Genomic DNA, 57,671 nt, shown 5'->3' on the forward strand with positions numbered 1-57,671 from the left:
AAGTGTTATTGCATCATCAATATAAAAATATCAATGTTCGGGTTGCATAAATTAGGAGTGAGCGTTTAGCTCACCCCAACATTTGACTTAGAACCTTTTAATGAAAGATTTGTTTAGGTAACAAAATATTTAAGGGTACATTCTAAAAAATGAGGAGGAATAGGTATTATTCAAAAGGATTTGCATAATTTTTAAAAAAGTGGGCAATCATGAGAAAGAATAGCATTAGAGGAGTTGGCTTAATCATGATTTGTCCAAATTGCCGAGGTAAAAATATAGGAATCATCGGTCAAAAGCATTACTATTGCTGGAATTGTGCAATAGAACTTACCGTTATCAATAATATACTGCACATTCATGAAATTGAGCATGATGGAACCTTGAGCTCATTAGATGACTTATTTTCAGAAGAGGAGAGGCGGATTTAACCGTGATTAATAGCTTCTTTGAAAGAATATCAAGAAGAAATGTCATCTTAACTTTTCTTCTGCTTTTAAATATGCTAATTGTAATATGTTTTTTGTATTTATTATTTTTGGTTTTTCCTCATCTTATGGATATTTTCATCCTAATCATTCGTATTATTAGCCCATTTATTATTGCAGCATTTATAGCCTATTTATTGCATCCGCTCGTCGATTTTTTACATCGATATTCTATTCCAAGAACAATAGCTATACTTCTCATATACTTTTTCTTTTTTGGTGGATTAGCATGGCTATTTTATCATTTCACACCAATTATCGTAAAACAGTTACAAGATCTAAATGAAAACTTACCAGCGATGATAAATAGTTATCAAGTTATTATTCAGGAATTCTACATAAAAACAGCTTTTTTACCTGAAACTTTTCATGATAAAATGGATGAGTGGTTTTTAGATATAGAAAATTCTCTCACAGAAAGCATTCGTGGAATTTTCAACCATATGAATAAATGGTTTGATTTCTTTTTTATTTTAGCTGTAATACCTGTTCTTGTTTTCTATTTTCTTAAAGATATAGAGAAGATTCAAAAAAGGGCACTAAGGCTATTTCCGAGTAAATTTCAAAAACCAATGCGGGGACTAGCATCTAATATCGATAGAGACTTAGGAAACTATATAAGAGGTCAATTTATTGTTTGTTTTATTCTGGGTTTGTTATCCTATCTATTACTAGATTATTTCAATCTGAATTATCCTTTGGTTTTAGGCAGTATAATCGGTTTAACTAATTTTATTCCATACTTCGGACCAATTTTAGGAGCTATCCCAGTTGTTTTGGTGGCATTCACTACATCAATAAAGATGGTTGGAATAAGTTTAATTATCATCATAACTTTGCAAATCATAGAAGGGAATATTTTATCACCTTACATAGTAGGAAAGAGTGTACATTTGCATCCAGTCTATATTATTCTTTCTCTTTTTATAGGGATAGAAGTAGCTGGCTTGATTGGTTTGTTAGTGGCTGTACCCCTTCTAACAATTTTTAGGGTAGTTGTAAGGTTTTTCTTCTTTTCAAATCGATGGCAGAATGATTGACAGTTAAGTAATTCTTTTCTATAATATCTTAGCAAACAAATATATAAAACGAAGATAAACATAAGTACATAACAGACCATTTTTATCATAAAAGTGATGCAGAGAGGAATTTCCTAGGCTGAGAGAAATTCTAAATGAAGGGTTATGGAAGCTAGTTTTGAGTGTGATGGAAAACATCGCCGGGTGAGAACTCGTTATTATTTTAAGGTGATAGATGGTTACATCTATAATCAGGGTGGTACCGCGGAATTCAAACTCTCGTCCCTGCTTTTTAACAAAGCAGGAATGAGAGTTTTTTGTATACATAGATAAATAGGAGGGTTATAGAATGAATAACTTAAAATCGAGTGAAGTAAGACAAATGTTTTTAGATTTTTTTAAAGAAAAAAAGCACCAAATTGAACCAAGCGCATCGCTTGTTCCACATGAAGATCCCACATTACTTTGGATTAATAGTGGAGTAGCAACATTAAAAAAGTATTTTGACGGTAGAATTATTCCTGAAAATCCTAGAATCACAAATGCACAAAAGTCAATTCGTACCAATGATATTGAAAATGTAGGATATACAGCAAGACATCATACATTTTTTGAAATGTTGGGAAATTTTTCGATTGGTGATTATTTTAAAACAGAAGCTATTGAATGGGCATGGGAATTTCTAACTAGTGATAAATGGATTGGATTTGCAGCCGAGAAATTGTCTGTTACGGTTCATCCTGAAGATGAAGAAGCTTATAAAATTTGGCGAGATGTTATTCAGTTACCAGAAGAAAGAATCATACGCATTGAAGAAAACTTTTGGGATATTGGAGAGGGACCAAGTGGACCTAATACAGAGATTTTTTATGACAGAGGCGAATCCTATGGAAATAATGCAAACGATCCTGAATTATATCCAGGTGGAGAAAATGAACGTTACTTAGAAATTTGGAACCTTGTTTTTTCTCAATTTAATCACAATCCTGATGACAGCTATACGCCACTTCCTAAGAAAAATATTGATACAGGGATGGGCCTTGAGCGACTAGTTAGTGTAATTCAAGATACCGCAACAAACTTTGAAACAGATTTATTTCTACCTATTATAAAAAAGACAGAGCAAATAGCCGAGAAAAAATATATGGATGATGAAACTGCAGGTGTTTCATATAAAGTTATAGCTGACCACATACGTACGGTTACTTTTGCTATAAGTGACGGAGCGCTACCATCTAATGAGGGTAGAGGCTACGTATTACGAAGATTACTTCGAAGAGCCGTACGATATGCAAAACAAATAGGCATAGAAAAGCCATTTATGTACAAATTAGTTCCTACAGTCGGGAACATTATGAAAGATTTTTATCCAGAAGTAAAAGATAAAGAAGCTTTTATTCAAAATGTAATTCAAGTAGAAGAAGAAAGGTTTCATGAAACACTGCATGAAGGACTCAGCATATTAGAAACAATTATTAAGCAAGAAAAAGAACAGAATAGAAATGTATTTCCTGGAGAAGAAGTTTTCAGGCTTTATGATACGTATGGTTTTCCAAAAGAATTAACAGAAGAATATGTACAAGAAGCTGGCTTTAAGATTGATGAGCAAGGTTTTGAATTAGAAATGAAAAAACAGCGTGAAAGAGCTAGAAGTGCCCGATCTAAAGTCGGTTCAATGCAGGTGCAAGAAGGTGTTTTAGCGGAGATTACAACTCCAAGTACTTTTATTGGGTATGACCAGTATCAAGTAGAATCCTTTGTTACTGAAATCATCCAGGATAAACAAATTATTTCGCAAATTGAGTCAGGTAAAGAAGCACATGTTATGCTTGATGAAACACCTTTTTATGCAGAAAGCGGTGGACAAATCGCTGACATTGGGATAATTTCATTTGAAAAAGGACAGGGTAAGGTATTAGATGTACAAAAAGCTCCAAATGGTCAGCATCTTCACCGAATTAAAGTAGAAGAGGGAATCCTTGAAAAGGGTAATAAAATAAAAGCCGTGGTGGATCAAGAAAAAAGAAAATACATTATTAAAAACCATACAGCCACACATTTATTACACCAAGCGCTTAAAGATGTACTTGGTACACATGTAAATCAAGCTGGTTCCCTTGTAAGTGCTGAGCGATTAAGATTCGACTTCTCCCATTTTGGAGCGATAAGTGAGGAGGAGATTAATCAAATTGAAAGTCTTGTGAATCAAAAAATTTGGCAATCAATTCCTGTGGTAATTGAAAATAAGAATATTGAAGAAGCTAAGGAAATGGGAGCAATGGCACTTTTTGGTGAAAAATATGGAGAAGTTGTTCGTGTTGTACAAGTTGGTGATTACAGTATTGAATTATGTGGAGGTTGCCATGTAAGTAATACAGCAGAAATAGGATTAATTAAAATTACCACCGAGTCTGGTATTGGGGCTGGTACGAGAAGGATTGAAGCGGTCACATCAAAAGGAGCCTTTGAATTTTTTAGTCAAAAAGAAGAACAGCTAGAAGTGATAGCTTCTACGTTAAAAGTGAAGGAAAATAATATTCTAGACCGTATTAAATCATTAAATGGCGATTTGAAAGATCTACAAAAGCAAAATGATTCATTACAGGCAAAATTATCAAAACAAGAAGCAACTGCAATTTTAGACGAAATTAAAGTTGTCAATGATATTTCAATTCTTGCTAAAAAAGTAGATGTGGCTGATATGAATCAATTGCGTAATATGGTAGATGAATTAAAACAAAAAATGGATAGTGGTATGATTTTGTTAGCTGCTGTGAATAATGGGAAAGTGCAGCTCGCAGCTGGAGTAACAAAAGATTTAATAGATAATGGATATCACGCTGGCAATTTAATTAAAGAGACTGCATCTATTTGTGGTGGCGGTGGTGGTGGCCGTCCAGATATGGCGCAAGCAGGTGGAAAAGATCCAAGTAAATTAGATGAGGCTTTCAAATATGTAGAAACTTATGCAAAAAAAAGTGACTAATTTTGGTATTGTGACCAAAAAACAGTTATAATAAGAAATATATCAACAGGTATGGAACGAAATAATTTAGGGGGTGCTTCCATGGATCATTTGGATAAAACAGTAAAATTTAACTTCCCAGAAGAACCCATCGAAGAAAATGTAAAAGGTGTTATGTTAACCGTGCATGAAGCATTACAAGAAAAAGGATATCATCCTATAAACCAAATTGTCGGTTATTTATTATCGGGTGATCCAGCTTATATCCCTAGACACAAAGACGCGCGAAATTTAATTCGTCGTTTAGAACGGGATGAAATAATTGAGGAATTAGTTACTTATTATATTCGTGCACAAAAGGAGCAAGAATGAAAATAATTGGCTTAGATGTGGGTTCAAAAACGATTGGTGTAGCCATTAGTGACGCATTCGGATGGACGGCACAAGGTTTAACGACACTAAAATGGACAGAACCCAATTTTGATGAAGAATTAGAAAGTATATTTAAAGACTTATTGGAAGAACATATGATAGAAAAAGCTGTCGTAGGATTACCCAAAAATATGAATGGCTCAATTGGAGAACGAGGAGAAGCTTCCTTGAAATTTGCAGATTTCTTAGAAGAGAAATTTTCAATTCCAACAGTTTTATGGGACGAAAGATTAACCACTATGGCAGCTGAAAAAGTTTTAATTGAGGCTGATGTAAGTCGGAAAAAACGTAAAAAGGTCATTGATAAAATGGCAGCTGTTATGATTTTACAAGGTTATTTAGATAGTCAATCTTAAGCGGAGGTGTTCAGATGGCACTAGAAGAAAAAGAAAGAATCATTATTCCCGATGAAAAAGGTGAAGAGCATTTATTCGAGGTATTGTTTACCTTTGATGTAGATGAAACAGAACATTCCTATGTTGCTGTCGTTCCTGCTGATCAAAAAGATGATGATGAAGTAGAGGTATTTGCTTTTAGATACGAGGAAAAAGCGAATGAAGACGATTTAGCACTTTTTCAAATCGACTCTGATGAAGAGTGGGATATGGTAGAAGAAGTACTTAATACGTTAATTGATGAAGATATGGAAGCATAGAAAATAAAAACGGCTAAAATGGAAAATATTTTAGCCGTTTTTATATTTTTCTAGATGGCGATTAAAATTTAATTTTGAGTAATATATTGACATAAATGTATAAAATGTGAATAAATTTATCAAATCTAGATGAATTATGAAAAATATATAGGAAAGAACCTATCATCTGTAGTATAATATATCGGGTGAGAGGAGGCAGGTAAAATGTCAACTTCAGATAATGAAAGAAATAATGAAGATAAAGACCAAAAAATAACCTATAAAGAGCTTGCACAAAAAAGCGGTGAAGAAGCGACAATTGGACGTCGTATTGCTATTATTGTATTAATTTTAATCGTACTCGCAGTAACGATTGGTGGATACTTAGGCTATCAATATATCAAGGATGGACTTACCCCAGTTGATCCTGATAATACAGAAACAACAGAAGTTACCATTCCTTTAGGTTCAAGTACATCCAATATTGCAACCATTCTTGAAGAGAATGATATTATTTCAAATAGTACGATCTTTCGTTTTTACATAAAATTTAATAATATTGCAGATTTTCAAGCTGGTGACTATCAATTTTCTTCATCCATGACTTTAAAGGAAATTACAGATGAATTACAAACAGGAGTAGTAGAAAGAGAACCTGTCTTTAGAGTAACGATTCCAGAAGGAAAAACGATCCAAGAAATCGCTAGTATTTATGAAGAAAGAGCAGGTATAGATGCAGAAGAGTTTACAAATACTGTGGAAAATGAGGATTTTATTCAAGAATTGATTACCCGCTATCCTTCCATATTGTCAGATGAAATACTCAATGAAGAAATAAGAACGCCTTTAGAAGGGTATTTATTTGCTGCAACGTATGAATTTTACGAAGATAATCCTTCTGTAGAAACGATTGTGACCTCTATGCTTGATAAAACAGAATCGGTTATTAATAATTATTATGAAAAGATTGAAGCTAAAGAGGGTTGGACTGTTCACGACATAATTACGATGGCTTCCCTTGTAGAGGAAGAAGCAAGAAATGAAGATGAAAGAAAAAAGATTGCAGGTGTGTTTTATAACCGATTAGAAGCTGATATGATGCTACAAACTGATCCTACTGTTATTTATGCTAATGGAGAGCATCTTGAACGTGTATTATATAAGCATTTAGAAATAGAATCTCCTTATAACACCTATCAAAATGTAGGTTTGCCAGTTGGACCAATTTCAAATTTTGGTGAAAGTTCACTGGTTTCTGTATTTGAACCTGATGATACGGATGCTATGTATTTTGTGGCAGCACCAGATGGAACGATCTATTATTCACGAACTTTGGAAGAACACCAATCATTAGTAAATGAGCATCTAAATAGAGAATAACAAAATGGGATAAGGAAATTACCTTATCCCGTGTTTTATGCTCAGAATGTAATTTTTATATAAGTGAGGTTTATTATGAATAGTGAAACAGTTAAAAGATATTTGAACGGATTGAAACAAGATAACATTGAGTGGATAAATCATTTGGAAAAAGAAGCCAAAGAGCATCATGTACCCATCATGGATTCAATTAGTATAGATATATTGAAGCAAATTATACGTCTGCATCAACCGAATAGCATTCTTGAAATTGGTACGGCAATTGGCTATTCGGCATTACAAATGGTCCAAGCAAAAGAAGATATAAAAGTAGTGTCGATTGAAAGAAACGAAGAGATGTTTACTCGTGCACAGAAAAATATGGAAAAATATGATACAAATAATTGCGTAAAACTAATTTATGGAGATGCGCTTGAAGTAGCAGATAAAATAGATGAACTTGGCTCGTTTGACTTGATTTTTATTGATGCAGCTAAAGGAAAATATCGCGACTTTTTTGAATTATATCAATCATTTCTTTCTGAAAATGGTGTAATTCTTACGGATAATGTATTATTTAGAGGTTACGCAATTAACCAAGAATTAGCACCTAAGCGTTTAAAAAAACTTGCAGAAAAAATTGATTTGTATAATAAGTGGCTTATCGATAATAAAAACTATCATACAACGATTATACCTGTTGGAGATGGAATTGCTATTTCATTAAAGAAAAATAAAGGAGATAACTAGTTATGCCTGAAAATAGACCAATTATCATCGGGGTAGCAGGAGGATCTGGTTCAGGAAAAACCTCCGTTACAAACACAATTAAAGAAAGATTTAAAGATCAGTCCATTTTAGTAATGGAGCAGGATTTTTATTATAAAGATCAGTCAACACTACCGATGGAACAAAGGTTACAAACAAATTACGACCATCCTTTAGCCTTCGATAATGATTTGTTAATCGAACATTTAAAGGAATTAATCTTGCGTAACCCTATAAATAAACCAGTATATGATTATAAAATGCACACAAGGTCCGATAAAGTAATTAAGGTAGAGCCTAAAGATGTGATTATTGTTGAAGGAATATTAATTTTTGAAGATCCCCGTTTAATGGATTTGATGGATATGAAGATTTTTGTAGATACGGATGCCGACATACGTATCATGAGACGATTAGTAAGAGATATAAAAGAAAGAGGAAGAACGTTAGATTCGGTAATAGATCAGTATACGAAGGTTGTTAGACCCATGCATTTACAATTTATTGAGCCAACCAAAAGATATGCTGATATTATCATTCCTGAAGGTGGACAGAACCTAGTTGCGATTGATCTTCTAGCAACTAAAATTGATACAATATTAAATCATAAGTAAACTTGAATAAAAACTATTGAAAATTATACAAAAATCTGCCATAGTAATGGTTAGTATAAATTCCATTCATGAATGATTCCATTTTTACATAGATGTGAAGTAATTCGGAATTATGGTTGTAAATAAAGGAGTGTAAGTGATGGCTGAGGAAAAAAGTTATTACATGACAGAAGAAGGTAAAGCAAAATTAGAAAAAGAATTACATTATTTGAAAACAGAAAGAAGACAGGAAGTAGTAGAAAGAATAAAAATCGCAAGAGATTTCGGTGATCTTTCTGAGAATTCAGAATATGATGCAGCCAAAGATGATCAGGCTTTTGTAGAATCAAGGATTGTGCAAGTGGAGAATATGATCCGTAATGCTGTTATCATTGAAAATGATAATGATAATACCGATATCGTTTCATTAGGAAAAACAGTTACTTTTAAAGAATTACCAGATGGAGAAGAAGAAGAGTATATTATTGTAGGAAGTGCAGAAGCTGACCCATTTGAAGGTAAAATCTCAAATGATTCGCCGATTGCTAAAAGTTTATTAGGACATACCATTGGTGAGGAGCTAGTCGTGCCAACACCAGCTGGTGATATGAGTGTAAAAATTTTAAAAGTAAAATAAAAAAATGAATGCTCTTTCAAAGGGCATTCATTTTTTTGAAGACAATATAATTGATTGTTTTCAGGATAGACCTTTTTTATTTTAATATTGAAGCGAATGTGTTTCTTTCCAATTGCATATGTATTACAAAATATTATTCTTTAATTATTTCGTGGTATCTTATTATATTTTTTAGTATAATAATGACAGTTAATGATAGGAGGACAAGCAATGGCTGGGGATTTTGAAAGCAGTTCAAGAGTTAATCGCTTTGATAAAAAACGAAAAAATACGAAGCTTATTTCTGCTTTGGTAGGTATTGGAGCTTTATTACTTATTGTATTTTTGGTGGTTCTATTTTGGGATAATGGGGAAGAACAAGAGCAAGCAATGAACGATGAGGATCAACAAGATGAAAACATAAATGAAACAGAAGAGGAATCTGAAAAAATTCAAATAGAAGAAGTAGAAGAACAAGAAGAAAATATAGAAGAAGAAGGTCTAGTTGTTTCTGAAAATGATGAAGAGACAACGGAATCGGATGAAGAAGAGGATTCTTCATCGAATGAAGAATCTGGAGAAGAAGAAACGGTAGAATCAGATGATGATAATGTCAAACGAGCCTTCCGAAAAGATTGGGAGCCGATAGGAACCGAGCAGAGCGGACCACATACTTCGAATTATGATAAAGACTCTACTGATTGGAAAGAAATGATGGAAGCTATCGAAGTAGCAACTGGTTTGCCCAATGATTCACGCGTAAATTGGTGGGTAGGTAGAGCTGGTGATCAAAAAACAGTGGCAACAGTCTCTGATTCTAATCAAGATACGATTTATCGTGTTCATCTTGAATGGATCGAAAATGAAGGATGGAAGCCAACCTTAGTTGAAGAATTAATAGAAAATGATCAAGCTGATAGATACAGTAATTAAATGATAAAGGGGGTTCATCTTGATGATAGGCATAATTGGAGCAATGGATGAAGAAATTTCATTATTAAAAAGTAAGATGGACGTAAAAGAGGAAAAAATAATTGCAAATTGCAATTTCATCATTGGAACATTAAAAGGGAAAGAAGTTGTGCTTTTAAAGTCTGGAATTGGTAAGGTAAATGCTGCTATGTCAACAACAATTCTTCATGAAAAATATAATCCGGAGTTTGTTATAAACACAGGTTCTGCAGGAGGTTTTCATCCTGATCTTGAAGTTGGTGATATTGTCATCTCAACAGATGTGGTACATCATGATGTAGATGTTACTGCCTTTCAATATAAATATGGGCAAGTACCAGGCCTTCCAGAAGCTTTTTTAGCAAGTAATAGCTTAATCGAAAAGACAATGAAGGCAGCAAAATCATTAGAAGGCATTCATTCTATGAAGGGATCCATTGCAACAGGAGACGCTTTTATGCATAATGAAGAAAGAATTAACTTTGTAAGAGACAAATTCCCTTCATTAATAGCAGTGGAAATGGAAGCTGCTGCGGTTGCTCAAGTATGTCATCAGTATGAAACACCATTTGTTATTATTCGTGCATTGTCGGATATAGCAGGAAAAGAGTCATCTATTTCATTTGAAGTCTTTTTAGAAAAAGCTGCCGCAAATGCAGCAGAATTAATTATGAATATTATTGAATAATAAACAGCGCTTTTCCTAACGAAACAGGAAAAGCGCTGTTTATTAATTTAGATTGTCTTTTGATAATAATATATTCCAGCACCAAGAATTAGTAATAAAATTATTGCAAGAATGATATAAACACCGGCAGCATTATCTGAATTGTTATAGTAAGGTGGAGGTGGTGGGGGATACATATGATAAGGATCATTGAAATTTTGATACATAATAATCACCATCTTCTTTTAAAAATTAAATTAGGTTAACTTTAACTCTTTTTAAACTCTTGTTTATAATATTCATGGAAAACCTTCATCAGGGCTCTTTTTTCAATTCTAGATACATAACTTCTAGAAATATTTAATTTATCTGAGATTTCTCGTTGAGTAAGAATGTCATTATTCCCTAAGCCAAATCTTGCAACAATAACTTCCTTTTCACGACTGTCTAGAATAGTGATATATTTTTTTATCTTTTCTAATTCCATATGAAGCTGAATCTTCTCTGTAATATCAGTATTTTCTGCCTCTAATACATCCATTAAGTTAATTTCATTTCCCTCTTTATCTTGGCCAATTGGATCTTGAAGAGAGATATCTTTTTTTGTCTTTTTAAGTGCTCTTAAATGCATCAATATTTCGTTTTCTATACATCTTGCAGCATATGTGGCAAGTTTCGTTCCTTTATCAGTAGAAAAGCTTTCTATCCCCTTTATTAACCCTATAGTCCCAATGGAAATTAAATCATCTGTATCTTCATTTGTATTTTCGAATTTTTTTACAATGTGAGCTACAAGTCTTAAATTATGTTCAATCAGTCGATCTCGAGCGGCCTTATCACCATCTTGCATCTGCTTTATTGTTTTTAATTCCTCTTCTTTTGACAGCGGCTGAGGGAATGCTTGACTTTTAACATAGGAAACAAAAAATAGCGTTTCTTTAATAAAAGTTAAGATACTAAATAATACAGACAAAGCTTGCACCTCCACATTGAACTAGGTAATTGCCCCATTATTAGTTATATGTGTTGTTAACGTGGTTAGTGCACGTACCATTAAAACAGTTAATAATTTTCTGGTGAATAAAGAAAATGGTACTTAAGGGGATATAATAGACATCAATAATTTCATTGTCTATATTCTTATTGTAACTTGGCAAAAAAGATAGGCACCCGCTATTGAACGTAGCGAGTGCCTATCTTTTTTCTTATTTATTTTTTTGTTCTTTAATTGCGTCAGCGTATGCATCTTGCTGCTTATCATTACTACTCCATGGTTTAATACCAGTATGATGTGCTGCTCGTCCTATCATGTGTGCTGAAACAGGAGCAGTAAGTAGCACAAACATAATTCCTAAAAGTAATTTTCCACTAACAATTCCATGTTCTGCGAATAGAAATAGAAAAGCACCAATCATTATTCCAGCTATACCTAACGTTGCTGCTTTTGTAGAAGCGTGCAAACGAGTATAAACATCTGGGAATCTTAGAACTCCAATTGTACTAGAAAATATAAAAAAGGTGCCAAATAAGAGTAAAAGAATGATGAAAATATCAACGATGATTTCAATCCATGTCTCTATCAATAATAACACCCTTTTCTAAATATTTCGCCAGTGCGATCGTACCAATAAATAATAATATCCCTATTAGCAATACAACATCATTTAATCGAGTAGTAACGAGCATAATAGCAGTTAACCCCGCTAGTGCCATTAAATTAATGCCAATTGCATCAAGTGCTACAGCGCGATCAGGATTCGTTGGTCCTTTAATAACACGATAAAGTAATAATCCAATAGAGACAGTGATCGTAGCCAAACAGATTACTGTAACAATTTGAATGATATCTTTGAAGTCAATTTCGAGTCCATTCATCTTGTCACCTCCATAATAGCACGCTCAAATGTTTCTTTGATGGACTTAATAGCTTCATCGTTATCATCTATATTCATTGCGTGAATATAGATGATACGATTATCTTCTGAAACCGATAAAGATAAAGTTCCAGGAGTTAATGAAATTAAAGAGGTAAGCATTGTTATTTCCCAATTACTTTTTAAATCGGTAGGGAGAGCGAATATTCCTGGCTTAAAATTTTGATCTTTTCTATACACCATTTTAATAATCTCAATATTTGATAATAATAGCTCCTTTGTAAACAAAAGAACTAATTGAATCATTTTAAAAACACGTTTTAAATAAAAAGTATCTGGAATGAAACGTTGCAAAAATAAAAGAAGTAATATACCGATAAGGTAGCCAGAAACAAATGCAACAAAAGTATAGGTTTCACTTAGAAACATCCACATGACAGCGATGATTAAATTTAAAATGATTTGAAAGGGCATCAGTCATTACTCCTTTAATACAGATTTTATATATAGTTCAGGATTCATTAAATTATTTCCAATTTCCTCTGTAATTGGATAGAACCATTCAGCACCAATTCCTAGAAAAACAGAGAAGCTTATTAAAAATGCTACAGGAAGCATCAATTTACGAGCTAATGGTTTATTTGGTACGATTGCTGCGTCCTTCTCACCCCAGAAGCCTTGAATAAAGATCCTCATTACAGAGAATAGAATTAGCAAACTCACGAGCAAGCCAATGATGGTTATAATAATTTCGTTTGCCTCTATAGCTCCTTGCAGAATTAACAATTTTCCTATAAATCCACTAAATGGGGGTACGCCAGCTAATACAAAAGCAGAGATAAATAATAACCAACCAAGCATAGGGTAGTGATGTATCAAGCCTTTCATTTTTCTTAAGTCACTGGTACCAGCTAAGTAAGCAATGGCTCCTACTAACAGAAATAGTGCGGCCTTGATAATCATGTCATTTACTAAATAATATACAGCGCCACTTAGAGCTGTTTCATTATAAATACCAATCCCAGCTATCATAAAACCTACAGCAGGAATAATATTATAAGCAACAATTAGTTTGATATTATTTGTAGATAATGCACCAATTACACCAAAAATAAGTGTGAAAGCTGCTATCCAAATAAAAAACTGGTGTGTAATTGCAGTCTCATGAACAAAAATTATCGTAAAGACACGAAAAATAGAATAAATGCCGACTTTTGTAAGTAAAGCGCCAAATAAAGCTGAGATAACTGGATTTGGTGCGATATATGGTCTAGGTAACCAGTAATAAAGCGGAAATAATGCTGCTTTTGTACCAAATACAAAGAATAATAAGAAGGCAATGGTAGTTAATATACCAGACTGATTTACTTCACTAACTCGTTGTCCTATTTGAGCCATGTTAACTGTTCCTACAACTGAATATAAAAATGCAATTGTTGTTACAAATAACATGGATGAAAATAAATTAATTAGCACATATTTGATGGATTCTCGTAATTGAACTTTTCCTCCACCTAATATGATTAAGGCGTAAGAAGCCATTAAAAGCACTTCAAAGAAAACAAATAAATTAAATAAATCTCCGGTAATAAATGCACCGGATACACCTGAAATTAATAAAAAATAGAAGGTATAGAAATAAAAAGATTCTTGTTCATCACTAAGTGAATAGGGAGCGTAAAACACAGCCGCTAATGCAACAATATTTGTTGTGAGAACGAGTGTAACAGATAATAGATCGCCAACCAATACAATACCATATGGCGCCATCCAATCACCTGATTCTAATACAAGTGTGCCATTTTGAATTACATAATAGAATACATAACTAGCGACAATTGTAGAAATAATCGTTGAAACTTGAGAAAAAATACGAACTAGGGTTAATTTTTTATGAAATAAAGTCGCGATAATTCCTGCAATTAATGGAATGAGAACTGGTAATATTGTTAAGTTACTAATCATTTTGGTTACCCCTTAATGTTTCCATATTATCCGTTCCGTTTTCTTTAGAAGCGCGATAAGCTAACACTAATAATAAGCTAGTCACTCCAAAACTGATAACAATGGAAGTTAAAATTAAAGCTTGCGGTAATGGATCTGTATAATCCGTAATTGTTTTATCAAGTATTGGTGGTGCACCACGTTTTAATTTACCCATAGTTAAGATGAAAAGGTGAGCTCCATGAGAAATTAAAGCAGTACCAATAATTATTCTTAATAATTGTTTTTGAAGAAGATTATAAACACCAGTGGTAAATAATATACCAGCTAAGATGGCCATGATTATTTCCATTATTCTGCCTCCTTCTTGCTGCGTAACTTCACGAGGCTATATATACCTAAGGCAGCTATTCCAAGAACAACAATTTCAAATAACGTATCAATTCCACGCATATCTACAAGAATAACGTTTACGACGTTATCCCCTCCACCAAGCTTATAGGAAGTCTCAATGAAATATTGTGAAATTGCTTCAAAAGCTTTACTACTGTGCGCAGAGATCGCTACCATTGTCATGAGTAATCCAAAAGCTACTGATATAATGAGATTTCCGGATTTTTCTTTGATTCCTTCAGTTCGTTCTCTCAGATTAGGAAGATGGTAGAAACACAATAAAAATAAAGCTACGGTGATTGTCTCAACTACCAATTGTGTAAGGGCTAGGTCTGGTGCACGATAGAACACAAACAACACTGCTAAACCATAGCCAACAACACCAAGTATAAGTATCGCAGCAATCTTATTACGTGTGAAAATAGTTGCTATCGCTGCAAATGCCATAGCTAATGCCACAAAAACCTCTTGGATGGTAATAGGTGCTAAATCAGAATAGTCTATAACAAACCCACCTGTAATAAGCATGACGGAAAATGTAACAAGTACAATTGCAGTCAAAATCAATATCATATACCTACGAATAGATCCATTCATATAGCTATCAGTAAGGGTTTTAGAATAAGATTCTAGTTTTGCTATGAGCCAATCATAAACCCGATTAAAGCTTAATTTACCAGGAAAATAATCATAAACTTTGCGCCATTTCTTTTGATAAAGAGCCAGAATAGTTCCAACTACTACTACAATTAATGACATGTAAAAGGCAGGTATTAGACCGTGCCAAAACTGAATATGTGTTTCAACTGGTTTACCGTATATCGCTTCAGCAGTAAAAGCTAAAAATGACTCATTTACAAGATTAGGGAAAAGTCCAATGACAATTACTCCTATTATTAAAATGGAAGGCGGAATAAGCATTCCAATCGGAGCTTCATGCGGTTTTTTTGGAAGTTTATCTAAGTGTTTTTCCCCTAAAAAGGTTCCGAATACTAAATACATAGAATAAACAAAAGTAAAAATACTGCCAAATACAGCTAAGTATGGAATGGCTACACGTAATATTTCAGCTATCCACAAGGAAGATTCACCTAAATTTAAAGAGGCATCAAAAAATTTCTCTTTACTATAGAAGCCGTTTAAAAATGGCAACGGAACTCCTGCCATAGAAAAAGTACCAAAAAAAGCTAAAGTAGCTGATATCGGCATAAGCGTCATCAATCCACCCAATTTTCTAATATCACGAGTCCCAGACTCATGGTCAATAATACCGGCCACCATAAACAGGCTTCCTTTGAAAGTAGCATGATTTAAAATGTGAAATACAGCTGCGAAAATTGCCGCTTTTGTTCCAAAACCTAACATAGCCATTATCATACCTAATTGACTAATCGTAGAGAAGGCTAATATACCTTTTAGATCTGTTTGACGGACCGCCATAAACGATCCCCATATTAAAGTGATAATACCAAAACCACTTATAATAACGAAAAATAATTCACTTAAAGTATAAATAGGTGTGAAACGGGCTATTAAGAATATCCCAGCTTTTACCATAGTTGCCGAGTGCAGGTATGCACTAACCGGAGTAGGTGCTTCCATGGCATCTGGTAACCAAATATGAAATGGGAATTGAGCAGATTTAGTAAATGCTCCTAAAACGATTAATACTAAAGTAAGTACAAAGTATGGACTAGCAAAAATAACATCAGCTTGACTAATCATTTCCTGAATACTAGTTGTACCAGTAATATTTACAAGTATAATAAATCCGCCAAGCATACTTAATCCACCAAAAACAGTAATTAGCATTGATTTTAGGGCGCCATACCTAGAGCGTTCCTTGAAATTCCAATAACCAATTAATAGAAAGGAAGAAATCGATGTTAGTTCCCAAAATGTATATAGAACAAAGACGTTATCAGATAAAACAACTCCGAACATTGCCGTCATAAAAATCAATAAGTAAACATAAAAATGTCCTAATTTTTCAGAAGTATCCAAGTAAAAAATAGAGTAAAATGTAACTAAGGCGCCAATTCCACTTATAAGTAGTACAAACAATAAACTTAATCCATCCAAGTAAAAATCTAAATTGATATTTAATGATGGTATCCATGAGTAAGATCCGCTTCTTGTTTGGAAATCTGTACCGATAAATTGAAGGAAATAAATAAAAATACTAAGTGGTGCTAGTAAAACGAAGTAACCCGTATGTATAGTAGTTTTCCATTTACTAAGAAACGGAATAATTAGGGCTAATAAAATAGGAAAAAATACAGCAAACAGCATCTAATGATGATCCCCCTTAATTTCTCTAGAAATTTAATTTTTTTTAGCTGTCTAATTCATTTGCAGAAATAAATTACACTTTAGTGGATGTGGTAAAGGTATGAGGTTTAAAGAACAATATATTGATATTACTATATTATTTTACTGTCTACTCCGTAAAATTTTTTTCTTTAAATATACAACAACATGTATACCCTATTATATTGTAATCGAAAATTATGAAGGAATACAAGAGAGAGCTTTTAGATTCGAAAGATCATTAGTGAAAATAAGTTGAAAATAGGGGGTATAATGGTATTTATGACAATTATGTGATTAAGATTTTCTATATATTTCATGGGTAAGAGATCTACGTCTAATTTCTATTTCTATTAAGCGTATAAATTCTTTATTTAACTTCAGTTCATGGGCTTTATAATAAGAGGCTACTAACAGTTCATTTGATAAATGTTTCATAGACAATTTTACCTCCTTCAGTTTGATATGAAGCTTATCCCAGTTTTTAAACTTGTATAAATGTATCACGAATAATCCAGCGCAACAATAGTCAGTTATCCACACTAAAATGTGTATAAAATGTTCATAAATAAGGGTGGGGTAATTGCGAATTGTAACAAATAAAGAAGATGACTTGTTAATAAAGTTATCCACAAAAAACAATTTGTATGAAATTGTCGAGCGAATTTACAATTATAATTCTATTTTCAGGCATTTATTATCGAGTTCCTTCATAAATAACTAACTTTAAACAGTTTAAGAACAAGATTTTCCGATTGTAGTTCTGCGATTAAAAATAAAAAGCTAGTATTCACTGAAATAATCAATTAGCTTACGGAAAAATCCTCAAATTTAATATCAAAAAGTAAGTAACATGAGGTTCATTTAGATTTATTTTGAATTAAACGGCTAAATTGTTTATGATGTATACTGTAGAATAAGTAAATTTAAGGATTGAGTGGAAGGGTCGAGGTGGAAAGTAATTGTTAAAAAAATTTTTACCAAATGAACATGTTGAAAGAATATTAGATATATCTCCAGAAGAATTAAAGAAAAAAGGAATTAAGGGAGTCATTACTGACTTAGATAATACACTAGTAGCATGGGATGTTGTCGATGCAACTCCTGAGGTAATCGCATGGTTTCAGTTAATGAAAGAACATGATATTAAAGTTACTATTATATCTAACAATGACAAAGAGAGAGTGAGTATCTTTTCTGAGCCACTAGATACTCCATTTGTCTATGCTGCGAGAAAGCCTTTATGGAAAGCATTCAAAAAGGCATCGTCTCAAATGGGCTTAAAAAAAGAAGAAGTAGTAGTCGTCGGTGATCAAATTCTAACTGACGTATTAGGTGGCAATATGGCAGGACTACGTACTATTTTAGTGGTACCTATTGTACACACAGATGGAAAATGGACTAGAATAAATCGACTAATCGAACGTAGAATATTACGCTTTATGCGTCGTAAGGGTATGATAAATTGGGAGGAAAAATAATGGATGAATTAGTTTGTGAGGGTTGTGGAGTACAACTTCAAACAGAAGATAAAAAAGCTGCCGGTTACACACCAGCTTCAGCGTTAGAACAAGAACATGTTATCTGCCAACGGTGCTTTAGGTTGAAACATTATAATGAAGTTCAAGATGTGGATTATGATGATGACGATTATTTAAGAATGATTCAACAAATTAGAAATACAAATAGTTTGGTAATCAAAATCGTAGATATATTTGATTTTGATGGTAGCTTCATTTCAAGTTTACACCGCTTAGTTGGGAATAACCCCATATTACTAATTGGGAATAAAGTTGATCTCCTTCCAAAATCAACTAACAAGAATAAAGTTATCAATTGGATTAAAAAAAGTGCAAGCGATTATGGCTTAAAAGTACAAGATGTATTTTTAGTATCTGCTGAAGCAGGGGTTGGATTTGAAGAGGTAGAAAAAACAATAGAAGCAATGAGAGATAATAGAGATGTCTATGTAGTAGGCTGTACCAATGTTGGAAAATCAACTTTTATTAATCGCTTAATAGACCGTACAAGTGGAGTGAAAGATGCGATTACAACGTCCTATTTCCCGGGAACGACTTTGGGTTTTATTCAAATTCCTTTAGATGAAAGTAATTTTTTATATGATACCCCAGGTGTTGTAAACCGATCACAAATCGTCCATTATATGTCAGAAAAAGATTTGAAATACATTACACCTAAAAAAGAGATAAAACCAAGAGTCTATCAATTAAATGCTAAACAAACTCTATTCATGGGAGGATTAGCACGTTTTGATTATGAAAAAGGCGAGAAGCAATCCTTTGTATGTTATTTTTCTAATCAATTGATGATTCATCGAACTAAATTAGAGCAAGCGGATGAATTTTACAAAAAACACAATGGTTCCTTATTACAACCACCAGACGAAAAAACGATAGAATTACTACCTGAACTTGTCAAACAAACAATGAAGCTTCCTAATCGAAAAACGGATATTGTTTTTGCTGGTTTAGGTTGGATTACAGTTCCCCAAGGAGGAATAACTGTAAGTTTCTATATACCTAGAGGAGTTCATATCTCGATTAGAGATGCTCTCATTTAAATATAAAAATAATCACAATAAAGAGAGGGGAACAAAAATGTCATTATCTCTAGGTTTAATCGGGAACCCAATTGGTCATTCATTGTCTCCATGGATTCATACAAATTTTTTAGAGAAAGCTAATATTAATGGGAATTATCGGTTATATGAAGGAGATATCAACAAGTTACCTGATATTTTGAAGAAGCTGCGACAAAACAATATAGCGGGTTTTAATGTGACTGTTCCATATAAACAGACCATACTGCCATATATAGATGATATTGATAAGGACGCAAGGGTTCTAGGAGCTGTGAATACGGTATTAAATGATAACGGCCGTTGGGTTGGTTATAATACAGATGGACAAGGGTACGTCAGATCAGTTATAACTGCCAATCCAAGTATTTTAAATAAGGATACGAAGATATTAATGTTAGGTGCTGGCGGTGCTGCAAGAGGAATTTATAGAGCACTGGTTAATCAGGATGTTAATAGGATAGATATAGCGAATCGATCTGAGGAAAAAGCAATAGACTTATTGCATTTAAATAATAGAGAAGTGAAATCTGACTTTATTGACTTTGGCACAGCTGAGGAAAATTTAGGGGATTATGATTTCATTGTACAAACGACGTCGGTTGGAATGAAACCAAAACAAGACAACCAAATCATAAAATTAGATCATTTAAAGAAAAATGCTTTGGTGAGTGATATTGTATATCAACCAATTACGACACAACTATTAAAAGATGCAAAATTCAGAGGAGCTAATATTCATCATGGTCATGCAATGCTTCTTTATCAAGCTCAACTTGCTTTTGAAATTTGGACTGGTGAAAAACTGAATGTAGAGAATATGTTACAACCATTAGAACAGAAACTTAGAGGTGAAAATTAATGTTAACTGGAAAGCAAAAAAGATTTTTAAGAGCTAAAGCCCATCATTTATCTCCAATTTTTCAAGTTGGTAAAGATGGTGTGAATGATAATATGGTTAAACAGATCGGTGAGGCATTAGAAAAAAGAGAATTAATTAAAATATCTGTCCTTCAAAATTGTATGGAAGATAAGGATATTGTCGCAGAACAAATTGTTGAGCAAACAAATGCTTTTCTTGTCCAAGTTATAGGGAGCACGATCGTAATTTATAAAGAGTCTGAAGAAAATAAACAAATAAAGTTACCTTAATTCTTGAAGAGTAAAAGCAGGTGATCTTATGAGCAAAAAGGTAGGAATTTTAGGTGGAACATTCGACCCGCCTCATATCGGCCATTTACTAATGGCCGAAGAGGTATATCAAGCATTAGAACTTGATGAAATATGGTTCATTCCATCTAATGTACCTCCGCATAAAAGCAATGCTAAAACGTCGGTGGATAACCGGGTGGAAATGTTAGAAATTGCAATAGCCAATAATCGTCATTTTAAAATAGAGACAATAGAAACGGAACGTTCTGGTAAGTCGTATACGTTGGATACGATTGTTGCTTTAAAAGAACGTTATAAAGATTATTCCTTCTATTTTATTATTGGAGCTGATATGGTTGAATATTTGCCAAACTGGTATCATATTGATGAATTAGTCAACCTATTAACTTTTGTTGGTGTAAAACGACCTGGTTTTAATTTAACTACGACATATCCTGTTAAAGAGGTAGAAATTCCAATCATGGAGATATCCTCTACGATGCTTAGAGATAGAATATCTAATAACAAATCCATACGTTACTTAACCCCGGATTCGGTGCATCGTTATATAAAGGAGAATCATTTATATGAATAAAGACAAGGCACTTAAAATTGTGAAAGAACAATTGACACTAGAGCGTTATGACCATACAAAACGTGTACTAGAAACGGCACTTTCTTTAAATCAACAATTGGGACTTGAAAATTCACAGATAGAACTAGCAGCAATATTTCATGATTATGCAAAATATCGTGATAAAAACGAGTTGAAAAAGATGATAATTGATAACGAATTACCTACTGATTTATTGGAACACCATTCTGAACTGTGGCATGGTCCTGCTGGAGCGCTGCTCGTATCAAAAGAAGTTTGCATCAAAGACCAAGAGGTATTGAGTGCTATTCGATGGCATACCACAGGTACTAGAAATATGAGTGAATTAGAAAAGCTAATTTTTATTGCTGACTATATAGAACCATATAGAAATTTTAGCGGGGTAGAAGAAGTACGTGGCGCAGCAAGGGTTGATATCGATCGCGCTTGCTGGTTAGCTGCAAGAAACACAATAGAATTTTTGTTAAGTAAACAGCAAATGATTTATCCTGATACATTGCACTTATATAATGAAGGTGTGAAGAGAGAACAAGGGAGGCAATTGAATGCAAAATAAAAAGATATTAGATATGGTAACAAAAGCATGTGACGATAAAAGAGCAGAGGGCATTGTTATTTTAGATATGAAAGATGTATCTTTAATTGCAGACCATTTTGTTATATGCGAAGGAACGAATGAACGACAAGTCCAAGCAATCGCTCGTGAAGTAAAAGACGTGGCAGAAGAGAATGGCTTTCATGTTAAACGGATGGAAGGATTTGACCAAGCAAGATGGGTGTTAGTAGATCTTGGGGATATTATTTGTCATGTATTTCATAGGGAAGAGAGACATTACTATAATTTAGAAAGGCTATGGGGAGATGCACCACAAAAAGAAGTAAATTTATAATAGAGGTGAACCATGTCTTATTCTAAACTAGCTTATGTCTATGATTTATTAATGGAAGATGCCCCGTATGATGAGTGGGAGTCGTTTTTGGAAACGATTTTAACACAAGAAAAGACAAGTCCCAAAAGGGTATTAGACCTTGGTTGTGGTACGGGAGAAATGACCTTAAGGCTCGCTAATAAATATCCGCAGGTTATAGGAATCGATAATTCAGATGATATGCTTTCCTATGCTCAAATGCGTAGCAATAGAGATGAGCTACAAAATGTAACATTTTTAAATCAAGATATTAGAAATCTAAATGGGATAGAAAACCAAGATCTTGTTTTAAGTGTATTTGATGTAATCAATTATATTACATCTAAAAATGATCTTTTAGACGTATTTCAAGGCGTATTTAAAAGTTTAAATAAAAATGGACTTTTTATCTTTGATGCACATCATATAGAACATTTTAACAAAAATATGGTAGGTCAAACCTTTGCTGAGATATATGATGATATATCTTATGTCTGGTTTTGTGAAGCAGGTGAAAAAGCAGGAGAGGTAATGCATGATTTAACCTTTTTTGTGCAACATGGGCAAATGTATGAAAGATTTGATGAACAGCATTTTCAACGAACTTTTACTGTTAATGAATACAGAAAGATATTAAATGAAGCTGGCTTTAAAAAAATTGATGTCTATGGAGATTTTAATCCTGAAGTGAAAAATGAGGCAAGTGAGCAATGGGATCGCACCTTTTTTGTGTGTGAAAAAGAATAAAAATTTGCTGAATTAAATTATCAAGTTTTTGAAAAGGCGACTTTGTAAATTCTTTTTTGAAAACCTGCTTGTTTTTCATCTTGAGGCATGCTATAGTAATCAAGCGATGAGCTATTTTGCGTAAGACGAAAAATTTGCCTAACGGCTAAACGTTGAATGTGGTCAACGGTTTTTCGCCGCAAAACGTACATGACACTTTATAAGTGTAAAAAGAGGCATTCCTCCCAAGGAGTGCCTCTTTTAATGTGTCATAATAAAAGAATAAATTAAAAAGGTAAGTACTTATTAACGAAGCTCGTTAATCCTCTAATTAATCATGATGTATTATTCTATAGTGAATAAGGAAAGAGTAAGGAATAGACTTAAAAAATAGTTATTTAAATAGTATTCCATTACATAAACAGTAGGGTTGCTTTAGTTGGTAATCAGTAATGTTTTCATTTAAATTTGTTATGCTAATAATGCATTCTATGATAAGGTAAGATACATGCTATAATAAATAATTTTAAAATAATTGTAAGTTATATGATGAAAGAAAGTAGGACAAATACATGCCAAAAAATCAAAAAGATCAAAAGTTTCAAATCAAAGAATCAATTGAATTATTACCATTTCTTTTAAAGGTAATTGATAAAAGCAGAAATCATGTAAAAGGTATCCTTGGAAGAGGTCAGGTTTTGGTTAACCAAGAGACCGTAAAGCAATTTAATCGTTCCCTTAAAAAGGGTGACACTGTAACAATATTAAATAAAGCTATAGAAAAGCACGGAATGCGAGGCGTTTCTATTCTTCATGAAGACGATGATGTAATTGTTATTTATAAAAGTGCTGGACTACTTTCGATTGCTTCTGATAAAGAAAAGCAGTTAACGGCCTATCGTCAATTGTCCACCTACGTAAAAGATAATGAACCAGGTAGCAGAATTTTTGTTGTTCATCGATTAGATCGTGAAACATCTGGTGTCATGTTGTTTGCCAAGAATGAAAAAGCAAAACGTACGTTACAGGATGAATGGAGAGCGAATATAAAAAGTCGTGTCTACGTGGCAATGGTAGAAGGCACACTTAAAGATAGTGAAGGTACCGTAACTTCTTGGTTAAAAGAGACAAAAACACATCAAATGTATTCGAGTCAAGTTGAAAATGAAGGACAGAAGGCTATTACACATTGGAAAGTATTAAGCACAAATGGGAAAGTAACGATGCTGCAAGTGAATTTAGAAACCGGAAGAAAAAATCAAATTAGAGTTCATATGAAAGACCTTGGGTGCCCAATTGTCGGGGACCGTAAGTATGGAGCAAAAACGAATGAGTTAAGAAGAGTTGGGTTACATGCCAAAGAATTAACGTTCAAGCATCCTAGAACCGGTAAAATTATTAGCTGTGAAGCTCCGGTTCCACCTTCATTTTTACAGGCAATTAAAAGTAAATAGGGTAGGTGAATGAAAAATATGTATCTTTCAATGAAGGAAACTGCTAATTACTTAGAAATGGACCAAAGTATTATACGAAAATTAGTACTTGAACAAAAAATACGGGCCATTTACGATGGCGAAGATTATCTTATAAATAAAGATCAATTTAATGACCACTTAAAGCAAATAGAACTTTATAAAGAAAGAATTCGCGAATATTTACAAGAACCGATTCCTGAGGACATTGATGTAAAAGATGAAGATTAAAATTGTTGGGAAAGCGCGAAATCTACAAGAAGAAATCACATTATGCGCTTTCCCGGGCAATAATTAATATCCCTTATCAAAGTTAACTACATTTTTGCAGGGCTTTCCATTTTTAAGATAAGCTTTTAAATTAGGAATAAAAACATCATTTACAAGTCGTTCATCATAATGCTCTGTAGCTCCAGCTGTATGTGGTGCAATGATAACCTCTTCCATATCCCACAGTGAGCTTTTAGCTGGCAAGGGCTCTTGTTCAAATACGTCTAAACCTGCCCCAGCTATTTTTTTATCGCGAAGAGCATCTATTAAAGCATTCTCATCTACAATTTCACCTCTAGCAATATTAATTAAAAAGCTTGTAGTTTTCATTAAACTAAGCTCTTGTTTCCCAAATAATTGATAGGTTTCTTTTGTTAGAGGCAAAGTAATAACAACATAATCACATTTCGGTAATACATCGTGAAGGGAAGCTTGGGAAAACATTTCATCCACATTACTTTCTTTTTTATTCGAATTTCTCACACCAATTACATGCATTTGAAAAGCTTTAGCAATTTTTGCTGTTTCTTTTCCTATCTCACCCATTCCAATAATTCCAATTGTTTTTTTATGTAATTCTAAGTGAATGTTTTCGTGGAACCATTTTTTTTGCGTTTGATTTCTCAGGTAACGATGTAGGTTTCGAGTTAAGGATAGCATCATTCCAAAGATAGTTTCTGAAATAGGGAAACCATGCACCCCTGAAGCTGTGGTCAGTTGAATTTGTTTCTCTGCGAATATATTAACTGGATAACCATCAACACCTGCGCTCCAGCTTTGAATCCAGCGGAGATTATTTTCCTTTTGAGGTAAATAATTCACCATTTTATTCCGCCAGCCTGCAATTATTTCCGCATCTACCATTTCTTTTTTCCATTCCTCTTTATCTTTACTTATAACGATCTCCCAATTAGGTATGATTTCTTTTATATTATTTAATAAATCATCATTTATATTTTTTGATAACAATAATTTTCTGCTCAATAGATTTCATCCTCCTAAGTTAAATTAGTTTTATCTTATCAAACAAATTATTCTTTCGCATGTAAGCGGTCTTGAATATGAGAGAAAAAGTGTAAAATAGCAATTAATAAGACTAAAGACCTGTAATTTGTTTAAAATTTAAACAGGTTTTTATAAAAAGATAACTAAAGTGATTTTATACTACTATTTTTAGTGATTCTTCCGATATAGTTATAGTATAAATATAATAATATCGGGGGACTATTAAGTGAAAGAAAAATTAAAAATTAAATCTTTACGAATGAAAATATTATTAGGATTTTTTGTGGTTATCTTTTTCATTTTATTGTATGTGGGTAATAATACCGTATCATCTTATAAGATAGAACAGGAAACGAAGGATATGACAGAAACACAATTACCATTGTTAATCGCGGACGAGAAGCTATTATTCAATTTATCAGAAAGAATAGGTCTAACAAGGGCATACATACTTTATGGTGATCCTAACTATAAAGAAAGATTTGATAGCTATACAGAACAAAGTGTGGAAATAGAAAAGGAAATTCAAACGTATTCGGACTCTGAACAATTAACGGAGCTAATTGAAGCATCAGTAGCGTGGCATCAAGATACAGTTGATAATATATACAACGCCTATGAAAATGGAAATGAAGCGGAAGCAGAAGCATATTTACAAAATTTCACAGCACCTGAAGCTGAAAGAATTATGAAAGGTCTCTCAGAATTAGTTAATAAACGTGAAGAGCTTATTTTAAGTGCTGGTAATGATTTATCGGCTCAAAATACGTTGAATAATTTTATTGGTTTTGTATTTGCAATTTTATTGATAGTAATTGCCATTATCATTGCCTTAATTGTGGCTAAAATGATAACGAAACCAATTGTTTTAGTGAAAAATCAAATGAATGATATAGCAGCAGGAAATTTAAAAGTAGAGCCAATTGAAGTGAAGAGCAAGGATGAAATAGGCCAGCTGGTTGTTTCGATGAATCAAATGCAAACTAGCCTTAAAAATATGGTGGAAGAAATGCAAGAGGTTTCAGATACAGTAACTCAGCAGAGTAATGAATTAACCCAGTCTTCCAATGAAGTGAAAGAAGCGAGTGACCAAGTAGCAAGTACGATGGAAGAGTTATCTAAAGGGTCAGAGTCACAAGCAAATATTACTACAGATTTAGCGTCTTCTATGGCGGATTTCGTTGAAAGCATTGCTATTGCCAACAATAAAGGTCAAGAAATCTATACTACCTCTCAAAATGTGATCCAATTAACTGATGAGGGTTCAACATCAATGGAGGATTCTATAAAGCAAATGAATCGTATATATGATGTCGTTACACAAGCTGTTACACAAGTTGGTGGGCTAGAGAAGCAATCTAATGATATTACAAGGTTAGTTAATGTTATTAAAGATGTGGCGGAACAGACAAATTTATTAGCTTTAAACGCAGCTATAGAAGCTGCTAGAGCAGGAGAACATGGAAAAGGATTTGCAGTTGTAGCAGATGAAGTAAGAAAACTCGCTGAACAAGTAGCAGATTCTGTTAAAGATATCACAAGTATTGTTAGCAATATCCAAAATGAAACCCATCATGTGACACGCTCTCTAGAGGGTGGACATAAAGAAGTGGAAGCTGGAATGGATCAAGTTGCTAATACAGGCTCAATATTTGGAAAAATTAATCATCAGATTGATGAGATGGCAACGAGTATTCAAAATATTTCTACAAGCCTTACAAAAATCCATGACAACAGTGATAACATGAACCAATCAATTGAAGAAATAGCTTCTGTTTCTGAAGAATCAGCTGCAGGAATTGAAGAAACAGCAGCATCAGTTGAACAAACTAGTACTTCTATGGAGGAAGTAGCTAATAGTTCTAATAAACTGTCTACACTTGCTGATAAGTTAAATAATGTAATTCAACGATTCAAACTATAAAAGATCAAAAAACAATACACCAAATGAGCTTCTATAATCATTTGGTGTATTGTACTTTTAAACTATGCAAAAGAAGAATAGTGTTATATAATACTTAATACCTTCTTATTCTTTATCTCCTAAGGCTTCCTCAATGCGATGTTTATCTTTTTTAAATTTTCCATGTGTTGTCTCAATTAATCGTTTGAAAAGTAAGGGAGTTTCTTCATTTATAGTATTTATACCTTCACCCGTTATACCTCCAGCTACACAAACCTTGTTAATCAATTCATCCAAAGAGTAGTAATTTTTTTTCAATAAGCTTCCAAAACCAATGAACATGTTCTCCATAAGTTTCATGGCTTCTTCTTCTGTTAAATCTGTGTTCTCTTTAATTTCATCGATGTATTTTTTCGCTAGAAATCCAAAAAAAGCTGGTCCGCAGGAGACGATATCTGAACCAATCCTTACATTTTTTTCCTCGATAACAGTAGGTTTACTGAACCTTTCCCATTTCCGTAATAACATACTTCTCGTCGAGTTACTCATGTTTTCTCCAAATGTAACAAGGCTCACACCTGCTCTAGCTCGATTAGTAATACTAGGGATGAAACGAGCCACTTGACAATCTAACAATTTTTCCATATCTTCCACCGCTACTGAGCTTGTGATAGAGATTAAAATGAAATTTTTGGATAGGCTGTTGCTTATGCTTCGCATGATCGGAATCATTTCATGTGGTTTTACACATAAGTAAACGATATCGACTTTAGCTATCAGCTTTGAAATATCTTCTAGCACATGGATATTAGGATATTTTCTTTGATAATTATAAGCTTTTTCAATTGTGCGATTATTGATAAAAAGCTCCTTCTCTTGATAGGTGTTCGAATCTATAAACGTTTCTAATAAAATTCCACCCATATTTCCTGTTCCTATTACTCCACACTTCATAAATTTTCCCCTCCATTTTTAGGCAGTTACACTAATTTTATGAGCAAAGGATGAATTCTATGATTCAATTGCATTTACTGAAATTTCTAAAGCAATACAGCCTCTATATCATCATTTTCTTTTTTATAGTAGGGTGGGTCATATATGATCACACAACCGAACCCAAAAAAGTTGCGGAAAGCGAGATAAAAATAGAAGAATTAGTGCAAGCAGAAGCAGCTAATGTACCAGAAGAAAATCAATCAGTATTAGTTGTAGACATTAAAGGGGAAGTAGTCAGTCCAGGAGTCTTTGAAATGAAAGAAGGAGCTCGTGTAAAAGATGTAATAAAAGTGGCTGGAGGATTTACAAGTGAAAGTGATCAAGCGTCGATCAACTTAGCGCAAAAGGTTTATGATGAGATGGTCATTGTTGTTTATCCGATAGATGAAGCAACTAATCTTAATTTATCCATTGTAGGAGAAGAAAGTTCCAAAATTAAAATTAATTCCGCTACAGCAGATGAAATCGAGAGTATTCCAGGAATAGGAGAAGTAAAAGCTCAAGCAATTATTGAGCATAGAGATACATATGGACACTTCAAAGTAATAGAAGATTTAGAGCAGGTTTCTGGAATAGGTGCTAAGACAGTAGAAAAAATGAAGGAATATATTCTTGTACCATAATATTGACGAAATAAAACACAGTAAGTAAACTTAATAAGATGATTTAAAGTAGGGGAGTGAATACGATGGAAAGAATATCGTGGCATCAATATTTTATGGCTCAAAGCCATTTATTAGCACTAAGAAGTACCTGTCAGAGATTAATGGTAGGAGCAACAATTGTCCGTGATAAGCGAATAATTGCTGGAGGATATAATGGAAGTGTGACTGGAAGTGTTCACTGCATTGACGAAGGGTGCTATGTTATTGATGGGCATTGTGTTAGAACGATTCATGCTGAGATGAATGCAATTTTACAATGCGCAAAGTTTGGTGCATCAACTGAGAATGCGGAAATATATGTGACACATTTTCCATGTTTGAATTGTTGTAAATCCATTATTCAAAGTGGTATTAAAACCGTTTACTATGCAGAAGATTATCACAATCATCCATATGCATTAGAGTTATTCAAAGAAGCAGGAGTGCATTTTGAAAAAATTGCTCTTGAACAGACTTTTATTGATCTACAATTAAATAAAAAGTAAATCAGCCACTAGTGCATAGAAAAGTTCAATTACATGGGAATGGCCTATGCACTTTTTGCTTTGTTTAAGACAAGGAAAGGAGATATATGGCTTGTATGGAAATATTTATTGGTTTGTCATAACGATCACAATTGCAATTATAGCTTCACACTCTTCAACTATCTTTCTTTTCTCCTATTTATTGGCTATGTTTTTCTTTTACAAACAGAAAAAAATAAACATGCTCTTCTTGCTTCTTATTATCCTCGCCTCCACTATTATCTATTTTTATTACGAGTATCTTCAAACTGAATCCAGTAGGGAAATACCCCCATATATAGAAGAAATAAATGGTAAGATCCATTCTGAAGTTAAAATTACTCCTCAATTAATAAATTTCCAATTCCAGCCCACTGAAATTAATTCCGATATTATGATTACATACTTTCTAACTGAGAAAGACAATTTACAAAGTAATAATGAAATAAAAACTGGCAGTGTATGTGTTCTGAAAAATTTAACTGCTCAAAATAATTTTGCTAAAAACCCTGGCCAATTTGATTATCAACGCTATTTAGTAAATAGTGGAATAAAAGCTTCCTATACTATTAGTACATTAGAGAATATTGCTTGCAGGAACGAAGGAAAAATTAATGTTATTTACGATTTCAAAAGAAAAATAGTCAACTACGTAGAAAAAAGATACAGCACATATACTTCTAGTTGGATTAGAGCCTTGATATTTGGAGATAAAGAAGGTCTAGATGACGAAATTATTGCTTTATTTCAAAGGTGGAATCTGTCCCATTTGTTAGCAATTTCTGGATTGCATGTTGGCTTAATTATTCTGATGTTTTATATGCTCATGCTGAGACTTCCGTTCTTTACAAAAGAAAAGTCACAATGTGTTCTTTTCATTCTACTCCTATTTTATCCATTAATTGCGGGAGAAGCACCATCTGTTTGGCGTTCCTGCTTATTAGCATTATTTGTCCTAATTCAATTGAAATTTAAATTTGCTTTTTCTTCTTTAGATATACTCAGTATCGTATTTGTAGTTATGTTGTTGGTAGATCCTTATTCAATTTATCAGTTAGGTTTTCAATTTTCTTTTATTGTAACCTTTGCTATTATTTTATCTAGAATAATAATACATGAGGCAGGTAATTATCTTCAAATTATCATTCAAATTAGTGGAATAAGCTTATTGATAATATTGCCAATTCAACTTTACCATTTTTATACGTTTAATCCTTTAGCTATCGCCATAAACCTTCTCTACATTCCTTATTTTAGCTTTATTATAATCCCCTTATCATTACTAATGGTAGTATTTTCAGCACTACCAGTCATACCACAATTATTTGATTATTTTTTTGTGAAAATTCAATCCCTTTTTTCAACTATTCTTGAAAGAATAGATGAGAGTTTATATTATCCATTAATAGTTGGTAAATTCCCTATGTCATTGTTTTTTTTATATTATATATTGATCATCGTATTTTTCATGTTCTGGGAAAGACAACAAAAGATTCGAGCTTTTTGCGTGGGTGTTTCTATAACGGTATTATTAATAGGAATATCTATTTCTCCTTATTTTAACGATGAAGGCACAATAACTGTTTTAGATATCGGGCAAGGTGATGCGATCATTATCGAGTTACCCTACAGAAAAGGTGTTATTATGATTGATGCTGCAGGTACAATGACGAAAAATTTTACAGAGCCATCAAATAAAAATTTTGAAGAAATAATCAAACCTTTTCTATTATCAAAGGGTATCACAAAGATAGACGCATTATTTTTAAGTCACGATGATCATGATCACATTGGGAGTGTTCCTTTTATTTTAGATGAGTTTATTGTTGATAAAGTATTTACTACTAAATATTTTGATAAAGCTTGGATAAGTGAATATATCATAAATAATAAGGAAACAGCATTTCACCATTTAACCGGCGGACAAATACTATCCATTGCAGGTCACAAAATAGAAGTATTACTTCCTGTAGAGGATAATTTTGATAAAAATGATAATTCATTAGTCTTACGTTCAAGGTTCGGTCCGTATACTTGGATATTTACTGGAGATATAGGAGAGAAGGCTGAGTTAGAACTAATGTCATTATATCCTAACTTAGGTAGTGATATTTTAAAAGTGTCCCACCATGGAAGTTCATCCTCAACAACAGATGAGTTTTTAGAAGGTGTAAAACCAAAAGCTGCTTTAATCTCTGTAGGAGTAAATAATCGCTACAACCATCCCAATAAAGAAGTATTAGAACGACTGGGTGAAAAAGAAATAGCTGTTTTAAGAACCGATCAATCTGGAGCAATTATTTATTCGTATACAAAAAAGGAAGGCACGCTTTTTACTTTTATGAATAACATACAGAATAAGAAGGGAAGAAGATAGATAATTAAATTTAATAAAAAGCAAAAACGAGAAGGCAAGTGAAGACCTCCTCGTTCATTAAATAAAACTTATGATCCGATTACATCTGCAAAAACACCAATGAAAAATATAATCATAAAAAATAAGAATGAAAAGACAAATCCAGCTCCTGAATCAAATAAATCATGTCTTTTAGATTGAACGTCTTTTTCGAATTCATTCATGGTAAATTCCTCCTTCACGTTTTTTTGTTATGTAACCAACGATTAAAATTGATTCCCTTTGTTAGCAAGAGTTTACATCGATATTATTTGTAATTAAGGTCAATCTATATTGTAAGAAAACACCGTTATTTCTTTTGAAACCTAGGTCAAATTGAAATAACGTTAATATAGATTGAAAAGGGGAGTAGAGTTTTTACTTCCCTTTAATTTTTATCCAATCCCACCCAAAGAAACGTAAAAGATTACGTATGAGAAACTGTTTTTAAAAGGATTGAAAACTTCTTACTAAAAATACAAAAAGGATTTCATTTGCAGCAAGTGTAAAACAATTATAACTTATTATACCATAAAACATATTAATAATTAATTCAACTTATTCTTGCACAAAACGAATATTCAGTTTAGCATAAAACAAAGTGTAATATTATGGAGTGGAATGTGTTGAACTATTTAGAAGCTATAAAAAAAATTAAACAAAATAAAATATCAAATGTATATTTTTTAAATGGACCTGAAGTTTTTATGACTGAAAACACAAAAAATGAAATATTGAATAAGGTGTTAAGTAAGGATGATCGAGAAACTAACTTATCGATTTATGATTTAGAAGAAACTTCTATTCAAGAGGTTATATCTGATGTGGAAACATTTCCTTTTTTCGGAGAGAGAAAAGTTGTTATTGCAGTGAACCCTACTTTTTTAAAAGCAAAACCGCCCAAAAATGAATTGGACCATCATTTACCTGAATTAGAAGCTTATTTGAAAAATCCTATAGAGTATACCGTCTTTATCATGATTGCTTCTTATGAAAAAATAGATGAGCGAAAAAAAGTAGCAAAATTATTAAAGAAAGAAACAGAATATGTTTCATGTGATCCCGTTAAAGAGTGGGACATTGATAAGTGGATTAAACAAATAGCAGATCAATTTCAGGTGAATTTTGAGCCTAAGGCATTGGAAAGATTAAAAGTAGAATCAGGTACTAACCTAATGTTTTTACAGTCAGAAATTGAGAAATTAGCTTTGTATGTTGGACCAAACGGAATGATAACAGAAGATATTGCGGATGTATTAATTTCACATATAGGTGAGTCTTCTGGTCTCAAATTAATGGATGCGGTACTCGAACAAGACTTGTCAAAAGCTATACATATATATAAAGATCTTGAGAAATTAAATGAAGAGCCAATAGCTTTACTTGCTTTAATTGCTTCACAAATTAGAAATCTAATCCATATTAAACAATTAAAAGAAAAGGGCTATAACCAAAAACAAATAGCTGAATATCTAAAAATTCACCCGTATGTAGTGAAACTATCAATGAATAGAGAGAGAAAGTACTCTAGGAAGGAGTTAGAGAGAGCGTTGTTATTTATCACTGAAGCTGATAGTGATATGAAACAGGGAAGAATGGATAAGCAATTAAGCTTTGAATTGTTACTTTACGATTTGATTATTAATAAATCTAATATAGGATAATACAAAAAAGGAATCCAAATAATGGATTCCTTTTTGTGTTAGAGAGAACAAAACTGTACTCTCTAAATTCTAATGATGCTTATGCAGTCAAATCATTTACTTTTTTAGTAAGTCTTGATTTTTGACGGTTCCCATTATTACGATGAACCAATCCTTTTTGAACTGCCTTATCGATTTTCTTAACTGCATATACTAGTGCAGTTTTAGCGTTATCAACATCTTTGTTCTCTATGAAAGATTCAACACTTTTTATTTGGGAACGCATATCAGATTTAATCGGTTGGTTATTAGCATGACGATCATTGTTCGTACGTACGCGTTTAATTGCTGATTTAATATTAGCCAATTTATTCACCTCCATCATAAAACATACCAAAACAAATAGTTAGGTCAAATGAATTGTACCAAAGCAAACCAATCTTTTCAATATAAATATCATGGATCCATTAGAATAACGAATCTTTTTAATAATGTTTGGTAAAACTATCATCAAATTCATTTTAAAGAGAGGAAGTTTATCGTTGAATGAAAACACAAAAAAAGATATGAATGTTCGCACAGACTTAGCTACAGAAGCAAGAGAAATGGTTAATCAATCCAGAACAGCAGAAAAGGAAATTGAGGGTGTTTCCTATAGCGAGAAAAAAGAAGAAAGTTTTACAGTTTCTAAAGTGATAGTAGATGAAATTGGAGCAGAAAAAATAGGAAAAAAACCCGGAACATATCGCACCATTTATAGTGATGCAATCAAAAAGCAAGATACAAAGCTTCAGCAACAAACTGCTAGAGTGCTTGCAAAAGAACTATCACAAATCATGAATGAATGTGGAATTGACTCAAACGCATCAGGATTAATAGTTGGTCTCGGTAATAGAAACGTAACTCCCGATGCATTAGGGCCTATAGTGATGGATAAAATCTTAGTTACCAACCATTTGTTTGTACATGAACCTTCCTATGTTAAAGACGGATATAGAAGAGTTTCCACAATAGTGCCTGGTGTTATGGGGGTGACAGGTATTGAAACAAGTGAGCTAATACATGGAATTATTAAAGAAATAAAGCCTGATTTTGTGATTGCGATAGACGCATTGGCATCACGATCAATAGAACGCGTGAATGCGACTATTCAACTTTCAGATACTGGAATTCACCCGGGTTCAGGAGTAGGAAATACCCGAAAAGAAATTAGTCAAGAGACATTGGGTATACCGGTAATAGCTATTGGAGTTCCTACAGTGGTGGATGCCGTTACTATAGCAAGTGATGCAATGGACTATGTATTAAAACATATTGGTAGAGAATTAGAAGAAATAGACAGACCCTCAAAAGCATTAGCACCAGGCGGTATGGTATTTGGAAAAAAAGTATTAACAAAAAAAGATATGCCAACTAAAGATAGACAGGAAACTATATTAGGAATGTTTGGAACTTTAAAGGAGACGGAGAAGAGAGCTCTTATGCAGGAGGTTTTAACCCCTTTAGGCCATAATTTAATGGTAACCCCAAAAGAAATTGATGGATATATTAAAGATATGGCTCATTTAATTGCTGAAGCTACTAATGCTAGTCTACATGAGAATGTAACATTAGATAATTTCGGCAGCTATACAAGATAAAGTTCCTGATTTTTAGTTCTACTTTCTATTAAGGCCTCATAGATTTAAGAGAGGTGATAGAGAGGAGGAACTTATGCGACATCGACCTATTAGATCAATGCAATTTACTTTTAAAAATACTTTAAGAAAAGGTAGTATTTATATCATTTTTGTCGTTGTAGTTTTTCTTTTAATTGGTGCTTTAACTTCTATAGCTCCTAGCTATAGATTTTCGTCTTCGTTTTTACAAAATTGGACAAAGCATATTGATGGGGTTTCTTTTATTCATTTATTTGAGATGGAAAGTAAAGTATATAAACACGCGTTACCTGTTGACTATCCAAATATAGATATTTGGGAAACTGCTTTTGAAGCGACGACAGCTATAAGGCCAAATGATGCGAGAAGTTTTTTTGGACGAGAAATTCCTGGATTTAAATCCTATGATCGCCAAATTTTAATTGCTGGAGAAGGAACAGATTACACAAATTTATCTGCAGAATCATCACCTTCTTTAGATATCGTAGTAGAAAAAAGAGAGGCAACTGTACCTGAGGAAGAGATAGAAGAAGTAAAGCCAAACGAAAATCAAAAAACAACCGGAAATAGGAAGGTCGTTTTGCTTTATAACACACATAATAGAGAATCCTTTCTCCCATATTTAAAAGATTCCAACGATCCTAATGAGGCATTTCACCCTGAAGTCAATATTACAAAGGTAAGTGACCAGCTTGCAAAAAGCTTGGAGGCTCAAGGAGTTGGCACACAAGTAGATAAAACTGATTTTGGACAGATCTTAGTCGATAAAAACTGGAACTATTCTACTCATTCTTATCCAGCATCTAAAGAAGTTGTCGAAGCAGTACTTCAAAGTAACAAAGAAATTCAATATATATTTGACTTGCATCGTGACAGTATGCGAAAGGACATTACTACGAAAGAAATAAATAATGAAAGTTATGCGAAATTGATGTTTGTAATCGGTGGAAATAATCCTAACTTTGAAAAGAACTATCAGCTTGCGTCTGAGCTGCATAATAGACTTGAGGAGAAATACCCTGGTCTCTCTCGAGGAGTCGAAAAATATAGCGGTGAGGGGCGAAATGGTGTATATAATCAAGATCTATCTGATAACGCATTAACGATTGAATTTGGCGGGGTAGATAACACAATGGAAGAATTAAACCGTACTTCTCAAGCATTAGCAGAAGTGTTCAGTGATTATTACTGGAATGCAGAAAAAGTATCGAATGAAGGAGGGCAATAAAAATGCGTTCAATATTGTTTATATTATTACTAGCATGTATATTTTCAATCGGTGTATTTGTCGGTGGTAAAGATAATAATAATGATCTTAGGGATCAAAGTATTGTAATTCATTCAGAGGCTGAATCTGAACCTGAACTAGTGGACAAAGAAGCCATTATAAAAGAAGTACAAGCTGATGAAATGCCACAAAAACAAAACGGAAACGTATTTTTAATTGCAGATAAAGCCGCAGCCGCTTCTTCATGGGTATTTGATCAATTTATTTATGGCACACAGGCATTGATTGAAACGATCAATTCTTCTAAAAGTACTTCTTAATGGTTCTATAAGGTGAAAAATAACCTTATATAAAAAGGTAGACTAATGCTCCCTATTGAAAGTAATATTTTTGACTGCTATAATCAATGCAAGTATGGTTGCGTGAAAATAGGAGTTGAATTATATTGGCAAACGAGAGAAATCAAAGCAGGGTTAGAAACTTTTCCATTATTGCTCATATCGATCATGGGAAATCTACCTTAGCTGACAGAATTTTAGAGAAAACAAAAGCGTTAACTTCACGTGAAATGAAGGAACAATTTTTAGATGCAATGGATCTAGAACGTGAAAGAGGAATAACGATAAAATTAAATGCGGTACAATTGACATATACAAGAGAAAACGGGGATGACTATCTTTTTCACTTGATCGATACTCCTGGACATGTCGATTTTACATATGAGGTCTCCCGTAGTTTAGCAGCATGTGAAGGTGCAATTCTTGTGGTAGATGCCGCCCAAGGTATTGAAGCTCAAACACTAGCAAATGTATATTTAGCCCTAGATAACGACTTAGAAATAATTCCTGTTATCAATAAAATTGATTTGCCAAGTGCAGACCCTGAAAGAGTAAAACAAGAAATTACGGATGTCATCGGTATTGATGGGGAAGAAGCAATCCTTGCAAGTGCAAAGTCGGGAATTGGAATTGACGAAATCTTGGAGAGAATTGTAGAAAAAATTCCGGCACCAAGTGGTGATGAAGATGAACCATTAAAAGCACTTATTTTTGACTCATTATATGATTCATATCGCGGGGTAATCGCCTATATTTGTGTAAAAGAAGGTAGCGTAAAAGTTGGCGATAAAATAAAAATGATGGCCACTGGAAAAGAATTTGAAGTAAATGAAGTTGGTGTATTCAATCCGAAGCCTTTACCAAAAAAATCATTACATGTTGGTGATGTAGGATATTTAACTGCATCTATTAAAAATGTAGGAGATACAAGAGTTGGTGATACGGTCACCTTAGCTAACCGTCCTACAAAAGAAGCCTTACCTGGTTACCGTAAACTTAATCCAATGGTATTCTGCGGGTTATACCCAGTTGATGCAGATAAATATAATGATTTAAGAGAAGCACTTGAACGATTAGAATTAAACGATTCATCTTTACAATATGAAGCGGAAACTTCACAAGCACTTGGTTTTGGATTCCGTTGTGGATTTCTAGGGTTACTTCATATGGAAATTATTCAAGAACGAATTGAAAGAGAATTCAGTATTGATCTAATAACAACTGCACCAAGTGTAATATACAATGTGATTAAGACTGATGGCGAAGAGATGACGATTGATAATCCTTCATTTATGCCAGATAATCAAAAAATTCAGGAAGTCCAAGAACCTTATGTGCAAGCAACAGTAATGGTTCCTAATGATTTCGTAGGGCCTGTAATGGAAATTTGCCAGAAAAAACGTGGCGATTTTATGGACATGAAGTATTTAGACGATAATCGAGTAAATATTGTTTATGAAATTCCATTAGCTGAAATTGTTTATGACTTTTTTGATCAATTGAAGTCACAAACAAAGGGTTATGCTTCCTTTGATTACGAACTAATTGGTTATAAGTCCTCAGATTTAGTTAAAATGGATATTTTGCTTAATAACGAAACAATTGATGCGTTGTCTTTTATTGTTCATCGAAACTTTTCATTTGAACGAGGAAAGCAAATCGCAGATAAATTAAAAAATCTTATCCCTAGACAACAATTTGAAGTTCCAATTCAAGCCGCAATCGGAAATAAAATTGTTGCAAGAACAACTATTAAAGCAATGCGAAAGAACGTATTGTCAAAGTGTTATGGTGGGGATATTTCAAGAAAAAGAAAATTATTAGAAAAGCAAAAAGAAGGAAAGAAACGAATGAAAATGGTGGGATCCGTAGAAGTTCCCCAAGAGGCATTTATGGCTGTATTAAAAATGGATGATGATTAATATTCAGATCTAAAAGAATATATGTATCAGGGAAGTATAAAGTCACTGAAACTTTTCGGTGACTTTTCCCTGTTTTATAGAAGTTTCTTTTTAAAAATTTGTTGTTCAATACAAATAGTGTTTAAAATTATAAATTTATAACATATGACTATATAATATCTGTACATGCTCTTTTCTAAAAATGCATGTATGGTAGGAGGAAATCAATGGTCCAATCAGTTTATATCCATATACCGTTTTGTGAGAAAATCTGCCATTATTGTGATTTTGTTAAATTTTTTTATGAAGAAAAGATGGCAGATGAATATCTAGAAGCTTTAGAAAAGGAATTGAAATACGCACTTCCTGCGCAAAAACAGTACATGAAAACTATTTTTGTCGGGGGCGGAACTCCAACTGCATTAAATACTGCCCAGTTGAAAAAACTAGTGAATATGATTGATCATTACTTTGATGTAGCAAATTGCGAGGAATATTCTTTTGAAGCAAATCCAGGTGATCTAGATGCAGAGAAAATATCGATACTTAAGCATGCAGGTGTGAATCGAATCTCAATGGGTGTACAGGTGTTTGATGATGTAATGCTAGAAGAATTAGGCCGATTACACCGAATAAAAGATGTGTATCAAAATGTAAATGATTTAAAAAAATCAGGCATTGATAATGTTAGTATCGATTTAATGTACAGCTTACCTAATCAAAGTTTTTCAAATTTTGAAAAAACACTAGAAGAAGCATTATCTTTTCAACTACCGCATTATTCTGCATATTCTTTACAAATAGAGCCGAAAACTATTTTTTATCAACGCTATAAAAAAGGAAGCTTAACTAAACCACCAGAAGAAGTAGAAGCACAAATGTACGAGCACTTAAGAACAGAAATGAATAAGCGTGGAGTGAAACAATATGAAATAAGTAATTTTGCGCTTCCCGGATATGAGAGTAAGCATAATTTAACCTATTGGAATAATAATCATTATTATGGATTTGGTGCTGGTGCTCATGGCTATTTAGGAAATGAGCGAATTATTAATATTCGTCCATTCCCAGGTTACGTAAAAGCTGTGCATGATAAGGGATCTCCAATATTACATCGAGAATATATTTCAAAAAAGGAACAAATTGAAGAAGAAATGTTTTTAGGTCTACGGAAAATGGAAGGTGTGTCACTTTCTGATTTTTATGATAAGTATAGGATTCCAATGTTAGATATATATAAGAAATCTTATGAAATTCTATTTAAAAAGGGATGGATTGTGATAAACAACAATAAATTACAATTAACGGATTCAGGTATGTTGTTTGGAAATGAAGTTTTTCAAGAATTTTTGTTAGATGATAAAATTTTTGAGAGTTTATAGATTGACAATTGAGAACGCATTTGATAATTTATAAATAGATTTAGCACTCATTGATAAAGAGTGCTAACAGAGGTGATCATCGATGCTTACAAACAGACAACTTCAAGTTCTACAAGTTATTATTGATGAGTTTATTCATTCTGCCCAGCCAATTGGGTCAAGAGCTATTGCAAAGAAGAATGAAATCACTTTTAGCCCTGCTACGATAAGAAATGAAATGGCTGATTTAGAAGAAATGGGGTTTATCGAAAAAACCCATACATCTTCAGGGCGAGTACCTTCAGAAAAAGGCTATCGTTTCTATGTTGATCATTTAATTTCTCCATTTCAATTATCACAAGGAGAGATGAATACGATTCAGCGTACTTTTGAGAAAGAAATGGTTGAATTTGAACAAATAGTTCAAAAATCAGCAGGTATCCTTTCTGATCTGACAAATTATACATCGATTGTTTTGGGGCCGGGAGTTTTCGATACGACTTTAAAACAAATTCAAATTGTCAGTATGTCTAACATTTCGGCCGTAGCAATCCTTATTACAAATACAGGACACATTGAACACAGATTCTTTAATGTTCCTGCGGGTATTAAGACAAGTGATCTGGAGAAACTTGTTAATATTTTGAATGACCGATTAGTTGGTGTGCCGATCATCGAATTAAGAGAAAAGTTATACGGGGAAGTCACCATCTTGCTCAAACAGCATAGTGATGATTTTGCTACCACATATTCCTATTTAAAAGAAGCATTATTAGAGGAACAACCAGTAAAGTTATATGTCGGTGGTAAAACAAATATAATGATGCAACCTGAATTTAAAGATATAAATAAAATTCAGTCCCTGTATACAATTATGGAGCAAGAAGATTTAATCGCCAATTTATTACGATCTTCTGACAAAGGAATTCAAGTCTCTATTGGTCATGAAAATAAATTGGATGAAATGCAAGGGTGCAGTTTGATTACAGCCACATATTCTCTTGGCGGGGAACAAATGGGAACTATTGCATTGCTTGGTCCAACCAGAATGGAATATTCACGTGTAATCTCAGTTTTAAATGTACTCTCACGTCGATTATCCAAAACATTTCATTCTTGGTATTAATGTTAGGTAAAAAGGGTATGGTTAGACTGTACTCTTTTTGCACGTGTTTGCTTTGACGGCTATATGCTTATAATATTTATCACCGCATGAAAGGTATATGCTTTTAAAATTATATGACTCATGTTATAGTCGTCAAGGAATTATTTGTGAATTAAAGATATATAGATGTGTTGATTATTGGGAGGTGACAATCATGGAAGAAAAAGAAGAAATGGATTACAACATTAATGACGATGAAAAGGATAATAATGTTGAACAACCTGAACAAGAAATTATAGATGAAAGTGATGAGTCTGAGGTAGAGGAAGAGGATAAGCTGAAAAAGGCTGAACAAGAAAAAGATGAAATTTATCAAAAGTTACTTCGTGTTCAGGCTGAATATGATAATTACAGAAAGCGGACAAAAAAGGAAAAAGAAGCAGATCTTAAATATAGATCACAAAAAGTCGTTACAGAGCTTTTACCAGTAATGGATAATTTCGAGAGAGCTTTACAGGTCGAAATTAGTGACCCTGCTGCGAAAAGTGTAGTAGAAGGACTAGAAATGGTTTATAGACAATTTAAGCAGGTTTTTGAAGATGAAGGTGTAGAAGAAATAGAAACAAATGGAGCTACTTTTGATCCGCATCTCCATCAAGCAGTCATGCAAGTGGAGGAAGAAGGATTTGAATCCAATCAAATTGTAGAAACTATGCAAAAAGGATATCTTTTAAAAGATAAAGTAATTAGACCAGCAATGGTTAAAGTAAATCAGTAGTTACATAGGTTAAAGAAGGAGGAAATTATTCATGGGAAAAATTATTGGTATTGATTTAGGTACAACAAATTCATGTGTAGCAGTAATGGAAGGTGGAGAATCAAAAGTAATTCCTAATCCAGAAGGAAACCGTACTACTCCATCGGTTGTTTCATTTAAGAATGGTGAGAGACAAATAGGGGAAGTTGCGAAAAGACAAGCAATTACAAATCCTAACACAATTCAGTCAGTGAAACGTCATATGGGTACGGATTACAAAATTGAGGTGGAAGGAAAAGAACATACTCCACAAGAAATTTCTGCAATTATTTTACAACACCTAAAATCCTATGCGGAGGATTATCTTGGTGATACTGTTGAAAAAGCTGTTATAACAGTACCAGCTTATTTTAATGATGCAGAGCGTCAAGCTACTAAAGATGCAGGTAAAATCGCAGGTTTAGAAGTTGAGAGAATAATCAACGAACCAACTGCTGCGGCACTTGCTTACGGTATAGATAAAGCTGATCAAGATCAAACAGTATTGGTTTACGATTTAGGTGGAGGTACATTTGATGTATCCATTCTTGATATTGGTGAAGGAACATTTGAAGTTGTTTCTACTGCAGGTGACAACCGTCTAGGTGGGGATGATTTTGACCAAGTATTAATAGATCATATGGTGTCAGAATTTAAAAAAGAAAATGGTATTGATCTAGGCCAGGATAAAATGGCGTTACAACGTTTAAAAGACGCAGCTGAAAAAGCGAAAAAAGATTTATCTGGTGTTACTCAAACGCAAGTTTCCTTGCCATTTATAACTGCAGGAGATGCAGGGCCTTTACACTTAGAATTGAATGTCACTCGTGCTAAATTTGATGAACTTTCAACTGATCTTGTAGAACGTACGATGGGGCCAACTCGTCAAGCTTTAAAAGATGCTGACATGGCTGCTAGTGAAATTGATAAAATTTTGTTAGTAGGTGGATCTACACGTATTCCTGCTGTTCAAGAAGCAATTAAAAAAGAAATTGGTAAAGAGCCTTCAAAAGGAGTAAATCCGGATGAAGTAGTTGCTCTAGGTGCAGCTATCCAAGCTGGTGTATTACAAGGTGACGTAAAAGACGTTGTTTTATTAGATGTAACTCCTTTATCACTCGGTATTGAAACAATGGGTGGAGTAACAACTAAACTTATTGAGAGAAATACAACAATTCCTACTAGTCATTCACAAGTGTTCTCTACAGCAGCTGATAATCAAACAGCAGTAGACATTCATGTGTTACAAGGTGAACGTGAATTGGCTGCAGATAACAAAACGCTTGGACGTTTCCAATTATCTGACATTCCACCAGCACCTCGTGGTGTGCCACAAATCGAAGTATCATTTGATATTGATGCAAATGGTATTGTAAATGTTCGTGCTAAAGATATGGGTACAAACAAGGAGCAATCCATTACAATCAAGTCTTCTTCAGGTTTATCTGATGAAGAAGTAGAACAAATGGTTAAGGATGCTGAAGAAAATGCAGAAGAAGATAAAAAGCGTCGTGAAGAAATTGAACTTCGTAACGAAGCAGAACAATTAATCTTCCAAACTGATAAAACGTTGAAAGATCTAGGAGAGCAAGTTTCTGAAGAAGAGAAACAAAAAGCAGAAACGGCTAAAGAAGAGCTTCAAAAAGCGATAGAAGATAACGATCAAGAGCAAATTCAAGAGAAGAAAAATGCACTAGAAGAACAAGTGCAAGCTCTGTCTGTAAAGCTATATGAACAAGCACAAGCTCAAGCTGAAGCAAATCAAGGTGAGGGTGAAGCTTCTTCTGATGAAGATGTTGTTGATGCAGATTATGAAGAAGTAGACGATGAAAAGAAAGAAGATAAGAAAGAAGATAAATAATAAGAAAAAGTGATCAAATAAATGGTAGTAGAAAAAGTCAAAGTCAGATTTGTTATGACTTTGACTTTTTCAATGTGAGGTAGGAAATTGCCTTTTTATCACAAGATTGAACAAGATAAATGTTTGCTATTTAAATAGTTTCAATGTTATGATAAACCTTATGCAAATCAAGAGCGGGAGCGTGATTAACCAATGAGTAAGCGGGATTTTTATGAGGTTCTTGGTGTATCCAAAGATGCCTCAAAAGAAGAAATAAAAAAAGCATATCGAAAGCTTGCAAGAAAATATCATCCAGATGTGAATAAAGAAGAAGGAACCGATGCGAAGTTTAAGGAAGTAAAAGAAGCATATGAAGTCTTAAGTAATGAGCAACAACGAGCTCAATATGATCAATTTGGTCATGCTGGACCTCAAAGCCAAGGTTTTGGCGGTGCTGAAGACTTTGGTGGATTCGGTGACATTTTTGATATGTTTTTCGGTGGTGGAGGACGTAGAGATCCTAATGCACCAAGGCAAGGAGCTGATCTTCAATATACAATGGCCCTTGGATTTGAAGAAGCTATTTTTGGTAAAGAGACTGATATTCATATTCCAAAAGATGAAACATGTAATACATGTGATGGTTCAGGAGCTAAACCAGGTACAAAACCAAAAACATGTTCACATTGTAATGGTTCCGGCCAACTCAATATAGAACAGAATACTCCTTTTGGCAGAGTAGTAAATAAACGTGTCTGTCATCACTGTGAAGGTACTGGAAAAATGATTGAAGATAAGTGCCATACGTGTGGAGGAAAAGGGAAAGTTAAAAAACAAAAGAAAATACACATTAGTATTCCAGCTGGAATTGATGATGGCCAACAAATTCGAGTTTCTGCACAAGGTGAACCAGGTGTAAATGGTGGACCTTCAGGAGACCTTTATGTGGTTATTCAAGTTAGACCTCACGAATTTTTCCAAAGAGAAGGAGACCATATTTTTTGTGAAATGCCTATCACATTTGCACAAGCCGGTTTAGGCGATGAAGTTGAAATTCCAACTGTTCATGGTAAAGTAAAATTAAAAATCCCTGCAGGAACACAGACAGGAAAAACATTCCGATTAAAAGGCAAAGGTGCTCCAAACGTGAGAGGCTACGGTCAAGGTGATCAACATGTTAAAATTCGAGTAATTACGCCAACTAATCTTAGTGATGAACAGAAAGATTTGTTACGTGAATTTAATGAATTGAGTGGTAATCAACCAGCTGACGAACAAGAAGATTCTTTTTTTCAACGCGTAAAAAGAGCTTTTAAGGGTGAGTAAGAGCTATATTAAAATTTAATTAAAGTGAGATGATCTCTTTGAAATGGACTGAATTATGTATTCATACTACAAACGAAGCGATAGAACCGATTTCGAATATCTTTCATGAAGCTGGTGCTAGTGGAGTTGTAATAGAAGACCAGTCTGAATTGGATGTCCAGCGTGAAGATACTTATGGAGAAATCTATGAGTTAGATCCAAACGACTATCCGGATGAAGGAGTTTTATTAAAAGCTTATTTACCTGTTAATAGTTTCTTAGGAGAAACTGTTGCCGAAATTAAACAAGCTATTAATAACTTATTACTTTATGATATAGACTTAGGTAGAAATAGCATCACACTAAGTGAAGTTAATGAAGAAGATTGGGCTACAGCTTGGAAAAAATATTATAAACCAGTCAAAATTTCAGAGAGAATTACAATCACACCAACCTGGGAAGACTATCAAAGAGTATCTAGTGATGAATTAATTATTGAATTAGATCCTGGAATGGCATTTGGAACTGGTACACATCCAACAACTGTGTTGAGTATTCAAGCCTTGGAGCAATACGTAAAATCAAATGATACAATTTTGGATGTAGGTTGTGGTTCAGGTGTATTAAGTATTGCTTCAGCACTTCTTGGTGCACAGGAGATCTTTGCGTATGATTTAGATGAGGTAGCTGTAAAAAGTGCTAAATTAAATGCAAAAGTAAATAAGGTTGAGAAAAAAATCCATGTTAAACAAAATAATTTATTAAACAATGTAACTACAAAAGCAGATGTCATTGTAGCAAATATTTTAGCTGAAATAATTTTGAGATTTGAAAAAGATGCTTTTTCATGTTTGAAAAGTGGTGGTATTTTTATTACATCAGGAATTATCCAAGCTAAAAAGGATCAAGTTAAAAGCGGCCTAATTAATGCAGGTTTTGAAATTTTAGAAATTAACCAAATGGAAGACTGGATTTCTATTATTGCCAGAAGGCCTTAAGAAAGTGAGAGCTCTTGATGCAACGATATTTTGTTCCTGAAAATAATTGGACGGAAGATTATGCAGCTATTACCAGTGATGATGTACACCATATCATAAATGTTATGCGAATGGATGTAGGTGCTGAAATAATATGTAATCATCCACGAGGGAAAGCGGCTCTATGTGAAATTATAGCTGTTTCAAAAGATCAGATAGATGTTAAAATTAATAAATGGTTAGAAGAAACAGTGGAATTACCAATTAATGTGACTATTGTACAGGGCTTGCCTAAGGGTGATAAGTTGGAGTGGGTTATACAGAAAGGAACAGAACTTGGAGCTGTTGAATTCATTCCATTTCAAGCGAAACGTTCTATTGTAAAATTAGATGCAAAAAAAGCAGAAAAAAAGCTAATTCGATGGCAAAAAATTGCAAAAGAAGCTAGCGAACAATCTCATCGTACTGTAATCCCAACTATTACTCCTGTGAAAAAATTACAAGAAATATTAGATTTACGTGAAAATTATGACGTAACACTAATTGCTTATGAAGAAGAAGCAAGATCAAGTAATCCAGTTATGTTATACGATCATTTGAATAATATATCAAAAGAATCTAAAGTTTTACTGTGTATTGGTCCAGAAGGTGGATTTTCTGAAGAAGAAATTGAAGCATTTAAACAAAATAAGTTTGAATTTGTTCGTTTAGGACGAAGGATATTAAGGACAGAAACGGCAGCAAGTTATTTTTTGTCATGTGTATCCTTTTATTTTGAAGAAATGAGGTGATGGAATGCCTGCAACTGTGGCTTTTCATACTTTGGGTTGTAAAGTTAATCATTATGAAACAGAAGGAATCTGGCAAAAGTTTAAAGATTCAGGATATGAACGTGTGGAGTTTGACCATCATGCAGAGGTTTATGTAATTAATACTTGCACGGTTACTAACACAGGTGATAAGAAAAGCAGACAAGTTATTCGTCGTGCTATTCGTAAAAATCCAGATGCGGTTGTATGTGTAACAGGTTGTTATGCTCAAACATCTCCTGGTGAAATTATGGAAATACCTGGGGTTGACGTTGTCGTTGGTACACAAGAACGAGGTAAAATGATCCAATATATTGAAGATCACCTTGAACATCGTGAACCAATTAACGGTGTTGCAAATATTATGAAAAATCGAGTGTTCGAAGAAATGGATGTTCCAGATTTTTCTGATAGAACACGTGCTTCTTTAAAAATACAAGAAGGCTGCAATAATTTTTGCACATTCTGCATTATCCCTTGGTCTAGAGGCTTACTGAGATCGAGAGACCCAGAGAACGTAATGACTCAAGCACAACAACTTGTAGATGCAGGTTACAAGGAAATTGTTCTAACCGGTATACATACTGCGGGTTATGGCGAAGATATGAAAGATTATAATTTTGCAACGTTATTAAGAGAGTTAGAAAAAAACGTAAAGGGCTTAAAGCGGATTCGTATTTCGTCGATCGAAGCTAGTCAGATTACGGACGAGGTAATTGAGGTGTTAGATCAATCTGAAAAAATTGTCCGTCACTTACACATCCCGTTGCAAGCAGGATCAGATACAGTTCTAGAACGTATGCGCAGAAAATATTCGACAAGTTTTTATAAAGAAAAAGTAGATAAAATAAAAAATGCGTTACCAAATCTTGCGATTACATCGGATGTTATAGTTGGTTTTCCTGGCGAAACGGATGAAGAGTTTGATCAGACTATATCATTTGTTAAAGAAATTGGTTACTCAGAGCTTCATGTTTTTCCTTTTTCAAAGCGTACTGGTACACCCGCAGCAAGAATGGACAATCAAGTAGAAGATGAAGTTAAAAATAAAAGAGTACAACAATTAATCCAATTATCAAATGAACAGGCTCTTGCTTATGCAAAGCGATTTGAGAATGAAGTGTTAGAAGTGATTCCTGAAGAATCATCAGAGCAGGATCAAACAAATCAGTTAATTGGGTATTCCGATAATTATCTAAAAGTTAAGTTTGAAGGAACTAAAGATATGATCGGGCAAATCGTAAAAGTGAAGCTAACAGAAGCGGGTTATCCTTATAATCAAGGGCAATTTGTTAAAGTAATGGATGCTCCTACTGTACGTGAGGTGTCTATTTAGCAGTTAGTTTTCTTTATGCACAATAAGGGAATATGGAAACAACTACAAGTTTTTATATTACTACAAATATATTTCAAGCAAGGAGGAAATTTTTAATGCAAAATAATTTAGCTGGTATGATTGATCATACGTTACTTAAGCCTGATGCTACAAAGGAACAAATTGATAAATTGCTAAATGAAGCAAAAGAGTATCAATTTGCTTCTGTATGTATTAACCCCTCGTGGGTAAAAGCGAGTTATGATGCGCTTAAAGATACTTCTGTAAAAGTATGCACTGTAATCGGATTTCCTTTAGGTGCCACCTCAACTGCTACAAAACAGTTTGAAACAAAGCAAGCGATAGAAGATGGAGCTACAGAGGTAGACATGGTTATCCCAGTCGGTGCACTAAAATCAGGATTAACAGATGTAGTGAAAGCCGATATTGAAGCGGTCGTTGAAGAAGCAAAAGGAAAAGCCTTAGTTAAGGTTATTATTGAAACTTCTTTACTTTCTGATGAGGAAAAAGTCACAGCATGTCAAATTGCAAAAAAAGCTGGTGCTGACTTTGTTAAAACCTCTACTGGTTTTGCTGGTGGGGGAGCGACTGTAGAAGACATTACGCTGATGCGTGAAACTGTTGGTAGTGAGATGGGTGTAAAAGCTTCAGGTGGGATAAAAGACTTGGAAACAACAGAAGCACTGATCAATGCAGGTGCAACACGAATTGGAGCAAGTTCAGGTATAGCTATTCTTGCCGGAAAAACCTCTGATTCAGACTATTAATTAAGTCTAGTAATGAAAATATGTTGACCGATTACTAGACCTATATTATAATGATTGAAGATATATGTGTTTATATATCTATTCATTTTTTCGATGCTTCGGAGGGAGGGAAATTAATATGTCTAACACAACTCGCGTTCGTAAAAACGAGTCTCTTGAAGACGCTCTTCGTCGCTTTAAACGCAGTGTATCTAAATCGGGCACATTGTCTGAATATCGTAAGCGTGAATTTTATGAGAAACCTAGCGTGCGCCGCAAGAAAAAATCAGAGGCTGCTAGAAAGCGTAAATTTTAAAGAGGGTGTAAGCAAATCATGACTATCGTTGAACGTCTAAACCAAGATATGAAGCAAGCTATGCGAGATAAAGATAAACTTACTTTAAGTGTTATCAGAATGGTGAAAGCTTCAATGCAAAATGAAGCAATTAAACTTGGAAAAGACGTTTTGTCGGAAGAAGAAGAATTAACTGTTTTAGCAAGAGAGTTAAAGCAGCGTAAGGATTCCCTCCATGAATTTAAAGAAGCTGGCCGCGGTGATCTTGTAGATAAACTTGATGAAGAAATTAAAGTATTACAAGGTTATATGCCAAAGCAGCTATCAGAACAAGAATTAGAGGAAATTATTGTCCAAACGATTAATGAAGTTGGTGCTTTATCTAAGCAAGATATGGGTAAAGTAATGGGTGCGTTAATGCCTAAAGTAAAAGGCAAAGCGGACGGCCAAACTGTAAATAAGTTAGTTCAAAAACACTTAAGCTAAATTTTTTAGTTTAACGCATTATGATAAAAACCCTTCGTTTTAATTTAACGGAGGGTTTTTTTGCATTTTTATCTGGTTAATATTCTGTATGTTCTATAAAATTATGATACACTAAATAAGGATAAATTAATTGAAACTTTATTAAATGTTAAACGTATACATAGTATCCATTCGTAAGTTAAAAATACAACATGAAAGGAGGATCAGTATATTGAGAGCTCTTCGATTGGTTTATATACCGATGTTATTCGCATTAGTTGTTTTTTCTATTTTCAGTTATCCACTCGAAGCTAATGCTCAAGAAAACGGTGAAGGAAAAATTGTTTATATTATACCGATTGAAAATACGGTTGAGAGAGGATTAGAAGCATTTATTCGGAGAGCAACGAATGAAGCTATTGAAGCTAGTGCAGACCATATCATATTTGAAATTAATACGCCAGGTGGTCGTGTAGATGCAGCTCAAAATATAGGTGAAATATTGCAGGACGTTGATATAGAGACTAGTTCATTTATAACAGTAAAAGCTTTGTCTGCTGGGTCCTATATAGCATTAAATACAGATAATATATATATGAAGCCTCAAGCTAACATGGGAGCTAGTGGTGTCATAAACGGAGATGGTACTGCAGCGGATAAAAAAGCACAATCTGCATGGATAGCTAATATGACAGGGGCAGCGAAGTCTAAAGACAGAGATCCTCTATACGCAAGGGCTATGGCAGATGCCGGTGTGGATTTACCTGAGTTAGGTGCTCCGGAGGGTGAGTTTTTAACGTTAGATGCCCAGACAGCGATGGAGGTTAACTATGCTAATGCAATTGTTAATCATCGTACACAGCTGTTATTAGAATTAAATTTGTCTAATGCAGAAGTAATTGAATCAGAGTTAACATTTGCTGAACATATTGCTAGATTTTTAACAGACCCAGTAGTGGTTCCCATTTTGTTATCATTAGCAAGCATTGGCTTAATTGTAGAACTTTATTCGCCAGGTTTTGGTATTCCAGGTTCAATTGGATTACTATCTTTAGTTTTATTTTTTTATGGTCATATTGTGGCAGGGCTAGCAGGATTAGAAGCTGTAATATTATTAGTTCTAGGTATAGGTTTAATTATTGCAGAATTATTTGTTCCTGGGGGTATACTAGGATTTGTAGGAATAGGTGCGATGACTGGTGCATTATTTATGTCAACAGATGATGTTGGCCATATGGCAATGAGTATAGGTATTGCATTATTAGCATCTATTCTAGTATCTGTAGTCCTATTTAAAACAATGGGCTATGAAAAAGGTTTATTTAGACACATTATTCTACAAGACGCTACTACGACTGAAAAAGGATATGTATCTTCTACCAATCGTTTAGAATTGATTGGTTTAGTAGGTAAATCTATTACTCCTTTAAGACCATCTGGTATAGGTGTTTTTGATGGTGAACGGTTAGATGTAGTGACAGAAGGGTCATTTATTGATACTGATCAACCTATTCAAATATTTAAGGTAGAGGGATCACGTATTGTTGTTAAATATATAAATGAATAATTTTTAGGAGGATGAAATATGGATATTCAAACTTTATTACCGATAGTTGGAATAGGTTTAATAGTAATTGCGGTTGCAATTTTATTTACATTTATTCCAGTAATGTTATGGATCAGCGCCTTAGCTGCTGGTGTTAAGGTAAGTATTTTTACACTTGTAGGGATGCGATTAAGAAGAGTAGTACCAGCTCGCGTTATTAATCCACTTATTAAAGCACATAAGGCTGGCATTGACGTAACTACAAACCAGCTTGAAAGTCACTACTTAGCAGGTGGTAATGTAGACCGTGTAGTTAATGCACTTATTGCTGCACACCGTGCCAATATTGAATTGAGTTTTGAACGTGCAGCTGCAATTGATTTAGCTGGACGTGACGTTCTTGAAGCAGTTCAAATGAGTGTTAATCCAAAAGTAATTGAAACTCCATTTATCGCAGGTATCGCTATGGATGGTATTGAAGTTAAAGCATTAGCTAGAATTACTGTTCGTGCTAACATCGATCGACTTGTTGGTGGTGCTGGTGAGGAAACCATTATTGCTCGTGTTGGTGAGGGTGTTGTAAGTACCATAGGTAGTTCAGAAGCACATACAAAAGTATTAGAAAATCCAGATTCCATATCTCAAAATGTTTTGGGTAGAGGCTTAGATGCAGGGACAGCTTTTGAAATACTATCGATTGATATTGCTGATGTTGACATCGGTAAAAATATTGGTGCGATATTACAGACTGACCAAGCTGAAGCTGACAAGAATATTGCCCAAGCAAAAGCAGAAGAAAGACGTGCAATGGCAGTAGCGCAAGAACAAGAAATGGTTGCCAAAGTACAAGAGATGAGAGCGAAGGTTGTGGAAGCTGAGGCTGAAGTTCCACAAGCACTAGCGGAAGCATTACGTAATGGTAAAATGGGTGTTATGGATTATATGAACTATCAAAACATTGATGCAGATACCGATATGCGCGATTCTATTGGAAAACTGTCAAAATCAGACCATGAGGACGATGAATAATAATTATTGTTTAACTCTCCTTGAAAGGATGGTGTATCATGGATGATATTTTAGGCTTTATTATCCCAGCAATTGCTGTGATGGCTTGGCTTTTTGGATTGTTTAAATCTGAGGATCAAAAAAAACAAGAACAACCCAAAAGTCAGCCACCTAGACAATCTAGGGAAAATAAGCAAACAACTTTGACTCGGGCAGAATTAGAAAAACAAGCTAAAACGAACTCTAAAGCTCAAACAGATAACTCTGCTGAGATGAAAGATTTTAAAGATCAAAAACAAAATCAAATAGAGCAAATGCGTGATAGGTTGCAGCTTCAAAGTAAAGAAAGCTTAAAAAAATCAAAGCATGACGCAATTAAAGGTGTAACACCACCGAAAAAAGTAACATCTAAATCGCAAATGCCTTCTTCTTTAACTATAAGAAATCAGTTAACCACAAAAGGCATAGCGCAGAGTGTGGTAATGGCAGAAGTGTTAGGACCACCAAAAGCAAGACAGCCAAAAAGAAAGATTAATGGTCGCATACAATAAAATAATCTATTTTCTTTGTTGTAAAGGAATGAACCGCAGTAGACATAATCTACTGCGGTTTTTTTTATGGATTATTGTAGACTCATGAAATCTGACTACAAAAAGTTCTGATTATTAGTATTTCACATAAAGTTTGATAAGGGGGAATAATCAATGCGAGATAGGTTTAGTATTTTTAAAAAGAATTTACCTAGAATTCTCGATTTACCTGATGATGTATTACTTGGGTTACCAAAAATAACGATGGTTGGGTCTTTGCATGCTTATGTAGAAAATCATCAAGGATTATTATTTTTTTCAGAAAAAGAAATACATATCAAAACTCAAAATGGTCTAGTCAAAATAGTAGGAAATGCTTTTGTATTAAAAATGATGCTATATGATGAAGTGTTAATTGAAGGTGAAATAAATGATGTAACTTTTGAATTAGAAAAATAAAAAATCAGGAGGATATCATGGAGTTTAACAATAAAAAATGGATGAAGGGTTATGTAACTGTAAAAATTGAAGGTATTCATGCATTTTCATTTATAAAACAATGTTCCCTACAAAATATTCCGATGTGGAATGTTAAAATGATCAGTGAAAATTCCTATCAAGCTGAAATATTACATCGTGATATAAGTACTTTAAGAAAACTTAGAATAGGACGAAAATGTAAATTGAAATTTTTAGGGAAATGGGGGTTACCATTTATAATTATTAATTTTTTTCAAAGAAAAGCATTTCTATTTTCTATAGTAATGGCAATATTGATTGTATTTATATTATCTAACATTATTTGGAAAATTGAAATTAAGGGTGTTAATGAGGATTTAAATCGAAAAATGAGATCCATATTAGAGGAAAATAATGTTGAAGTTGGTCGTTTTCATTGGACAAGTCTATCTAATGAACAATTAAAAGCAAAAATTTTACATGAGGTTCCAGACTTAATGTGGGTGGAGATTAGTAAACAAGGTACTCAAATAAATATACAAGCAGTAGAAAAAAGTAACGAAAAAACTGAAAAAGATAATGGAAAAGGTGACATGGTAGCAAGTAAAGATGGTGTAATCGTTGATTTATTCGTAGAAAAAGGTAAACCGGTGGTAAGGGTAAATGACACAGTACAAAAGGGTGATTTACTTATTTCTTCAGATTATACATTTTCCAATGACCAAGAGAATGAAGAGGAAGATAAAAATAAGAAAAGTAAAAGTATTACAAAAGGAGAAATTATCGCTAAGGTTTGGTATAAAAGTATAATTGAAGTTCCATTAAGTTCAAAATTTTCTACTTTAACAGGTAAAGTTTATTCGAAATATTATTTAGGTGTTGGAAATAAAAGGTTGCCAATTTGGAATTTTAATAATTCAAAGTTTGATGATTATCAAATAGAAGAGGTAGTGAAGAATTTTTATTTTCTAAACTGGAAAATACCTGTTACATTTTCAACATTTAATGTAAATGAAGTTAAGCAAAAAAGTATACAATATACAAAGAATGAAGCAAAAAAACTCGGAATGAAGGAAGCTAGAAGAAAATTAGAAATGGCTTTACCAAACGGCTCAAAAATTGAAACTGAAAAAGTTTTGCACGAAAGTGCTGACAGTGGTAAAGTTAAATTAACTCTATACTTTACAGTATTAGAAAATATTGCAATAAAACAACCATTACCCCAAGGAGATTGATTATGCCAGAGGATTTAAAAATAATTGACTTAAAAATAGAAGAACCAAGTGAAGCACTTAATTTATTTGGTACAGAAGATAGACACCTAAAACAATTAGAGAATCAATTACAGGTATCGATTGTTTCTAGAGGTGAACATGTTCGTATTTCCGGAGAAACAGTGGATGTAAAATTAGTAGAAGTTATTTTACAAAGCTTGTTAAAGATTATTAAAAAAGGGATAAACATATCCGAAAGAGATATCGTGTACGCAGTTGATTTAGCAAAAAAAGATAAAATTGAGCAATTAGAAACTTTATTTGAAGATGAAATTACTAAAAATGCCCAAGGAAAGCCTATACGAGTGAAAACGATAGGACAACGAGATTATATTCGGGCTATTAAGCGTAACGATCTCGTTTTTGGAATTGGTCCAGCAGGTACAGGTAAAACATATTTGGCAGTTGTGATGGCTGTACATGCATTAAAAAAAGGACAAATAAAAAGAATTATTCTAACTAGACCAGCAGTAGAAGCTGGAGAAAGTCTTGGTTTTTTGCCTGGTGATTTAAAGGAAAAGGTTGATCCATACCTTAGACCATTATACGATGCGCTTCATGACGTACTTGGAACAGAGCATACCTTAAGACTAATAGAAAGAGGCACTATAGAGATTGCACCATTAGCATATATGAGGGGAAGAACGTTAGATGATGCATTTGTTATCTTAGATGAAGCACAAAATACTACAAACGCACAAATGAAAATGTTTTTAACCCGTCTTGGATTTGGCTCGAAAATGGTTATAACGGGTGATATTACTCAAATCGATTTACCTAAAGGAGTTAAGTCTGGTCTAATTGAAGCAAAAAATAAATTAGCTGATGTAAACGATATTTCCTTCACTTTCTTACAACAGTCAGATGTGGTAAGACATCCGATAGTGCAAAAAGTAATTGCAGCTTATGAAGAAAAAGAATAACACAAAAAGCCTCATACATAGAGGCTTATTTTTCTATTAGAATAATATTAGATGGTTCTTAAACAACTTAAACTTCCTTCTTCAGATAAGGAGAATTTAAATGAAAAGTACACGTTTGAGTAATATCATTAATCGTATTAGCAAGGGAAAATGGTTTCTTCAAGTCGGAGCCATCTTACTTATTATGATTACTTTCTTTATCCTTGCTTTTCCTAATGTGTATACACAAACATATGATATGGAGAAATTTAGTACAACCAAGGAAACCATTCGTGCTCCCATAACAATTGAAAATGAGAAGGAAACTGAGAGACGAACAAGAGAAGTCGTGCAATCTATTGAAGAAAGGTACCAGATTTCAACTGAAATAACGGAAGAAAGAATAGGGTTTGTTGAGGAAATATTTGAAGCTGTTAAAAAGATTAAAGAAGATAATCTTAACTCAACTGAGGAAGGCGTAAACACAGAAAGTGAATTAGATCAGCTTAAGCAAATATTAAGCCCTGAAATAAATAATGCAGATATAACTAACAAACAATGGCGGATTTTGTTAGATTCTACAGATAATGAACGTACACTTGCACAAGAACTCATAACAACCTCCTTGTATGAAGCATTTGACAATGGGGTTAGAAGTGAGGAACAAAGTAATGTAATTCGAGATATCAATCAAAAATTACAGTATGCCTCGATTAATGAAGAATTAAGAGAAGTATTATTTCAAATTGTGAATTTTGCAATAGTACCAAACTCCTTTTTTTCTGCAGACCTCACTAACGAGGCTCAAAAGCAAGCAACAGATAATGTTGAACCAGTAATGATTCGTGCTGGAGAAGTGATTGTGCAAGAAGGACAGTTAATTACAAATGAAATATATGAAGAGCTTGAATTACTTGGATTATTAGATAGTGAACGAAACTATTTTCCAGTCATAGGCTTAATCATTTTGTTTCTTTTACTTGCCTCTATTATTTTTATAGAGTTTAAAGAATATGAAAAGATAGCTAAATTAGATCGTGCTAAGATGGGTGCGATAGTTCTTGTTAGTCTATTTGTTGCTATCATGTTAAAGATGAGTAGTTTATATATGACTTCTACCAATCATTTGCATATACTTGTTCCAATTGCTGCGGCATCCTTATTAGTAAAGATTCTGTTAAGCGAGCGAATTGCAATTGCATTATCGATTGTTTATTCCATTATTGGAAGTGTTTTGTTTAATACAGAAATACCCGGTTTATTGAATTTGGAAGCAGGTATTTACTTTTTATTTTCACAGTTAGCTGGCGTATATTTTCTAAGAAATATTAAGGACAGGTCGGCGATTTTAAAAGCTGCCAGCGGTGTGGTTTTGGTTAATATTGCAACCGTATTATTATTTTTATTTATGACCTACGAAAAATATACCTGGATTGAATATCTAACCTATAGTGGGTATGGTTTATTATCTGCGTTATTAGCAGCGATTTTAACGCTTGGTATGTTACCCTTCTTTGAGACGGGCTTAGGAATAATATCAGACACAAAATTATTAACCTTATCAAGTCCCAACCAACCACTTTTAAGAAAATTATTAGTGGAAGCACCAGGTACTTATCATCATAGTATTATGGTAGCTAATTTAAGTGAGGCTTCCTGTGAAGCAATTGGAGCAAATGGGTTACTTGCGCGAGTTGCAGCATATTATCATGATCTAGGAAAAACGGTGAGACCGCATTATTTTATTGAAAATCAAATGGGGATGAAAAATCCTCATGATTATTTAGAACCTGCTCAAAGTGCTGAAATTATTATGGCGCATCCTTATGACGGTGCAAGGTTATTAAAGGAGCATAAAATACCTAAAGAAATTATAGATATAGCAAAGCAGCATCATGGCACCACTTTATTGAAATATTTTTATTTTAA

The 57,671-nt window shown here is 33.5% G+C and carries 61 protein-coding genes, 1 pseudogene and 1 other annotated feature (1 of these 63 running past the window's edge); of the genes and pseudogenes, 49 read left to right on the forward strand and 13 right to left on the reverse strand.

All coding sequences use genetic code 11. The annotated features are described in order from the left end of the window. The first annotated feature begins 209 nt into the window (after positions 1-209). The 12 genes from DFR57_RS12590 (at position 210) to mtnN (ending at position 10,510) form a co-directional block, all read left to right on the forward strand. Positions 210-428: a hypothetical protein gene (locus DFR57_RS12590; protein WP_245937465.1), complete on the forward strand. Its 219-nt coding sequence runs from the start codon at positions 210-212 to the stop codon at positions 426-428. A 71-nt stretch (positions 429-499) separates the two neighbouring features. Next, complete coding sequence (locus tag DFR57_RS12595; protein WP_281270496.1) at positions 500-1,525, forward strand: AI-2E family transporter; 1,026 nt, start codon at positions 500-502, stop codon at positions 1,523-1,525. Positions 1,526-1,567: 42 nt separating this feature from the next. Next, positions 1,568-1,794, forward strand: a binding site (T-box leader). Positions 1,795-1,853: 59 nt separating this feature from the next. Beyond that, the gene (gene alaS / locus DFR57_RS12600) at positions 1,854-4,490 is read left to right on the forward strand and encodes an alanine--tRNA ligase (protein WP_114353571.1); all 2,637 of its coding nucleotides are present in this window, start codon (positions 1,854-1,856) and stop codon (positions 4,488-4,490) included. 81 nt (positions 4,491-4,571) lie between these two features. Further along, positions 4,572-4,841 (forward strand): IreB family regulatory phosphoprotein, encoded by a 270-nt coding sequence (locus DFR57_RS12605; RefSeq protein WP_114353572.1) that lies wholly within the window; start codon positions 4,572-4,574, stop codon positions 4,839-4,841. Beyond that, positions 4,838-5,257, forward strand: coding sequence for a Holliday junction resolvase RuvX (gene ruvX, locus DFR57_RS12610; RefSeq protein WP_114353573.1), 420 nt, complete (start codon positions 4,838-4,840; stop codon positions 5,255-5,257). The genes DFR57_RS12605 and ruvX overlap by 4 nt, the downstream gene beginning before the upstream one ends. 14 nt (positions 5,258-5,271) lie before the next feature. Beyond that, the gene (locus DFR57_RS12615; RefSeq protein ID WP_114353574.1) at positions 5,272-5,556 is read left to right on the forward strand and encodes a DUF1292 domain-containing protein; all 285 of its coding nucleotides are present in this window, start codon (positions 5,272-5,274) and stop codon (positions 5,554-5,556) included. Between the two features lie 204 nt (positions 5,557-5,760). Beyond that, positions 5,761-6,915, forward strand: coding sequence for an endolytic transglycosylase MltG (mltG, locus tag DFR57_RS12620; protein ID WP_114353575.1), 1,155 nt, complete (start codon positions 5,761-5,763; stop codon positions 6,913-6,915). A 75-nt stretch (positions 6,916-6,990) separates the two neighbouring features. Further along, positions 6,991-7,644: an O-methyltransferase gene (locus tag DFR57_RS12625; RefSeq protein WP_114353576.1), complete on the forward strand. Its 654-nt coding sequence runs from the start codon at positions 6,991-6,993 to the stop codon at positions 7,642-7,644. 2 nt (positions 7,645-7,646) lie between these two features. Further along, entirely contained in the window at positions 7,647-8,276 is a 630-nt protein-coding gene (gene udk, locus DFR57_RS12630) for a uridine kinase (protein WP_114353577.1), read from the forward strand. A gap of 139 nt (positions 8,277-8,415) precedes the next feature. Further along, positions 8,416-8,892: a transcription elongation factor GreA gene (gene greA / locus DFR57_RS12635; RefSeq protein WP_114353578.1), complete on the forward strand. Its 477-nt coding sequence runs from the start codon at positions 8,416-8,418 to the stop codon at positions 8,890-8,892. Positions 8,893-9,102: 210 nt separating this feature from the next. Next, positions 9,103-9,804 carry a YrrS family protein gene (locus tag DFR57_RS12640; RefSeq protein WP_170132979.1) on the forward strand — a complete coding sequence of 234 codons (702 nt, stop codon included), beginning with the start codon at positions 9,103-9,105 and terminating at the stop codon, positions 9,802-9,804. Between the two features lie 19 nt (positions 9,805-9,823). Further along, positions 9,824-10,510: a 5'-methylthioadenosine/S-adenosylhomocysteine nucleosidase gene (gene mtnN, locus DFR57_RS12645; RefSeq protein WP_114353580.1), complete on the forward strand. Its 687-nt coding sequence runs from the start codon at positions 9,824-9,826 to the stop codon at positions 10,508-10,510. A gap of 47 nt (positions 10,511-10,557) precedes the next feature. On the opposite strand, the gene DFR57_RS18290 is transcribed toward mtnN, so the two are convergent. The 9 genes from DFR57_RS18290 to sda all read right to left on the reverse strand — a co-directional run bounded on the left by DFR57_RS18290 (position 10,558) and on the right by sda (position 17,448). Next, positions 10,558-10,716: a hypothetical protein gene (locus DFR57_RS18290; RefSeq protein ID WP_170132980.1), complete on the reverse strand. Its 159-nt coding sequence runs from the start codon at positions 10,714-10,716 to the stop codon at positions 10,558-10,560. 41 nt (positions 10,717-10,757) lie between these two features. Beyond that, positions 10,758-11,462: an RNA polymerase sporulation sigma factor SigK gene (gene sigK / locus DFR57_RS12650; protein ID WP_114353581.1), complete on the reverse strand. Its 705-nt coding sequence runs from the start codon at positions 11,460-11,462 to the stop codon at positions 10,758-10,760. Between the two features lie 232 nt (positions 11,463-11,694). Next, positions 11,695-12,072, reverse strand: a complete 378-nt coding sequence (gene mnhG, locus DFR57_RS12655; protein WP_114353582.1) for a monovalent cation/H(+) antiporter subunit G — start codon at positions 12,070-12,072, stop codon at positions 11,695-11,697. Beyond that, positions 12,053-12,364 carry a Na(+)/H(+) antiporter subunit F1 gene (locus DFR57_RS12660; RefSeq protein WP_114353583.1) on the reverse strand — a complete coding sequence of 104 codons (312 nt, stop codon included), beginning with the start codon at positions 12,362-12,364 and terminating at the stop codon, positions 12,053-12,055. Before DFR57_RS12660 ends, mnhG begins: the two co-directional genes overlap by 20 nt. After that, positions 12,361-12,837: a Na+/H+ antiporter subunit E gene (locus DFR57_RS12665; protein ID WP_114353584.1), complete on the reverse strand. Its 477-nt coding sequence runs from the start codon at positions 12,835-12,837 to the stop codon at positions 12,361-12,363. The genes DFR57_RS12660 and DFR57_RS12665 overlap by 4 nt, the downstream gene beginning before the upstream one ends. Before the next feature lie 6 nt (positions 12,838-12,843). Then, positions 12,844-14,325: a Na+/H+ antiporter subunit D gene (locus tag DFR57_RS12670; protein ID WP_170132985.1), complete on the reverse strand. Its 1,482-nt coding sequence runs from the start codon at positions 14,323-14,325 to the stop codon at positions 12,844-12,846. Next, positions 14,321-14,659 (reverse strand): Na(+)/H(+) antiporter subunit C, encoded by a 339-nt coding sequence (locus tag DFR57_RS12675; RefSeq protein WP_114353586.1) that lies wholly within the window; start codon positions 14,657-14,659, stop codon positions 14,321-14,323. The genes DFR57_RS12670 and DFR57_RS12675 overlap by 5 nt, the downstream gene beginning before the upstream one ends. Next, positions 14,659-16,992 (reverse strand): Na+/H+ antiporter subunit A, encoded by a 2,334-nt coding sequence (locus DFR57_RS12680; RefSeq protein ID WP_114353587.1) that lies wholly within the window; start codon positions 16,990-16,992, stop codon positions 14,659-14,661. The genes DFR57_RS12675 and DFR57_RS12680 overlap by 1 nt, the downstream gene beginning before the upstream one ends. A 315-nt stretch (positions 16,993-17,307) precedes the next feature. Then, a complete protein-coding gene (gene sda / locus DFR57_RS12685) occupies positions 17,308-17,448 on the reverse strand; it encodes a sporulation histidine kinase inhibitor Sda (RefSeq protein WP_114353588.1) in 141 nt (46 codons plus the stop codon). Between the two features lie 524 nt (positions 17,449-17,972). On the opposite strand from sda, the gene DFR57_RS12690 reads away from it, so the two are divergent. The 10 genes from DFR57_RS12690 to DFR57_RS12735 all read left to right on the forward strand — a co-directional run bounded on the left by DFR57_RS12690 (position 17,973) and on the right by DFR57_RS12735 (position 24,714). Further along, positions 17,973-18,491, forward strand: a complete 519-nt coding sequence (locus DFR57_RS12690; RefSeq protein ID WP_114353589.1) for a YqeG family HAD IIIA-type phosphatase — start codon at positions 17,973-17,975, stop codon at positions 18,489-18,491. Further along, complete coding sequence (yqeH, locus tag DFR57_RS12695; RefSeq protein WP_114353590.1) at positions 18,491-19,591, forward strand: ribosome biogenesis GTPase YqeH; 1,101 nt, start codon at positions 18,491-18,493, stop codon at positions 19,589-19,591. Before DFR57_RS12690 ends, yqeH begins: the two co-directional genes overlap by 1 nt. A 37-nt stretch (positions 19,592-19,628) precedes the next feature. After that, positions 19,629-20,471, forward strand: coding sequence for a shikimate dehydrogenase (aroE, locus tag DFR57_RS12700; RefSeq protein WP_114353591.1), 843 nt, complete (start codon positions 19,629-19,631; stop codon positions 20,469-20,471). Beyond that, a complete protein-coding gene (gene yhbY, locus DFR57_RS12705) occupies positions 20,471-20,761 on the forward strand; it encodes a ribosome assembly RNA-binding protein YhbY (RefSeq protein ID WP_114353592.1) in 291 nt (96 codons plus the stop codon). The genes aroE and yhbY overlap by 1 nt, the downstream gene beginning before the upstream one ends. Before the next feature lie 28 nt (positions 20,762-20,789). Next, positions 20,790-21,356, forward strand: a complete 567-nt coding sequence (locus DFR57_RS12710) for a nicotinate-nucleotide adenylyltransferase (protein ID WP_114353593.1) — start codon at positions 20,790-20,792, stop codon at positions 21,354-21,356. Next, a complete protein-coding gene (gene yqeK, locus DFR57_RS12715) occupies positions 21,349-21,933 on the forward strand; it encodes a bis(5'-nucleosyl)-tetraphosphatase (symmetrical) YqeK (protein ID WP_114353594.1) in 585 nt (194 codons plus the stop codon). The genes DFR57_RS12710 and yqeK overlap by 8 nt, the downstream gene beginning before the upstream one ends. Further along, the gene (gene rsfS, locus DFR57_RS12720; protein WP_114353595.1) at positions 21,923-22,267 is read left to right on the forward strand and encodes a ribosome silencing factor; all 345 of its coding nucleotides are present in this window, start codon (positions 21,923-21,925) and stop codon (positions 22,265-22,267) included. The genes yqeK and rsfS overlap by 11 nt, the downstream gene beginning before the upstream one ends. Positions 22,268-22,279: 12 nt before the next feature. Continuing rightward, positions 22,280-23,032 (forward strand): class I SAM-dependent DNA methyltransferase, encoded by a 753-nt coding sequence (locus tag DFR57_RS12725; protein WP_114353596.1) that lies wholly within the window; start codon positions 22,280-22,282, stop codon positions 23,030-23,032. A 551-nt stretch (positions 23,033-23,583) separates the two neighbouring features. Beyond that, positions 23,584-24,465, forward strand: a complete 882-nt coding sequence (locus tag DFR57_RS12730; RefSeq protein WP_114353597.1) for an RluA family pseudouridine synthase — start codon at positions 23,584-23,586, stop codon at positions 24,463-24,465. Positions 24,466-24,483: 18 nt separating this feature from the next. Continuing rightward, positions 24,484-24,714, forward strand: coding sequence for an excisionase family DNA-binding protein (locus tag DFR57_RS12735; protein ID WP_114353598.1), 231 nt, complete (start codon positions 24,484-24,486; stop codon positions 24,712-24,714). A 63-nt stretch (positions 24,715-24,777) separates the two neighbouring features. Here the strand turns inward: DFR57_RS12735 and DFR57_RS12740 are convergent, their stop codons facing one another. Then, positions 24,778-25,737: a D-2-hydroxyacid dehydrogenase gene (locus DFR57_RS12740; RefSeq protein WP_114353599.1), complete on the reverse strand. Its 960-nt coding sequence runs from the start codon at positions 25,735-25,737 to the stop codon at positions 24,778-24,780. Between the two features lie 247 nt (positions 25,738-25,984). Between DFR57_RS12740 and DFR57_RS12745 the strand changes: the two genes are divergently transcribed. Continuing rightward, positions 25,985-27,682, forward strand: a complete 1,698-nt coding sequence (locus tag DFR57_RS12745) for a methyl-accepting chemotaxis protein (RefSeq protein WP_114353600.1) — start codon at positions 25,985-25,987, stop codon at positions 27,680-27,682. 105 nt (positions 27,683-27,787) lie between these two features. Here DFR57_RS12745 and comER read toward each other — a convergent pair whose 3' ends face one another. Then, the gene (gene comER, locus DFR57_RS12750; protein WP_114353601.1) at positions 27,788-28,615 is read right to left on the reverse strand and encodes a late competence protein ComER; all 828 of its coding nucleotides are present in this window, start codon (positions 28,613-28,615) and stop codon (positions 27,788-27,790) included. A gap of 59 nt (positions 28,616-28,674) precedes the next feature. Between comER and DFR57_RS12755 the strand changes: the two genes are divergently transcribed. The 3 genes and pseudogenes from DFR57_RS12755 to DFR57_RS12765 all read left to right on the forward strand — a co-directional run bounded on the left by DFR57_RS12755 (position 28,675) and on the right by DFR57_RS12765 (position 32,202). Next, a complete protein-coding gene (locus DFR57_RS12755) occupies positions 28,675-29,280 on the forward strand; it encodes a helix-hairpin-helix domain-containing protein (RefSeq protein WP_170132981.1) in 606 nt (201 codons plus the stop codon). 65 nt (positions 29,281-29,345) lie between these two features. Beyond that, a pseudogene (locus DFR57_RS12760) lies at positions 29,346-29,804 on the forward strand (ComE operon protein 2); the annotation flags it as partial. A gap of 94 nt (positions 29,805-29,898) precedes the next feature. Then, positions 29,899-32,202, forward strand: a complete 2,304-nt coding sequence (locus tag DFR57_RS12765) for a DNA internalization-related competence protein ComEC/Rec2 (RefSeq protein WP_170132982.1) — start codon at positions 29,899-29,901, stop codon at positions 32,200-32,202. A gap of 68 nt (positions 32,203-32,270) precedes the next feature. Here the strand turns inward: DFR57_RS12765 and DFR57_RS12770 are convergent, their stop codons facing one another. After that, entirely contained in the window at positions 32,271-32,405 is a 135-nt protein-coding gene (locus DFR57_RS12770) for a YqzM family protein (RefSeq protein WP_114353605.1), read from the reverse strand. A gap of 441 nt (positions 32,406-32,846) precedes the next feature. Between DFR57_RS12770 and holA the strand changes: the two genes are divergently transcribed. Beyond that, positions 32,847-33,884 (forward strand): DNA polymerase III subunit delta, encoded by a 1,038-nt coding sequence (holA, locus tag DFR57_RS12775; protein WP_114353606.1) that lies wholly within the window; start codon positions 32,847-32,849, stop codon positions 33,882-33,884. A gap of 79 nt (positions 33,885-33,963) precedes the next feature. Here the strand turns inward: holA and rpsT are convergent, their stop codons facing one another. Continuing rightward, complete coding sequence (gene rpsT / locus DFR57_RS12780) at positions 33,964-34,230, reverse strand: 30S ribosomal protein S20 (protein WP_114353607.1); 267 nt, start codon at positions 34,228-34,230, stop codon at positions 33,964-33,966. A gap of 199 nt (positions 34,231-34,429) precedes the next feature. On the opposite strand from rpsT, the gene gpr reads away from it, so the two are divergent. The 22 genes from gpr to DFR57_RS12890 all read left to right on the forward strand — a co-directional run. Then, a complete protein-coding gene (gpr, locus tag DFR57_RS12785) occupies positions 34,430-35,503 on the forward strand; it encodes a GPR endopeptidase (protein ID WP_114353706.1) in 1,074 nt (357 codons plus the stop codon). A 73-nt stretch (positions 35,504-35,576) separates the two neighbouring features. Further along, complete coding sequence (gene spoIIP, locus DFR57_RS12790) at positions 35,577-36,749, forward strand: stage II sporulation protein P (RefSeq protein WP_114353608.1); 1,173 nt, start codon at positions 35,577-35,579, stop codon at positions 36,747-36,749. Positions 36,750-36,751: 2 nt separating this feature from the next. Then, positions 36,752-37,069, forward strand: a complete 318-nt coding sequence (locus DFR57_RS12795; protein WP_114353609.1) for a hypothetical protein — start codon at positions 36,752-36,754, stop codon at positions 37,067-37,069. A gap of 125 nt (positions 37,070-37,194) precedes the next feature. Further along, a complete protein-coding gene (gene lepA / locus DFR57_RS12800; RefSeq protein WP_114353610.1) occupies positions 37,195-39,009 on the forward strand; it encodes a translation elongation factor 4 in 1,815 nt (604 codons plus the stop codon). 206 nt (positions 39,010-39,215) lie between these two features. Beyond that, positions 39,216-40,370, forward strand: coding sequence for a radical SAM family heme chaperone HemW (gene hemW / locus DFR57_RS12805; RefSeq protein WP_114353611.1), 1,155 nt, complete (start codon positions 39,216-39,218; stop codon positions 40,368-40,370). A gap of 82 nt (positions 40,371-40,452) precedes the next feature. Continuing rightward, positions 40,453-41,475 (forward strand): heat-inducible transcriptional repressor HrcA, encoded by a 1,023-nt coding sequence (hrcA, locus tag DFR57_RS12810; protein WP_114353612.1) that lies wholly within the window; start codon positions 40,453-40,455, stop codon positions 41,473-41,475. A 193-nt stretch (positions 41,476-41,668) separates the two neighbouring features. Continuing rightward, a complete protein-coding gene (gene grpE / locus DFR57_RS12815) occupies positions 41,669-42,232 on the forward strand; it encodes a nucleotide exchange factor GrpE (protein ID WP_114353613.1) in 564 nt (187 codons plus the stop codon). Between the two features lie 31 nt (positions 42,233-42,263). After that, the gene (gene dnaK, locus DFR57_RS12820; RefSeq protein ID WP_114353614.1) at positions 42,264-44,111 is read left to right on the forward strand and encodes a molecular chaperone DnaK; all 1,848 of its coding nucleotides are present in this window, start codon (positions 42,264-42,266) and stop codon (positions 44,109-44,111) included. 192 nt (positions 44,112-44,303) lie between these two features. Further along, positions 44,304-45,416 (forward strand): molecular chaperone DnaJ, encoded by a 1,113-nt coding sequence (gene dnaJ / locus DFR57_RS12825; RefSeq protein ID WP_114353615.1) that lies wholly within the window; start codon positions 44,304-44,306, stop codon positions 45,414-45,416. A 38-nt stretch (positions 45,417-45,454) separates the two neighbouring features. Next, entirely contained in the window at positions 45,455-46,393 is a 939-nt protein-coding gene (prmA, locus tag DFR57_RS12830; protein WP_114353707.1) for a 50S ribosomal protein L11 methyltransferase, read from the forward strand. 17 nt (positions 46,394-46,410) lie between these two features. After that, on the forward strand, positions 46,411-47,163 hold the full coding sequence (locus DFR57_RS12835; RefSeq protein ID WP_114353616.1) for a 16S rRNA (uracil(1498)-N(3))-methyltransferase: 753 nt from the start codon (positions 46,411-46,413) through the stop codon (positions 47,161-47,163). A gap of 4 nt (positions 47,164-47,167) precedes the next feature. Beyond that, the gene (mtaB, locus tag DFR57_RS12840; protein WP_114353617.1) at positions 47,168-48,517 is read left to right on the forward strand and encodes a tRNA (N(6)-L-threonylcarbamoyladenosine(37)-C(2))-methylthiotransferase MtaB; all 1,350 of its coding nucleotides are present in this window, start codon (positions 47,168-47,170) and stop codon (positions 48,515-48,517) included. 95 nt (positions 48,518-48,612) lie between these two features. Continuing rightward, positions 48,613-49,284: a deoxyribose-phosphate aldolase gene (gene deoC / locus DFR57_RS12845; RefSeq protein WP_114353618.1), complete on the forward strand. Its 672-nt coding sequence runs from the start codon at positions 48,613-48,615 to the stop codon at positions 49,282-49,284. A gap of 118 nt (positions 49,285-49,402) precedes the next feature. Next, positions 49,403-49,579: a 30S ribosomal protein S21 gene (gene rpsU, locus DFR57_RS12850; RefSeq protein WP_018931586.1), complete on the forward strand. Its 177-nt coding sequence runs from the start codon at positions 49,403-49,405 to the stop codon at positions 49,577-49,579. An 18-nt stretch (positions 49,580-49,597) separates the two neighbouring features. Further along, positions 49,598-50,044: a GatB/YqeY domain-containing protein gene (locus DFR57_RS12855; protein ID WP_114353619.1), complete on the forward strand. Its 447-nt coding sequence runs from the start codon at positions 49,598-49,600 to the stop codon at positions 50,042-50,044. 241 nt (positions 50,045-50,285) lie between these two features. Next, the gene (locus tag DFR57_RS12860) at positions 50,286-51,590 is read left to right on the forward strand and encodes an NfeD family protein (RefSeq protein ID WP_114353708.1); all 1,305 of its coding nucleotides are present in this window, start codon (positions 50,286-50,288) and stop codon (positions 51,588-51,590) included. Positions 51,591-51,608: 18 nt separating this feature from the next. Then, on the forward strand, positions 51,609-52,598 hold the full coding sequence (floA, locus tag DFR57_RS12865) for a flotillin-like protein FloA (RefSeq protein ID WP_114353620.1): 990 nt from the start codon (positions 51,609-51,611) through the stop codon (positions 52,596-52,598). Positions 52,599-52,636: 38 nt separating this feature from the next. Beyond that, complete coding sequence (locus DFR57_RS12870; RefSeq protein ID WP_114353621.1) at positions 52,637-53,128, forward strand: hypothetical protein; 492 nt, start codon at positions 52,637-52,639, stop codon at positions 53,126-53,128. A 153-nt stretch (positions 53,129-53,281) separates the two neighbouring features. Next, positions 53,282-53,566 (forward strand): sporulation protein YqfC, encoded by a 285-nt coding sequence (yqfC, locus tag DFR57_RS12875; RefSeq protein ID WP_114353622.1) that lies wholly within the window; start codon positions 53,282-53,284, stop codon positions 53,564-53,566. A gap of 17 nt (positions 53,567-53,583) precedes the next feature. Beyond that, entirely contained in the window at positions 53,584-54,801 is a 1,218-nt protein-coding gene (gene yqfD, locus DFR57_RS12880; protein ID WP_114353623.1) for a sporulation protein YqfD, read from the forward strand. A 2-nt stretch (positions 54,802-54,803) separates the two neighbouring features. Continuing rightward, entirely contained in the window at positions 54,804-55,763 is a 960-nt protein-coding gene (locus tag DFR57_RS12885) for a PhoH family protein (protein ID WP_114353624.1), read from the forward strand. A 100-nt stretch (positions 55,764-55,863) separates the two neighbouring features. Then, positions 55,864-57,671: the 5' portion of an HD family phosphohydrolase gene (locus tag DFR57_RS12890; RefSeq protein ID WP_114353625.1), read on the forward strand. Its footprint extends 337 nt past the window's final position; the window shows 1,808 of its 2,145 coding nt (coding positions 1-1,808); the start codon lies at positions 55,864-55,866; the stop codon falls past the right edge of the window.

It is taken from the genome of Saliterribacillus persicus (assembly GCF_003337485.1).
Lineage (GTDB): Bacteria > Bacillota > Bacilli > Bacillales > Amphibacillaceae > Saliterribacillus > Saliterribacillus persicus.

What these genes read in the sequence shown, in the direction of transcription:
- sda (WP_114353588.1), bottom strand. Translation starts at nt 17,448, where the DNA reads ATGAAACATTTATCAAATGAACTGTTAGTAGCCTCTTATTATAAAGCC.
- DFR57_RS12795 (WP_114353609.1), top strand. Translation starts at nt 36,752, where the DNA reads ATGCGTTCAATATTGTTTATATTATTACTAGCATGTATATTTTCAATC.
- floA (WP_114353620.1), top strand. Translation starts at nt 51,609, where the DNA reads ATGGATATTCAAACTTTATTACCGATAGTTGGAATAGGTTTAATAGTA.
- DFR57_RS12855 (WP_114353619.1), top strand. Translation starts at nt 49,598, where the DNA reads ATGACTATCGTTGAACGTCTAAACCAAGATATGAAGCAAGCTATGCGA.
- yqfC (WP_114353622.1), top strand. Translation starts at nt 53,282, where the DNA reads ATGCGAGATAGGTTTAGTATTTTTAAAAAGAATTTACCTAGAATTCTC.
- comER (WP_114353601.1), bottom strand. Translation starts at nt 28,615, where the DNA reads ATGAAGTGTGGAGTAATAGGAACAGGAAATATGGGTGGAATTTTATTA.
- yqeK (WP_114353594.1), top strand. Translation starts at nt 21,349, where the DNA reads ATGAATAAAGACAAGGCACTTAAAATTGTGAAAGAACAATTGACACTA.
- DFR57_RS12665 (WP_114353584.1), bottom strand. Translation starts at nt 12,837, where the DNA reads ATGCCCTTTCAAATCATTTTAAATTTAATCATCGCTGTCATGTGGATG.
- yqfD (WP_114353623.1), top strand. Translation starts at nt 53,584, where the DNA reads ATGGAGTTTAACAATAAAAAATGGATGAAGGGTTATGTAACTGTAAAA.
- dnaK (WP_114353614.1), top strand. Translation starts at nt 42,264, where the DNA reads ATGGGAAAAATTATTGGTATTGATTTAGGTACAACAAATTCATGTGTA.
- udk (WP_114353577.1), top strand. Translation starts at nt 7,647, where the DNA reads ATGCCTGAAAATAGACCAATTATCATCGGGGTAGCAGGAGGATCTGGT.
- yqeH (WP_114353590.1), top strand. Translation starts at nt 18,491, where the DNA reads ATGGATGAATTAGTTTGTGAGGGTTGTGGAGTACAACTTCAAACAGAA.
- mltG (WP_114353575.1), top strand. Translation starts at nt 5,761, where the DNA reads ATGTCAACTTCAGATAATGAAAGAAATAATGAAGATAAAGACCAAAAA.
- DFR57_RS12615 (WP_114353574.1), top strand. Translation starts at nt 5,272, where the DNA reads ATGGCACTAGAAGAAAAAGAAAGAATCATTATTCCCGATGAAAAAGGT.
- DFR57_RS12625 (WP_114353576.1), top strand. Translation starts at nt 6,991, where the DNA reads ATGAATAGTGAAACAGTTAAAAGATATTTGAACGGATTGAAACAAGAT.
- DFR57_RS12640 (WP_170132979.1), top strand. Translation starts at nt 9,103, where the DNA reads ATGGCTGGGGATTTTGAAAGCAGTTCAAGAGTTAATCGCTTTGATAAA.
- yhbY (WP_114353592.1), top strand. Translation starts at nt 20,471, where the DNA reads ATGTTAACTGGAAAGCAAAAAAGATTTTTAAGAGCTAAAGCCCATCAT.
- DFR57_RS12860 (WP_114353708.1), top strand. Translation starts at nt 50,286, where the DNA reads ATGTTATTCGCATTAGTTGTTTTTTCTATTTTCAGTTATCCACTCGAA.
- DFR57_RS12590 (WP_245937465.1), top strand. Translation starts at nt 210, where the DNA reads ATGAGAAAGAATAGCATTAGAGGAGTTGGCTTAATCATGATTTGTCCA.
- hemW (WP_114353611.1), top strand. Translation starts at nt 39,216, where the DNA reads ATGGTCCAATCAGTTTATATCCATATACCGTTTTGTGAGAAAATCTGC.
- DFR57_RS12605 (WP_114353572.1), top strand. Translation starts at nt 4,572, where the DNA reads ATGGATCATTTGGATAAAACAGTAAAATTTAACTTCCCAGAAGAACCC.
- hrcA (WP_114353612.1), top strand. Translation starts at nt 40,453, where the DNA reads ATGCTTACAAACAGACAACTTCAAGTTCTACAAGTTATTATTGATGAG.
- DFR57_RS12835 (WP_114353616.1), top strand. Translation starts at nt 46,411, where the DNA reads ATGCAACGATATTTTGTTCCTGAAAATAATTGGACGGAAGATTATGCA.
- alaS (WP_114353571.1), top strand. Translation starts at nt 1,854, where the DNA reads ATGAATAACTTAAAATCGAGTGAAGTAAGACAAATGTTTTTAGATTTT.
- gpr (WP_114353706.1), top strand. Translation starts at nt 34,430, where the DNA reads ATGAATGTTCGCACAGACTTAGCTACAGAAGCAAGAGAAATGGTTAAT.
- DFR57_RS12710 (WP_114353593.1), top strand. Translation starts at nt 20,790, where the DNA reads ATGAGCAAAAAGGTAGGAATTTTAGGTGGAACATTCGACCCGCCTCAT.
- aroE (WP_114353591.1), top strand. Translation starts at nt 19,629, where the DNA reads ATGTCATTATCTCTAGGTTTAATCGGGAACCCAATTGGTCATTCATTG.
- greA (WP_114353578.1), top strand. Translation starts at nt 8,416, where the DNA reads ATGGCTGAGGAAAAAAGTTATTACATGACAGAAGAAGGTAAAGCAAAA.
- DFR57_RS12660 (WP_114353583.1), bottom strand. Translation starts at nt 12,364, where the DNA reads ATGAATGGACTCGAAATTGACTTCAAAGATATCATTCAAATTGTTACA.
- DFR57_RS12755 (WP_170132981.1), top strand. Translation starts at nt 28,675, where the DNA reads ATGATTCAATTGCATTTACTGAAATTTCTAAAGCAATACAGCCTCTAT.
- DFR57_RS18290 (WP_170132980.1), bottom strand. Translation starts at nt 10,716, where the DNA reads ATGTATCAAAATTTCAATGATCCTTATCATATGTATCCCCCACCACCT.
- DFR57_RS12870 (WP_114353621.1), top strand. Translation starts at nt 52,637, where the DNA reads ATGGATGATATTTTAGGCTTTATTATCCCAGCAATTGCTGTGATGGCT.
- ruvX (WP_114353573.1), top strand. Translation starts at nt 4,838, where the DNA reads ATGAAAATAATTGGCTTAGATGTGGGTTCAAAAACGATTGGTGTAGCC.
- mtaB (WP_114353617.1), top strand. Translation starts at nt 47,168, where the DNA reads ATGCCTGCAACTGTGGCTTTTCATACTTTGGGTTGTAAAGTTAATCAT.
- DFR57_RS12735 (WP_114353598.1), top strand. Translation starts at nt 24,484, where the DNA reads ATGTATCTTTCAATGAAGGAAACTGCTAATTACTTAGAAATGGACCAA.
- grpE (WP_114353613.1), top strand. Translation starts at nt 41,669, where the DNA reads ATGGAAGAAAAAGAAGAAATGGATTACAACATTAATGACGATGAAAAG.
- DFR57_RS12730 (WP_114353597.1), top strand. Translation starts at nt 23,584, where the DNA reads ATGCCAAAAAATCAAAAAGATCAAAAGTTTCAAATCAAAGAATCAATT.
- rpsU (WP_018931586.1), top strand. Translation starts at nt 49,403, where the DNA reads ATGTCTAACACAACTCGCGTTCGTAAAAACGAGTCTCTTGAAGACGCT.
- deoC (WP_114353618.1), top strand. Translation starts at nt 48,613, where the DNA reads ATGCAAAATAATTTAGCTGGTATGATTGATCATACGTTACTTAAGCCT.
- DFR57_RS12885 (WP_114353624.1), top strand. Translation starts at nt 54,804, where the DNA reads ATGCCAGAGGATTTAAAAATAATTGACTTAAAAATAGAAGAACCAAGT.
- dnaJ (WP_114353615.1), top strand. Translation starts at nt 44,304, where the DNA reads ATGAGTAAGCGGGATTTTTATGAGGTTCTTGGTGTATCCAAAGATGCC.
- DFR57_RS12680 (WP_114353587.1), bottom strand. Translation starts at nt 16,992, where the DNA reads ATGCTGTTTGCTGTATTTTTTCCTATTTTATTAGCCCTAATTATTCCG.
- DFR57_RS12770 (WP_114353605.1), bottom strand. Translation starts at nt 32,405, where the DNA reads ATGAATGAATTCGAAAAAGACGTTCAATCTAAAAGACATGATTTATTT.
- DFR57_RS12675 (WP_114353586.1), bottom strand. Translation starts at nt 14,659, where the DNA reads ATGGAAATAATCATGGCCATCTTAGCTGGTATATTATTTACCACTGGT.
- spoIIP (WP_114353608.1), top strand. Translation starts at nt 35,577, where the DNA reads ATGCGACATCGACCTATTAGATCAATGCAATTTACTTTTAAAAATACT.
- rsfS (WP_114353595.1), top strand. Translation starts at nt 21,923, where the DNA reads ATGCAAAATAAAAAGATATTAGATATGGTAACAAAAGCATGTGACGAT.
- DFR57_RS12725 (WP_114353596.1), top strand. Translation starts at nt 22,280, where the DNA reads ATGTCTTATTCTAAACTAGCTTATGTCTATGATTTATTAATGGAAGAT.
- DFR57_RS12595 (WP_281270496.1), top strand. Translation starts at nt 500, where the DNA reads ATGCTAATTGTAATATGTTTTTTGTATTTATTATTTTTGGTTTTTCCT.